The sequence below is a fragment of the Streptomyces griseicoloratus genome (assembly GCF_014534645.1).
Lineage (GTDB): Bacteria > Actinomycetota > Actinomycetes > Streptomycetales > Streptomycetaceae > Streptomyces > Streptomyces griseicoloratus.
Genome location: NZ_JACVQF010000212.1, coordinates 1 through 55,986, shown reverse-complemented (window position 1 = coordinate 55,986; position 55,986 = coordinate 1). Strand labels below are relative to the sequence as shown.

The window sequence follows — 55,986 nt, the reverse complement described above, 5'->3', positions numbered from 1 at the left end:
GACAGCGAACTGCGGACCGAGACCGGGAAGTTGATCGGCACGCCGCCGTTCATGGCGCCCGAGCAGTTCCGGCGCCCCCGGGAGGTCGGTCCCGCGGCCGACATCTTCGCGCTCGGCTCCGTGCTGGTGCACGCGGCGACCGGACGCGGGCCCTTCGACTCCGACAGCCCGTACGTCGTCGCCTACCAGGTCGTGCACGACGAGCCCGACCTGACCGGCGTACCGGAGGAACTGGCGTCCCTGGTGCTGCGGTGTCTCGCGAAGGAGCCCGAGGAGCGGCCCACGCCGGACGAGCTGATGCGGGAGCTGCGGTCCGAGGCGGCCTCGTACGACACCCAGGCGTTCATACCGGCGCAGCGGACGGAGCCGGACCGCGGGGTGGAGGCCGGACCGGCCCAGGACCGGGATCGGGACCAGGACCAGGGCCGGGGCCAGGACAGGGTCCAGGCCCCGGAGGCCGTACGCGAGCCCGGAGGCGGGGCAAAGGCCCCTGCCGGCGTGGCCGCACGCCGGGTGCGGCGCGGGCCGGGCAGGCGGGCGGTGCTCGGGGCGGCTGCGCTCGTGGCCGCCGTCGCTGCCGTGCTGGTCACGCTCCGGTCGGCGGACGGCGGCGCGGCACCCGAGGGCAACCCCCGGGCCGTGGCCGCCGGGTTCGACGCCTGGGAGGCCGAGCCGGCCGGCGGAGAGGGCGTGCCCCAGTGCACGTACGGGGCGAAGACCCTGGTCTGTGCGCGGACCGGGCTGGTCTTCGCCCTCGATCCGGCCGACGGCCGCTCCCTGTGGCGGCATCCCGTCGCGCCGCTCCTGCGCGGCACGCCGCCGGCGGTGTCGGCCGGGCTGGTGCAGCCGGCGCTCGACCACGGCCCGGGTCTGGAGGCCCTCGACCCGGCCTCGGGTGCCGTCCGCTGGCGGAAGGACGGCCTCGCGTACAGCGGGTCGACCGCGACCGGGGCCATGCTCCTGCTGACGCGGGCCGACGGGACGGTGTCCGGCGTGGACGCCGCCACGGGCGAGGTCAGGTGGAACCGGCCGTTCCCGGGCCGGCCGGTGCCGCACTTCCGCTTCTTCGGCGGGCGGGCGGCGTACGCGGCGACCGTGGCCGCCGACGGCGGGAGCACCCGGGTCACCGCGGTGGACCCGGCCACGGGGAACGTGCGGTGGGACAAGGAGCTCCCGGGGACGCTGGACCTCCTCGGCGCGGCCGGCGGGTCCGTCTATCTCGCCGAGGGCGACTCGGTCTACGGGCGGGTCAAGGGCGTGGTCCGCTACACCCCGGACACCGGCGCCACGCGCCGGGTGGCGCTGCCCGTGCCGGTGGACGAGGCGCAGGGCGGCGTGTACGGGAGCGAGGTGTACCTGATGGGCGGCGGCGGTTCCCTGGTGGCCGTGGACATGGCCGCGGGGAGACAGCGGTGGCGGCTGGAGACGGGCATCGCCCGTGGCTCCGCCCCGGTCGCCGACGGCCGGCACGTCTACGTCACCGGCCCCGACGGGCGGCTCCTCGGCGTGGACGCCCGCAAGGGGCGGCTGCTGGGGCAGACGCCGCCCCGGCTCGGTGCCGGCGACGGGGTGCCCGCCGGCCTGCCCGCGCCCGTGGTCGCCGACGGCCGGGTCTACGCCGGTGCCCCCGACGGCACGGTGTTCGCGGTGGACGGGCGGGATCCGGCCTCCTGGTAGCGGCATGCGCAAGGGCCGCTCCCCCGCGGCGGGGAAGCGGCCCTCACGGACGGACCAGTGGCCTCAGCCCAGCTTGCTCACGTCCCGCACCGCGCCCTTGTCGGCGCTGGTCGCCATCGCGGCGTAGGCCCGCAGGGCCGCCGAGACCTTGCGGTCGCGGTTCTTCGGGGCGTACGTGCCGTTCAGGTCCTGCTCGCGGCGGGCGAGCTCGGCGTCGTCGACCAGCAGCTCGATGGAGCGGTTCGGGATGTCGATGCGGATGCGGTCGCCGTCCTCGACGAGGGCGATCGTGCCGCCCGAGGCCGCCTCGGGGCTGGCGTGGCCGATGGAGAGCCCGGACGTGCCGCCGGAGAAGCGGCCGTCGGTGACCAGGGCGCACGCCTTGCCCAGGCCGCGGCTCTTCAGGTACGAGGTCGGGTAGAGCATCTCCTGCATGCCGGGGCCGCCCTTGGGGCCCTCGTAGCGGATGACGACGACGTCGCCCTCCTGGACCTGCTTGGTGAGGATCTTCTCGACGGCCTCCTCCTGCGACTCGCAGACGACCGCCGGGCCCTCGAAGGTCCAGATCGACTCGTCGACGCCGGCCGTCTTCACGACACAGCCGTCGACCGCCAGGTTGCCGCGCAGCACCGCCAGGCCGCCGTCCTCCGAGTAGGCGTGCTCGGCGGAGCGGATGCAGCCGCCCTCGGCGTCCTGGTCGAGGGAGTCCCAGCGCTCGGACTGGGAGAAGGCCTCCGCCGAGCGGACGCAGCCGGGGGCCGCGTGCCACAGTTCCACCGCCTCCGGGGACGGGGAGCCGCCGCGGACGTCCCAGGTCTTCAGCCAGTCGGCCAGGGACGGGCTGTGGACGGCGTGGACGTCCTCGTTCAGCAGGCCCGCACGGTGCAGTTCGCCGAGGAGGGCGGGGATGCCGCCGGCGCGGTGCACGTCCTCCATGTAGTACGTGCCGTTCTTGGTGACGTTCGGCGCCACCTTCGACAGGCACGGCACGCGCCGCGAGAGGGCGTCGATCTCGGTCAGGCCGAAGGGGACCTCCGCCTCGCGGGCGGCGGCCAGCAGGTGCAGGATCGTGTTCGTCGAGCCGCCCATGGCGATGTCCAGCGCCATGGCGTTCTCGAACGCCTGGAAGGTGGCGACGGACCGGGGCAGGACCGTGTCGTCGTCCTGCTCGTAGTAGCGGCGGGTCAGGTCCATGACCGTGCGGGCCGCGTTCTCGTAGAGGGCCCTGCGGGCCGTGTGGGTGGCCAGGACCGTGCCGTTGCCGGGGAGGGAGAGGCCGATCGCCTCGGTGAGGCAGTTCATGGAGTTGGCCGTGAACATGCCGGAGCAGCTGCCGCAGGTCGGACAGGCGTTCTCCTCGATGCGGAGGACGTCGGCGTCCGAGACCTTGTCGTTGGCGGCCTCGACCATCGCGTCGACCAGGTCGAGCGTGCGGACGGTGCCGTCGACCAGGGTGGCGCGGCCGGACTCCATCGGGCCGCCGGAGACGAAGACCGTGGGGATGTTCAGGCGCAGGGCCGCGTTGAGCATGCCCGGGGTGATCTTGTCGCAGTTGGAGATGCAGACCAGGGCGTCGGCGCAGTGGGCCTCGACCATGTACTCCACGCTGTCCGCGATCAGGTCGCGGGAGGGCAGGGAGTAGAGCATGCCGCCGTGGCCCATGGCGATGCCGTCGTCGACGGCGATCGTGTTGAACTCGCGCGGGATGCCGCCGGCCTCTTTCACGGCCTCGCTGACGATCCGGCCGACCGGCGCCAGGTGGGTGTGGCCGGGCACGAACTCCGTGAAGCTGTTGGCGATCGCGATGATCGGCTTCCGTCCGATGTCCGCGCCCGGTACACCGGAGGCACGCATAAGGGCGCGGGCGCCCGCCATGTTGCGGCCGTGGGTGACAGTGCGGGACCTCAGCTCGGGCATCGTCGCTCGCTCCTTCGGAGATTTCCGCCGGCCGTGCAGAGGGGGCCGGCAGGTTCTGACTGCCATCGAGCGTACGCCGGTCATCCAGGGAGCGGGACACGGTGTCCGTCATGCGGGACGCGTGTCTCGGGTTCGCGCGCGTTGTCAGGGGCCGGTGAGGTGTCCCTGTACGACCGGTGCCACGCGCGCGATGATCCGCTCCACGTCCTCCGAGGCCAGCGGCTCCACCTTGATCACGTACCGCAGCATCGCGCACCCCACGAGCTGCGCCGCCGCCAGCTCGACGCGCAGCTCCGCGTCCGGCAGGTCCAGCCGGGCGGTGATCCGGCGCAGCAGCTGGGAGGCGATCAGGCGGCGGAAGACGGCGGCGGCGGTGTCGTTGTTCACGGCGGAGCGGACGATGGCGAGCAGCGGCGTGCGGGTGGTGGGGTTCTCCCAGACGCCGAGGACGAAGCGGGTCAGCCGCTCGCCGACCCCGTCGAGCGGGCCGTGCTCGATCACCTCGGAGGCGTTCAGGGCGGGCGCGAAGGCGACTTCGATCGCCGCCGCGAAAACCTGTTCCTTGGTGCCGAAGTAGTGGTGGACGAGCGCGGAGTCCACGCCCGCGGCCTTGGCGATGCCGCGGACGGAGGTCTTCTCGTAGCCGCGCTCGGAGAACTCCTCGCGGGCCGCGGAGAGGATGCGGTCACGGGTGCCGGCGGATTCGGTGCGCGGGGGGCGGCCGCGGCGGCGGCCGGATGGGCCCTCGGTGAGGTCGCTCACCGCCGGGGCACCTTCGCGGCCGAGGCCAGGTGCAGGCGGGTGAAGGCCAGGGCCTCGGCGAGGTCGGCCTCCCGCTCGGCGCCGGACATGGCGCGGCGGGTGTTGACCTCGATGACGACGTGGCCGTCGAAGCCGGTCAGGGCCAGCCGTTCCAGCACCTCGGCGCAGGGCTGGGTGCCGCGGCCGGGGACGAGGTGCTCGTCCTTGGCCGAGCCCTTGCCGTCGGCGAGGTGGACGTGGCCGAGGCGGTCGCCCATGCGGTCGACCATGGCGAGGGCGTCGGTGCGGGCGGTGGCGGCGTGACTGAGGTCGATCGTGAAGTGGCGGTAGTCGTCCTTGGTGACGTCCCAGTCGGGGGCGTACGCGAGCATCTCGCGGTCGCGGTAGCGCCAGGGGTACATGTTCTCGACGGCGAACCGCACGTCCGTCTCGTTCGCCATCCGCCAGACGCCGGTGACGAAGTCCCGGGCGTACTGGCGCTGCCAGCGGAACGGCGGGTGGACGACGACGGTGCTCGCGCCGAGCTTCTCGGCGGCGGCACGGGCGCGCTGCAGCTTGATCCAGGGGTCGGTGGACCACACCCGCTGGGTGATGAGCAGGCACGGGGCGTGCACGGCCAGGATGGGCATGTGGTGGTAGTCGCTGAGCCGGCGCAGGGCCTCGATGTCCTGGCTGACCGGGTCGGTCCACACCATGACCTCGACGCCGTCGTAGCCGAGGCGCGCGGCGATCTCGAAGGCCGTCGCCGTCGACTCCGGGTAGACGGAAGCCGTCGACAGGGCGACCTTCGCATCCGGGATGCGGACCAGGGGCTCTGCCATGGGGGACAGGTTACGGGGTGCGGTCGGCGGGAGGCGGGGCGGCCGTTCGCGGTTGTGGCGATTGCCATAGGCGGCCGCAGGCTCCCCCGTGATCGCCATGGGCGGCCGCAGGCTCCCCGTGACCGCCATGGGCGGCCGCAGGCTCCCCCCTGACCGCCGTAGGCGGCCGCGGTGTCCCCCTGACCGCCATAGGCGGCCGCAGGCTCCCCCGCGATCGCCATAAGCGGCCGCAGGCTCCCCCCTCACCGCCATAGGCGGCCGCAGGCTCCCCCGCGATCGCCATAAGCGGCCGCAGGCTCCCCCGCGATCGCCATAAGCGGCCGCAGGCTCCCCGCAGCCGCTCGGGCCGGTTCAGGGCGCGCTATCCCTGGCCCATGTGGTCCAGGCGCCGCAGGATCACGCCCTCCCGCAGGGCCCAGGGGCAGATCTCCAGGTTCTCCACGCCGAAGAGGTCCATCGCCGCCTCGGCGACCAGGGCACCGGCCAGGAGCTGGCCCGCGCGGCCCTCGGAGACGCCCGGGAGCTCGGCGCGCTCGGCGGCGGTCATGCCGGCCAGGCGCGGCACCCAGGACTCCAGGGACGCCCGCTTCAGCTCGCGCTGGACGTACAGCCCCTCGGCGGAGCGGGCGGCGCCGGCGATGCGGGCCAGTTGCCTGAAGGTCTTGGAGGTGGCGACCACGTGGTCGGGGGCGCCGAAGCGGCTGAACTCGCCGACCGTGCGGGCGATCTCCGTCCGGACGTGGCGGCGCAGCGCCCTGACGTCGTCGGGGTGCGGCGGATCGCCGGGCAGCCGGGCGGCGGTCAGCCGGCCCGCGCCGAGCGGCAGTGACACGGCGGCGTCGGGTTCCTCGTCGATGCCGAAGGCGATCTCCAGGGAGCCGCCGCCGATGTCGAGCACCAGCAGCTTACCCGCGGACCACCCGAACCAGCGGCGGACGGCGAGGAAGGTGAGCCGTGCCTCCTCGGTGCCGGTGAGGACCGCCAGCTCGACGCCGGTCTCGGCCTTCACGCGCGCGAGGACGTCATCGGCGTTGCGGGCCTCGCGCACGGCGGAGGTGGCGAACGGCAGGAGGTCCTCCACGCCCTTGTCCTCGGCGGCCTGGAGCGCCTCCTGGACGACCCCGATCAGCCGGTCGACGCCGTCGGGGCCGATGGCGCCGTCGTCGTCGAGGAGCTGGGCGAGGCGCAGTTCCGTCTTGTGCGAGTGCGCGGGCAGCGGGCGTGCGCCGGGGTGCGCGTCCACCACCAGCAGATGCACCGTGTTCGAACCCACGTCGAGGACACCGAGTCTCATGTACGGAACGCTACTGCCAGTGGCGCCGTGTGCCGCCCCCGGAGCGGGTCCGGGACGGAGACGGGCGGCGGTGCCGTCATCCGGTCCGGGCCACTTACCCTGGACGGGTGCCAAAGACGAAAAAGGCGAAGGACGAAAAGTCGGCCAAGAAGGACAAGAAGAGCAAGAAGGACAGGCTGGACACGAGGGCCGGGGGTTCTTCGATGGACGACGAAAAGGGACTCGACTTCGCGCGCGCGTGGGTGGAGTTTCCGGATCCGGCGGACGACGAACAGGTCTTCCGGTGCGATCTGACATGGCTGACCTCTCGCTGGAACTGCATCTTCGGCAGCGGCTGCCAGGGCATCCAGGCGGGCCGGGCGGACGACGGGTGCTGCACCCTGGGCGCCCACTTCTCCGACGAGGACGACGAGAAGCGGGTCGCAGAGCATGTGGCGAGGCTCACGCCCGACATCTGGCAGCACCACGCCGAGGGCACGGAGAACGGCTGGATCTCCGAGGACGACGAGGGCTCCCGGCAGACCCGCCCGTACCAGGGTTCGTGCATCTTCCAGAACCGGCCGGGCTTCTCCGGCGGCGCGGGCTGCTCGCTGCACATCCTCGCCCTCAGGGAGGGCCGTGAGCCGCTGGAGACCAAGCCGGACGTGTGCTGGCAGCTCCCGATCCGGCGGACGTACGAGTGGATCGACCGGCCCGACGACACGCGCGTGCTGCAGGTGTCGATCGGTGAGTACGACCGCCGCGGCTGGGGCCCCGGCGGGCACGACCTGCACTGGTGGTGCACCTCGGCCACCTCGGCGCACGGCGCGGGCGAGCCGGTGTACGTCTCCTACCGGCCGGAGCTGATCGAGCTGATGGGCAAGGCGGGGTACGACCGGCTGGCCGAGCTGTGCGAGGAGCGGCTGGCGTCGCAGCTGCCCCTGGTGGCTCCGCACCCGGCGGACCCGCCTCGCTGAGGCCCCCGGGGCCGTAGGGCCCGTGCGGGCCTCACGAGGCGGACGGGCTCGGCTCGCCGCCGTCGCCGGGCGGCGGTGACGTGCCGTCCGTGCCGGTCGGCGACGGCTCGGTCGGCGTCGGGTCCGGGGCGGGCGTGGTGGCCGAGGCGCTGGGCGTCGGGTCCGGGGGCTCGGAGGCCGAAGGGGACGGATCGGGGCCGGTGGGGGTCGAGGGGACGACGGGCGTGCCGGGGCGCGGGACCGTGCGGGGCGGGCCGGCCGCGGTGCCGTAACCGTGGATGGAGACGACGGCGCCGGCGGGCGCGACGGCCACCTGGGCGCTCCAGTGGCCGGCCGGCTCGCGCAGATGGTCGACGTACACCTTGATCGTCACGGTCTGGCCGGGGCGCAGGGTTCCCGATGCCCGGCTCGGGTAGAGCCAGGGGGCGCTCGTGGACACGGACCAGTGCACCGGTGCGTCGCCGGCCGCGGTCAGCGTGATCAGCGTGGTGTCGCCGTCGTGTCCGGCCGCCACCTCCAGCCGGCCGGCTCCTCGCTCGCCGCCGCCCGCGACGCTGACGACCTCCACGGAGACGTCGGCCTTGCCGTCCTTGCCGAGGCGGGTGCCGGGCGTGGTGCTCGCGTTGCCGGCGTTCTCGTAGCCGTAGCCGCCGGCCGACTCGCCCTCCAGGCCGTCGGGGCCGTGTGCCTGGCTCGCGCTGGCCGAGCGGCCGTCCTCGCCCTCCCCGACCGGGGTGCCGCGGTAGGCCGCCCACAGGGCCAGCACGGGGGCCGCGACGACGGTGGCGACGACGGTCGTGGTGACGGCACGCGCGCGCAGCCGGTCCCGGCGGGCCGCGCGGTCCTTGGGGTCCATCGGGAATCCCCGCCGGTCGAAGCGGGGTGCGGCGCCACGCGCGCGCGGGAGGTGCGCCATGGCCACGTGCAACGCCGCCCGGGGGGCCTCGACGACGGGCAGCTCGTCGGGCGTGACGCTGGTGCCGGGCCAGCGGCCGGGGATCGCGTGTTCGGCGGTGCGGCGGCAGCGCGGGCAGTCGTCGACGTGCCGGACCAGCTCGCGGCGCAGGGCCGCGCCGAGCACGACCTGGTGGTCGCCGGTGAGGCGGGCCACGCCGGGACACGCGCCGGTCTCGACGACCGCGAGGGCCGCGCGCGTGCGCTCGACCTCGCAGGCGGCGGAGGCGAGCAGTTCGCGGGCGGCGGCCGGGGCCAGGCCGAGGACGGCCGCGACCTCCTGGGCGGTGAGGTGGTGGCGTACGGCGAGTTCGAGGGCCTCGCGCTGCTCCGGTGTGGTGCCGGCGGCCTCCGGCCAGGCCAGCAGGGTCAGTTCGCGGCGGCGGCGCTCCCGCTCCTCCTCGGAGGGGGGCTGGAGGGGGGCCGGCCACGGCCCGGAGTGCTGCCGGCCGGCGTCGGAGCGGCCCGCCGCGTGGCTGACCTGACGTTTCTGCTTGGCCTCGGCCAGCTTGCGCAGACACGCCCAGCGGGCCAGCGCGTACAGCCAGGCCCTGCGGTCGGCGGGCTCGGGGCAGCGGTGGCCGCGGCGCTCCGCGAGCGCGAGGACGTCGCCCAGCGCGGCGGTCGCGGCGTCGTGGTCGCACAGGACGGACAGGCAGTAGGTGAACAGGCCGTCCAGGTACGCCTCGTATCGCGCGGGCGGCCGCCTGGCCAGGGTGCGCGCCGCGGTACGGTCACGCGCTTCCCGGTGCGCTCTGTGTGCGCCGGTCGTGCGGGTCGTGGTCTGCGGACTGCTGCTCATCACCCGGCGACCGTAGGGGGCCATGGGTGGCGCGAAGTGGCGCAATGGACACTTTTAATCCGTACGGGTGAAACGATCCCTCATAAGGGGACAGGAACCCCTCGTTCCGTGGCTGGTTCGGTAAGGGCGGTGGCCGGTTCGGGACGCAGGCGGCCGGACTCCGGCAGCCGCCCGTTTGCCGCGTTGTCAGTGGCGGCGGCTACGGTTCGTCGCATGGCTGCCCGTACGAAGACCACCAAGGACCGGCCGTCCTACCGCTGCACCGAGTGCGGCTGGCAGACGGCCAAGTGGCTCGGCCGCTGCCCCGAGTGCCAGGCGTGGGGGACGGTCGAGGAGTACGGCGCGCCCGCGGTCCGTACGACGACGCCGGGGCGCGTCACCACCTCGGCCGTGCCCATCGGCCAGGTCGACGGCCGCCAGGCCACCGCCCGCTCCACGGGCGTGCCCGAGCTGGACCGCGTGCTCGGCGGCGGGCTCGTGCCCGGTGCCGTGGTGCTGGTGGCGGGCGAGCCCGGCGTCGGCAAGTCGACGCTGCTGCTGGACGTGGCCGCCAAGTCGGCCAGTGACGAGCACCGCACGCTGTACGTCACGGGTGAGGAGTCGGCGAGCCAGGTGCGGCTGCGCGCCGACCGCATCAACGCCATCGACGACCACCTCTACCTCGCCGCCGAGACCGACCTCGCGGCGGTCCTCGGCCACTTGGACGCGGTCAAGCCGTCCCTGCTGATCCTCGACTCCGTGCAGACCGTGGCCTCCCCGGAGATCGACGGCGCGCCCGGCGGCATGGCGCAGGTGCGGGAGGTGGCGGGCGCCCTGATCCGCGCCTCCAAGGAACGCGGCATGTCCACCCTCCTCGTGGGCCACGTCACCAAGGACGGAGCGATCGCGGGCCCGCGTCTGCTGGAGCACCTCGTGGACGTGGTGCTGCACTTCGAGGGCGACCGCCACGCGCGCCTCAGGCTGGTCCGCGGCGTCAAGAACCGCTACGGCACCACCGACGAGGTCGGTTGCTTCGAGCTGCACGACGAGGGAATCACGGGCCTGGCCGACCCCAGCGGCCTGTTCCTCACCCGCCGCGCCGAGCCGGTTCCCGGCACCTGTCTGACCGTCACGCTGGAGGGCCGCCGGCCCTTGGTCGCCGAGGTGCAGGCGCTCACGGTCGACTCCCAGATCCCGTCCCCGCGCCGCACGACGTCCGGCCTGGAGACGTCCCGCGTGTCGATGATGCTGGCCGTCCTGGAGCAGCGCGGCCGCATCAGCGCCCTCGGCAAGCGGGACATCTACTCCGCGACGGTGGGCGGCGTGAAGCTGTCCGAGCCCGCCGCCGACCTCGCGGTCGCCCTAGCGCTGGCCAGCGCGGCCAGTGACACCCCGCTGCCCAAGAACCTCGTCGCGATCGGCGAGGTGGGCCTCGCGGGCGAGGTGAGACGGGTCACGGGCGTGCAGCGCAGGCTCGCCGAGGCGCACCGCCTGGGCTTCACGCACGCCCTGGTACCGGGCGACCCGGGCAGGATCCCCGAGGGCATGAAGGTGCTGGAAGTCGCCGACATAGGGGACGCCCTGCGCGTCCTTCCGCGCTCCCGTCGCCGAGAGGCCCCGCGGGAGGAGGAGGACCGCCGGTAGACTTTGCCCTGGTCTCGCCCGTCCGTACGAACCGAGTGTGCGACACGGGAGCGCCCCAGAACCTGCGACCGGAGGAGTGCAGTGGCAGCCAACGACCGGGCAGCGGCTCCCGGAAAGTCCGGTGGGAGTGCCGGTTCCGATGGCCTGATGCGCGCCTCGCTGAGCGCCGTGGCACCCGGCACGGCCCTGCGTGACGGACTGGAGCGGGTGCTGCGCGGCAACACCGGCGGTCTAATCGTGCTCGGCTCCGACAAGACCGTCGAGGCGATGTGCACGGGCGGCTTCGTGCTGGACGTCGAGTTCACCGCGACCCGGCTGCGCGAGCTGTGCAAGCTGGACGGCGGCATCGTGCTCTCCTCCGACCTGTCGAAGATCCTGCGGGCCGGTGTCCAGCTGGTCCCGGACCCGACGATCCCCACGGAGGAGACGGGCACCCGGCACCGTACGGCGGACCGGGTCAGCAAGCAGGTCGGATTCCCCGTGGTCTCCGTCTCGCAGTCCATGCGCCTGATCGCGCTGTACGTCGACGGCCAGCGCCGTGTCCTGGAGGACTCGGCGGCGATCCTGTCGCGCGCCAACCAGGCCCTGGCCACGCTGGAGCGCTACAAGCTCCGCCTCGACGAGGTCGCCGGCACGCTGTCGGCGCTGGAGATCGAGGACCTGGTGACCGTCCGGGACGTCTCGGCGGTCGCCCAGCGCCTGGAGATGGTCCGCCGCATCGCGACCGAGATCGCCGAGTACGTGGTGGAGCTGGGCACGGACGGACGCCTGCTCGCCCTCCAGCTCGACGAGTTGATCGCCGGCGTGGAACCCGAGCGCGAACTGGTCGTGCGGGACTACGTGCCCGAGCCGACGGCCAAGCGCTCGCGCACGGTCGAGGAGGCCCTTGCCGAGCTGGACAAGCTCAGCCACGCCGAACTGCTGGAACTGTCCACGGTGGCCCGCGCGTTGGGCTACACCGGCTCGCCCGAGACCCTGGACTCGGCGGTGTCGCCGCGCGGTTTCCGGCTGCTGGCCAAGGTCCCGAGGCTGCCCGGCGCCATCATCGACCGCCTGGTGGAGCACTTCGGCGGCCTGCAGAAGCTGCTCGCCGCCAGCGTCGACGACCTCCAGACCGTGGACGGCGTCGGCGAGGCCCGGGCCCGCAGCGTGCGGGAGGGCCTGTCCCGGCTGGCGGAGTCCTCGATCCTCGAACGCTACGTCTGAGGACGCCCGAAGGCCACGTCCGAGACCCTCGAACGCCATGACTGAGCGGGCGCGGCCGCGCCCCGCGTCAGTCGTTCTCCAGCACGAACGACGTCTGCACCTTCGCGAATCCCGCGGCCTCGGCCTCCACCAGGTACGTGCCGGCCTTGGCCGACCCCGCCGGAGGCGTCCCGCACTCGGGGGCGCTCGGCTTGCGGTCCCACTTCACGGTGTAGGTGATGGCGCTGTTGGCAGGCACCCGGTACTGCAGGCTTCCGGCGCCCTTGGGGCAGTCGTCGGACGCCCAGTAGGTGTCGTCGCCGCCGGCCTGAGTGATCGTCAACACCGCGTTCTCCGGCCCGAGATCGATCTTGCAGTCGCTGCCCGAGGTGTTCCGCACGGTCAGTTCGAAGGCCGGCGTCCGGCCGGGCTCGTAGGTGTTGCGCACGCTGCGCAGGCCGAACTTCACCGCGCCCGGCGTGCAGTCGGGCAGTCCCGACCCGGCGGGCAGCGCGTCGCCCGCGCCGACACCGGCCGTCGTACCGCCGTCGGAGCCGCCGCCTCCGGCGACACCGCCGGATCCTCCCGCACCGGAGCCGCCACCGGAACCCGACCCGGCACCGGAGCCGTCACCGCCGCCGGTGCCCGTACCGCTCGACTCCTCGCCCTCCGACTCGTCCCGCCCGCCGGGCGCCTGGCTTATCGCCGGTCCGGAGCCCGACGGTCCCGGAGTGATCGACGGCGCGGGATTCTTGCCGTTGGCACCGTCCTCGCGGTCCTTCCCGCCGCCCCCGTCGCCGGCGACGACCACCCATGTGATCAGCAACGCCAACAGGGCGAGCAGGGACAGGAGTACGGCCCTCCGACGCCAGTAGATGGAGGAGGGAAGCGGCCCGACCGGATTGCGCAGAGATCCCACGGCGCAAACTGTACGAGAGATCGGCGCGTTGACTTGTCCCACCCGCCGTTCCGGGCGGCAACTTTTCCCGATCATCATCCCGGAACCGGCCCCGGAACCCCCTGTCCTTCGTCAGGTGCCGCACATGCCGATCGCGGGGTGTGACCGGATCGCCGTGTTGCCTACGGTCTGTGACCATGGACTTCAAGGACGACGAGCTCTACCGCGACATCACCGGCCTCGCCCACGACACCCCGGCGTGGGTTCAGCACACGGCGGAACTGTGGACGGAGGGTGGACTGCTCCTGTTCGGTGCGCTGTTCGTCGCCGCCTGGTGGCGCGCGCGCCGCGGCAGCACAACGGCGTTCGCGATAGCGGTACTTGCACCCGTGGCCACGGCTTTGGCGTACGTGTGCAGTGAGTTGCTCAAGTCCGGCTTCACCGAGGAGCGTCCGTGCCGGGCGGTGGCCGGGGCGGTCCCGTCGCTCGCGGAGTGCCCGCCGACCGGCGACTGGTCCTTCCCCAGCAACCACGCCACCATCGCGGGCGCCGCCGCCGTCACCCTGGCCCTGACCCGGCGCGCGATCATCTGGCTGACGGCCCCGCTCGCCCTGCTCATGGCCTTCTCCCGGGTCTTCGTCGGCGTGCACTACCCGCACGACGTCGCCGCCGGCCTGCTCGTCGGCGCCGTCGTCTCCGTCGTCGCCGTACGCCTCGGCACGCGCCCGGTGACCCGGCTGGCCCAGGGGATGCGCGCGTCGTCGGCGCCCTTCGCACGGTGGCTGACCGGGCCGGGGCCGGCCGCCGCCCACGCGGCCCCCTACGCCACCCACCGCCGCTGAGGGTCAGGCGTCCACGAGCCCCGCCTCGTAGGCCACGATCGCCGCCTGTACCCGGTTGCGCACCCCCAGCCGGTCCAGGACCGCGCTGACGTACGCCTTCACCGTGCCCTCCACCAGGTGCAGCCGCACCGCGATCTCCGGGTTCGACAGACCGGCGCCGACGAGTCCGAGCACCTCGCGTTCGCGCGGGCTCAGGCCCGCCACGCGCGCGCGTGCCCGCTCCTCGCGGGCGAGCCGGCCGCCGCCCCCGCCACGGCCGAGGTCCTCGATCACGTACCGGGCCACCTTCGGCGACAGGAAGGCCGCGCCGTCCGCCACCGCCCTCACCCCCGCCATCAGTTCGTACGGGTCCCCGGACTTCAGCAGGAAGCCGGTGGCGCCGGCGGCCAGCGCGCGGGCCACATAGGCCTGTTCGGAGAAGGTGGTGAGCATCGCCACGGCCGTGCCGGGGACCGTCCGCACGATCTCCTCCGCCGCCGCGAGCCCGTCCAGGCGGGGCATGCGGATGTCGAGCAGCGCGACGTCGGGGCGGTGGGCGCGGGCCAGTTCGACGGCCTCGCGGCCGTCACCGGCCTCGGCGACGACCTCGCTCTCACCGCCGCTCGCCAGGATGGCGCGCACCCCCGCCCGCACCATCGTCTCGTCGTCGGCCAGCAGTACCCGGATCACCGTGCGAACTCCTCGTATTCCTCGCGTCCTTCGCCGGACAGTCCGGCGCGCGGGACGACGTCCTTGGCGACCAGCCGTCCCTCCTGGTCGAAGCAGAGCCGGAAGTGGTCGACGGAGACGAGGAGTTCGCCGCTGGAGCGGTAGTAGCGGCAGTCGGCGCCCTTCGGCGGCGCGGGCGCGCGTTCGGCGGGCGGGTCGGCGACCGAGCGGTCCGGCAGCACCCGCGCCACCTCGTCGTACGGCGTGCCCGGGCGCAGTTGCGCGTACGCGCCGGGGTCGAGCACCGAGTGCGTCTCCGTGTACGCGTACCAGCCGAAGGCCGCCCCGACCAGGACGACGCCCGCACCGGCGGCGGCCCCGAGGCCGAGGACGACGCGCCGGCGGGCCAGCGCGAAGGGGGCCGCCGGGGTGCGGGGCACGGCGACAGCGGTCTGCTGCGCGGGGACGTACGCCCGGACCCGGAACCCCTCCCCGTGCGGGCCCGCCCGGAACTCGCCGCCGACCGCGGTGACCGCGGCCCGCAGCCCGAGCAGGCCCGAACCGCCGGACGACGGGGTGCTCTCCTCGGTGGCCCGCCCGTTGGTGACGGTGACGGTGGTGCCGTGGGCCTGGCCGGTGACCGCCACGACGACGGGGGCGCCCGGCGCGTGCCGGGCCGCGTTGGTCAGCGCCTCGCGCACCACCCGGTGCATCAGTCGCTCGGCGACCCCGCCGGGCTCGGGGGCCGGGGCGGCGTCCGGGGATTCCCAGCGCACCGGCAGTCCCGACTCGGCGGCGCGGGCGACGAGTGCCTCGACGCTCTCGCCCGCCGGGGCCAGCGGAACGGGCTCGTCGTCCTCGCGCAGGACGCCGATGATGCGGTGCAGGCGGTCGGTGGCGTCGGCGGCGGCCGCGCGCAGGTCGGCCGCGGCGGCCCGGTGGTGACCGGCGAGGTCGGGGGCGACCTGGAGGGCGGCCGCGCGCAGGGCGATCAGGCTCAGTTCGTGGCCCAGGGAGTCGTGCATGTCCTGGGCGATCCTGGCGCGCTCGCGCAGCCGGGCACGTTCCTCGGCGTGCCGCTGCTCGTCCTCCAGGCGTGCCGCGCGCTGCCAGCCCGCCTCGGTCAGCGCGCGGCTCTGCCGCCAGTAGCGTCCGCCGAGCCAGGGGAAGACGCAGCCGAAAAGCAGGGTGCCCGTCATGACCAGCCACTCCGGTGCCGGGTCGACCCCGACCAGCACGATCCGCGCCGTGCCGGCGACGCCGACGGCGGCGAAGGCGGCCGCCGCGGGGCGCGCCCGGTCCGCGCGCAGGCCGAGCAGCAGGGCGAAGGTGCCGAGCGCGGGGCCGTACGAGACGGTGAACAGGGCGGGGGCCGTGACCAGGCTCAGGCCCGCGGTCAGCGCGAAGGACGCGAGCGGCTGCCGCCGGCACAGGGCGACGGCCGCGGCGAGCACGCCCAGGCCGGCGAGCTGGAGCCAGAGGGGGCGCGGCTCGTTCAGCCCGAGCCGGTCCGCCGTGAGCGCCGGAAGGGCGAGTGCCGCCCACAGCAGGGCTCCCGCGACGAGGCTGCCGGGTGTGCCGCGACCGGCCGGACGGGGACGTTCCATGCCGTCGACGCTACAAGCGGACGGCGGGGCGGCGCCTCTGCCGATCGTCGGGTGCCATGCCCTCCCCAGGGTGGCGGTCCGCCCCTGGGGCCCTCCTCCCGTGGCAGGATCGGAGGGTCATGACTACGCCCACGATGCCCTCGCCCACCGGTTCCGCCGACTCCGCTCCCGTCTCCGCCCCGGCCACCGGGCGCGCCGCCCCCGGCGTGCCGCTGCACTCCCCCGTCATCGACTGGTTCGACGAGCACGCCCGCGACCTGCCGTGGCGGCGTCCGGAGGCCGGTGCGTGGGGGGTGATGGTCAGTGAGTTCATGCTCCAGCAGACGCCGGTGAACCGGGTCCTGCCCGTCTACGAGCAGTGGATGGCCCGCTGGCCGCGTCCCGCCGACCTCGCCGCCCAGCCGCCCGGCGAGGCGGTCCGCGCCTGGGGCCGGCTCGGCTATCCGCGCCGCGCGCTGCGGCTGCACGGCGCCGCGGTGGCCATAACGGAACGGCACGGCGGGGACGTACCGGCGGACCACGCCCAGCTGCTGGCGCTGCCCGGCATCGGCGAGTACACGGCCGCGGCGGTGGCCTCCTTCGCGTACGGCCAGCGGCACGCGGTGCTGGACACCAACGTGCGGCGGGTCTTCGCACGGGCGGTCACGGGCGTGCAGTACCCGCCGAACGCGACGACCGCCGCCGAACGCAAGCTGGCCCGCGCGCTGCTGCCCGAGGACGAGCGGACCGCCGCTCGCTGGGCGGCGGCGTCGATGGAGCTGGGCGCGCTCGTGTGCACGGCCCGGAACGAGTCCTGTCACCGCTGCCCCATCGCGGCGCTGTGCGCCTGGCGGCTGGCCGGCAAGCCCGAGCACGAGGGCCCGGCGCGCCGCGGCCAGACGTACGCGGGCACGGACCGGCAGGTGCGCGGCCGGCTGCTGGCGGTGCTGCGGGAGGCACACGGGCCGGTTCCGCAGGCGGCGCTCGACCAGGTGTGGCACGAACCGGTCCAGCGCGCCCGCGCCCTGGACGGCCTCGTCGCCGACGGCCTGGTGGAGCCACTGCCGGACGGCCTGTACCGGCTGCCGCTGAGCTGACGGCCGGTGCGGTGAGTGACGGACCGTACGGTGAGCTGACGGGCCGTACCGGCCGCCGCTGAGACGTCGGTTGCACCGGCCGCACCGGTCCCCGCTGAGCCGACGGGCCGTACCGGCCGCCGCTGAGTCGGCGCACGGGCGGGGCACAGCGCGGGGCGTCGCCCGGTCACGGCCGCAGTGGTCTCCGTGCCGGTCACCCGCCCGGGCAAATCGGCACACAGCCGCTCCAAGCGACCCTCCGGCTTACCCCGTTCCTACTTCCGTTACACAACCGACGGACAGCCGATTGCCAGCCGCAGGCTGCTTCGCACAGCGTCGTGACAACGCTTCCCTACCTTCATTCCGTGCCCGGCAGGCAAGGGCACGGCTGAGGACCAACGGGGACACGGGAGGCGGTTCACATGGCGCAGGGCGAGGTGCTCGAGTTCGAGGAGTACGTCCGCACCCGGCAGGACGCGCTGCTGCGCAGTGCCCGGCGCCTGGTCCCCGACCCCGTCGACGCCCAGGACCTGCTCCAGACCGCGCTGGCGCGGACGTACGGCCGCTGGGACGGCATCGCGGACAAGCGGCTGGCGGACGCCTATCTGCGCCGCGTGATGATCAACACGCGGACCGAGTGGTGGCGCGCGCGGAAGCTGGAGGAGGTGCCGACGGAGCAGCTGCCGGAGGCCTGCGTCGACGACTCCACCGAGCAGCACGCGGACCGGGCCCTGCTGATGGACGTCATGAAGGTGCTCGCCCCGAAGCAGCGCAGCGTCGTGGTGCTGCGACACTGGGAGCAGATGTCCACGGAGGAGACGGCCGCCGCCCTCGGCATGTCGGCCGGAACGGTCAAGAGCACGCTGCACCGGGCGCTCGCCCGGCTCCGCGAGGAGCTGGTCGCCCGCGATCTGGACGCACGCGCGCTGGAGCGTGAGGAGCGGGAGCGTTGCGCGGCCTGACCGTCGGCGGGAGGACCGGACCGGCCCGGGGAAGCATTCAGGCGACGAGCACGGCGGCGGCCGTGTCCGTCGCCCTCGCCGTTTCGCTCGCCGGCTGTGGCGCGGGCGGCACCGGCGCCCGCGACGAGGGCCCGGCCCACGCCGACTCGGTGGCGGGCGCCGCCTCCTCCCCCGCGGCCTCCCCGAGCCGGACTCCCGACCGGGTGGACGCGGTCCGGCTGGTCAAGGCCGATCCCCGGGTCTCCGCCGAGGTCAAGCGGGAGCTGAAGCCGTGCGTCGCCGACGAGTACCCGGTCGACGTCTCGTACGGCGAGCTGACCGGCTCTTCCGCCGAGGACGTCGTCGTGAATGTGCTGACCTGCGGTGACGCGGTGGGTGTGGGCAGTTACGTGTACCGGCGGACGGAAGGCCGGTACCAGAATGTGTTCAAGGCGGAGGAACCCCCGGTCTACGCGGAGATCGACCGCGGCGACCTGGTGGTGACCAAGCAGGTGTACGAGAGGGGCGACCCGGTGTCGAGTCCGTCCGGCGAGAACGTGATCACGTACCGCTGGTCCTCGGGCCGGTTCACCGAGCGGTACCGCACGCACAACGACTACAGCAACGCCGTCGGGAACGCGCCCACACCGGCTCCGGAGCCCTGACCGGGCGGAGGACCGGCCGAGTGGCGTGAACCGACCGGGCGGCGTGAACCGACCGGGCCGCTCGGACCGATGGAGAAGCGAGCGCACCCCGACCACCACAACGAGGACTGAGAGCACCGGGATGGCAGACCAGACCCACGTCCTGTTCGTCGAGGACGACGACGTCATCCGCGAGGCCACCCAGCTCGCGCTGGAGCGCGACGGCTTCGCGGTCACCGCGATGCCCGACGGCCTGGCGGGCCTGGAGGCGTTCCGGGCGAACCGCCCCGACATCGCGCTGCTGGACGTCATGGTCCCCGGTCTCGACGGCGTCAGCCTGTGCCGCCGGATACGGGACGAGTCCACCGTGCCGGTGATCATGCTGTCGGCGCGGGCGGACTCCATCGACGTCGTCCTCGGCCTGGAGGCGGGCGCCGACGACTATGTGACCAAGCCGTTCGACGGGGCCGTGCTGGTCGCCCGGATCCGGGCGGTGCTGCGCCGCTTCGGGCACGCCGGGGGCGGTGTCCGGGCGGACGCGGGGGGTGCCGACGGCAACGGCGGGCTGCTGACCTTCGGCGAGCTGGAGGTGGACACCGAGGGCATGGAGGTGCGCCGGGCCGGCCGGCCGGTGGCGCTGACGCCGACCGAGATGCGGCTGCTGCTGGAGTTCTCCTCGGCGCCGGGCACGGTGCTCTCGCGCGACCGGCTCCTGGAGCGCGTGTGGGACTACGGCTGGGGCGGTGACACGCGCGTCGTCGACGTCCATGTGCAGCGGCTGCGGACCAAGATCGGCCAGGACCGCATCGAGACGGTCCGTGGCTTCGGCTACAAGTTGAAGGCCTGAGCAGGGGACATGCGGGGGTTCCTCCATCGCCTGGCCGCCTCGACGCCGGGGCGCACGGGCATCCGTACGGGACTGAGATGGAAGCTCAGCGCGGCCATCGCGCTGGTCGGCGCGCTGGTCGCGGTCGCGCTGAGCCTGGTCGTGCACAACGCGGCCAGGGTGTCGATGCTGGACAACGCGCGCGACCTGGCGGACGACCGGGTCCTGATCGCCCAGCGCAACTACGAGCTGTCCGGGCGGCTGAACTTCCCGAACGCCCAGATCGACGACCCAGAGCTGCCGGCCGAGCTGCGCAAGAAGGTCGAGGACGGGCGGCGGGCGACGTACGTCTCCGAGCGGGCGGACGGTGTGACGGACATCTGGGCGGCCGTGCCGCTCAAGGACGGGCACGTGATCTCGCTGCACTCCGGGTTCACCGACCGCAGCTCCGACATCCTGAAGGACCTCGACCAGGCCCTGGTCATCGGCTCCATCGCGGTCGTCCTCGGCGGCAGCGCGCTGGGCGTGCTCATCGGCGGGCAGCTGTCGCGCCGGCTGCGCAAGGCCGCCGCCGCCGCGAACCAGGTCGCCAAGGGCGAGAGCGAGGTGCGGGTCCGGGACGCCATCGGCGGGGTCGTGCGCGACGAGACCGACGACCTCGCCAGCGCCGTGGACGCGATGGCGGACGCACTGCGGCAGCGGCTGGAGGCCGAGCGCCGGGTCACCGCCGACATCGCGCACGAACTGCGCACTCCGGTGACCGGGCTGCTCACGGCGGCCGAGCTGCTTCCGCCGGGCCGGCCCACGGAGCTGGTGCTGGACCGGGCGAAGGCCATGCGGACGCTGGTGGAGGACGTGCTGGAGGTCGCCCGCCTGGACAGCGCCTCGGAGCGGGCCGAGCTGCAGGACATCATGCTGGGCGACTTCGTCACCCGGCGGGTGGCGGCCAAGGACCCGGACGTGGACGTGCGGGTCGTGCACGAGTCGGAGGTCACCACCGACCCGCGCCGGCTGGAGCGCGTGCTGTTCAATCTGCTCGCCAACGCCGCCCGGCACGGCAGGCCGCCCATCGAGGTGAGCGTCGAGGGCCGGGTGATCCGGGTCCGCGACCACGGTCCCGGCTTCCCCGGCGACCTGCTGGCCGAGGGCCCGAGCCGCTTCCGCACCGGCAGCGCGGACCGGGCCGGCCGCGGACACGGGCTCGGACTGACCATCGCGGCCGGGCAGGCCCGGGTGCTGGGCGCCAGGCTGACGTTCCGCAACGTGCGGCCGGCCGGGGCGCCCGAGCACGTGCCGGCCGAGGGCGCGGTCGCCGTGCTGTGGCTGCCGGAGCACGCACCGACGAACACGGGGAGTTACCCGATACTGCCGGACCGGCCGGCCCAGGGCGTGTCCTAACAGGCGAAGTCCTTGTCCATGTCGAGGCCGCCCTCGCGGGGCTGGGTGAAGGAGAACCAGTTGCCGGAGTCGTCGCGGAACAGCGCCTCCGTGCCGTAGGGGCGCTCCTGCGGCTCCTGGAGGAACTCCACCCCGCGGTCCTTGAGCTTCTTGTAGTCGCCGTGGATGTCGTCGGTGGTCAGCACCCCGGCGCCGAGGGCGCCCTTGGCCACCAGCTTCTTGATCATCTCGGCGGACTCGGGGTCCATCGAGCCGCTGCCGGGGACCATCAGCGTCAGTTCGACGTCGGGCTGGTCCGGGGAGCCGACGGTGAGCCAGCGCATGCCGCCCTCGCCCATCGTCATGTCCGTACGGACCTCCAGGCCCAGCTTCTGGGTGTAGAACTCCTTGGCCCGGTCCTGGTCGAGGACCCAGACGGTCGAGATGGCGAGACCTTTGATCATGGCGTGCTCCTGTACTCCGGTGTTCCTGCGGGTGCGCGGTAATCCCGTGCCCCTGCGATACGCGGCCGGTCGTCGTGCCTGCGTCGCCCTGCCACCGTAGGCAGCGGCCGGGTCAGTCCGCTTCTCCGGAATTGCGCCGCTCAGCGCCGGGTCCCGCGCCGCGGCCGCCGCGGAAGGCGCCGGCCCAGAGCATCGCGTAGCAGCCCGGTATCAGGGCGGCTCCTCGGCCCACGTGCTTCGTCCGGTACTCGCTGGGGGTCAGGCCGGTCCACGCCTTGAACCGGGTGGAGAAGGTGCCGAGGCTGCTGAAGCCGACCAGGTGGCAGATCTCGGTCACGGACAGGTTGGCGGTGCGCAGCAGGTCCTCGGCGCGCTCGATGCGGCGGTGGGTCAGGTACTGGCCGGGGGTCTCGCCGTACGCCTCCTTGAAGGCGCGGATGAAGTGGTACCGGGAGTACCCGGCGTGCGCGGCCACCGCGTCCAGGTCGAGGGCCGGGTCGGCCCAGTCGCGGTCCATGGCGTCCTTGGCCAGCCGCAACTGCCGCAACTTGTCCATGCGACCGATGGTGGCACGGGGCACTGACACCGGCCGGTGACCCGCTCGGCCGCGGGTGGGGCGAGGGCCCCGGGGAAGCGGGGACGGCAAAAGCCCCGGTGAGGCGGGTACGGCGAAGGCCCCGGGGAGGTGCGCGCCTCCCCGCGGCCTTCGTCCGCCGGGCGGATCAGACCGCCTCGACCGCCTGCGTCTTCGCCGCGGCACCGTCACCGGCGCCGGCGGCCGGGTCGCCGTCCGTCTTCGGGCCCGCCCCCTTGAGCGGCACCTCCTTGACGAACACCGCCGCGACCAGCGCGAGCACCGCCACCGCGGCACCCAGCAGGAACGCCCCGTGGGTGCCGGAGGACACCGCGTGCTGGTAGGCCTCCCGGGCCGCCTCCGGCAGCTTGGCCAGGCTCGCGGCGTCCAGCTGCGCGGACTGCTCGGTCACCTTGGCGCCCAGGGCCCCGGCCTTCTCCGCCATGACGTTCTGGACCCGGTGGTTGAACAGGGCGCCCATGATCGCGACGCCGAAGGAGGAGCCCAGGGTGCGGAAGAGGGTGGTGGACGAGGAGGCCACGCCCATGTCCTTCATCTCCACGCTGTTCTGCGCGACCAGCATGGTGATCTGCATCAGGCAGCCCATGCCGAGGCCGACGACGGCCATGTACACGCCGGAGGTGAACCGGCTGGTGTCCGTGTCCATCAGCGACAGCAGGAACAGCCCCAGGGTCATCAGCGCACCGCCGACGATGGGAAAGACCTTGTAGCGGCCGGTGTTCGTGGTGATCCGCCCCGCGACCATGGACGTAACGAGCATCGCGCCCAGCATCGGCAGGAGCAGCAGCCCGGAGTTGGTGGCGGACGCGCCCTGCACCGCCTGCTGGTAGAGCGGCAGGAAGAGGGTGGCGCCGAACATCACGAAGCCGGTGATGAAGCCGATGACGGACATCAGCGTGAAGTTGCGGCTGCGGAAGATGTGCAGCGGCACCACCGGCTCGGCGGCCTTGGTCTGCCAGAACACGAACCCGACCAGGGCGGCGAGACCGATGCCGGTCAGTTCCATGATCCGGGCGGAGGTCCAGGCGTACTCCGTGCCGCCCCAGGTGGTGACGAGCACGATCGCGGTGATGCCGATGGTCAGGAGCGCGGCGCCGAGGTAGTCGATCCGCGCGTCGCTGCGCTTCTTCGGCAGGTGCAGTACGGCGCTGATGGCGACCAGCGCGACCGCGCCGAGCGGCAGGTTGATGTAGAAGGCCCAGCGCCAGCCCCAGTGGTCGGTGATGGTGCCGCCGACCAGCGGTCCGCCGATCATCGCCAGCGCCATGACGCCCGCCATCATGCCCTGGTACTTGCCGCGCTCGCGGGGCGGGATCAGGTCGCCGATGATCGCCATGACGCCGACCATCAGACCGCCGGCGCCGAGGCCCTGGACGGCGCGGAAGCCGATGAGCTGGCCCATGTTCTGGGCCATGCCGCTGAGCGCGGAGCCGATCAGGAAGATCACGATCGAGGTCATGAACGAGCCCTTGCGGCCGTACATGTCGCCGATCTTGCCCCACAGCGGGGTGGCCGCCGCGGTCGCGAGGGTGTAGGCGGTGACCACCCACGACAGGTGTTCCAGGCCGCCCAGCTCGCCGACGATCGTCGGCATCGCCGTGCCGATGATCATGTTGTCCAGCATCGCGAGCATCATCGCGATCATCAGCGCGAGCAGGACCACCCGCACGCTCTTGGGCTGCTTGCCGTCCGCCGTTTCGACGGCTTTTGCCGTCGGTGTGTCCGCCATCGCTCCTACTCCCCCTGGCGCCGCTACTTACTTGCCGCCCGGCTAGTTCACTACACTCGGGAAGGTAGACGCGTAACTAGCCGGTCGTCAAGTAAGTTTTCCGGAAAGTGCGCGGGGCGGAGGTGACGTAGGAAGATGGGCGGCACGATGGACGGCACCAGGCAGCGGCGCCGCGGGGACACCCGCCAGCGCATCCAGGACGTGGCGCTCGAGCTCTTCGCGGAGCAGGGCTACGAGAAGACCTCCCTGCGCGAGATCGCGGAGCGCCTGGAGGTCACCAAGGCAGCGCTCTACTACCACTTCAAGACCAAGGAAGAGATCCTGGTCAGCATCTTCGAGGACCTCTCCCGGCCGATCGAGGACCTGATCGAGTGGGGCCGGCTGCAGCCGCACACCCTGGAGACGAAGCAGGAGATCGTCCGCCGCTACAGCGAGGCCCTGGCCGGCGCCGCCCCCCTCTTCCGCTTCATGCAGGAGAACCAGGCGACGGTGCGGGAGCTGCGCATCGGCGGCATGTTCAAGGACCGCATGCTGGTCCTGCGCGACATCCTCGTCGCCCCGGACGCGGACCTGGTCGACCAGGTCCGCAGCATCAGCGCGCTGTTCACACTGCACGCCGGGATGTTCGTGCTCCAGGACCTCGAAGGCGACCCCGAGGACAAGCGCAGGGCCGTCCTCGAGGTCGCCACCGATCTGATCACCCGGGCCCACCGGGGGGCCGGGGAGTCCTAGGGCCTGTCCGGCCTCGTCAGACGGTCACGCCCTTGGAGCGCAGGAAGGCGACCGGGTCGATCGCCGAGCCGTAGTTCGGGGTCGTACGGATCTCGAAGTGCAGGTGCGGACCGCTGGAGTTACCGGTGTTGCCGGACTTGGCGATGTGCTGGCCGGTCGCGACGACCTGGCCGACCCGCACGTCGACACGGGACAGGTGGGCGTACTGGGAGTACGTACCGTTGCCGTGCTTGATGACGATGGCGTTGCCGTAGGCGGGGCCGTCACCGGCGCCGTTCGGGCCGGCCTTGACGACGGTGCCGCCGTGCGCGGCCACGACATTGGTGCCGACCGGGACGGCGAAGTCCTGGCCGCTGTGCTTGTGCGCCCACATGCCACCGTTCTGGGCGAAGCTCGCGGTGAGCGTGTAGCCCTTGACCGGGTCCACCCACGAGGCGGCCTTCTTGGTGACGGCGGCCTTCTTGGCGGTGGTGGCCTTCTTCGCGTTCGCGGCGGCCTGGGCCTTCGCGACCTTGGCGGCCTTGGCGGTCTTGGCGGCCTTGGCCTGAGCCTCGGCCTGGGCCTGGACGGCGCTCGCGACGGTGGAGGCGTTGGAGGCCGCCGTGGTGTCGACGGCGGCCGCGACCCCTGCTCCCAGTGCGACCGAGGCGCCGAGGCCGGCGGCCATCACGGCCGCACGGGTGCGGAGGGTGGTCGGACGGGAGAAGCGGGGCGTGACACGCAGGGACATTCGAACCTCATGGGGACGGGTGCAAAGGAAAGCCCCTCCGGCGAAGCGGGTGCTCGTCGGGCGGGCTCCACCTTGGTAACCCAATCGGCCCTAATCGCCCAAGAGTGTGACCTACGACGACATCTAGTACTTGACCCCGAAACTTCTCAGCTCTCGACAGAGGGCACATTTGGGACAAAGCAGATCAGAGGGGTGGTATCACCTGGTCATTTCGTCCCTTGTCGCCCGTTTTCGCAGTTCTGGGCGTTTCCACTATTCCTGGTAGTAAGGCCCAAATCGCCTGTGCGGCATGTCACCGACGGCAAGATCCATAAGCCGGTGAATGTGACGGCGGTTACGCCACCGAAGAGTTCAGGACGCACCCCCGGCATGTGACGCACGCCTCTAGCGACTTACCGTCCAGTAACCCTACGGTTCCTCTCGCGCCACCCTCACCACCGATCATGCACTCGACAACAGACGCGTACGGACGTGAGAGGACCCCACATGGCCAGACACCCCTGGTTGCACCGGGCATCCGTGGCCGCGGTCTCCGCGGCGGCCCTCGTCGCGCTGGCGGCACCCGCCGAAGCCGCGACGACCGCGCGCTCGACCGCCGGCACTGCGACGAGCACGGCGACGATCGCGGCGACGGAGACGACGGCGACCACGACGGCGTCCGCCGCGGCGGACGTCGACTACGCCACCTGGCAGAAGGACTGCCAGGCCGTGATGGACCAGGCCCTGCCGTACCTGAAGGAGCGGATCGCCGGCGTCGCGCCCGGTGAGAAGCAGGCGATCGTCCTCGACATCGACAACACCTCCCTGGAGACCGACTTCGGCTTCAGCTTCCCGCAGCCCGCCAACAGGCCGGTCCTGGAGGTCGCCCGGTACGCCCAGGAGCACGGCGTCGCCCTGTTCTTCGTGACCGCCCGCCCGGGCATCATCCACGCGCCGACCGCGTACAACCTCGACCACGCCGGGTACGAGTCCTCCGGCCTCTACGTCCGCGGCTTCTTCGACCTGTTCCGGAACGTGGCCGAGTACAAGACCGCCCAGCGCGCCGACATCGAGTCCAGGGGCTACACGATCATCGCGAACATCGGCAACAGCGCCACCGACCTGTCGGGCGGCCACGCCGAGAAGACCTTCAAGCTCCCCGACTACGACGGTCAGCTCTCCTGACGCTCGATAGGCTCCCCCCGTCGGCCGACCACGGGGGTGGCACATGGAACCGGCGGTACTCGGCGGGAAGTTGGCGTCCGGTCTGGTCGCCCCGCTGGTGAAGAAGCTGTTCGTGACGGGCGGTCCGGGTGCCGGGCTGGTCGACAGGCCGGTCCGGCTGGCCCGTCTGGTGTCCTTCCGGGGCGAGCGGCGCCACCTCGGTGAGGCGGAGGTGCGCAAGCTCGCCGGGCGGCTGGTCGGGGCGTCCCTGGACTCCCCCGGCGAGCCGCCCTTCCCGCCCGGCGAGGCGGATGCCGTCACCGACGGCCTGACGGCCCGTCTGCTCGCCCTCGGCGACCTCGACATGGACGACGTCCAGGCCGTCGGGCTGGGGTACCGGGAACTGGCCCGGCGACTGCGCGACGGCGCCCGCCGGAGCGACGACGGCCTGTCCACGGACGCCCGCTACTTCCTCGACTCCGCGACGGAGTGGGCGTGCCTGCACATCCTGGAGTTCTTCACCCGGCGCTCGACCTTCGTGGCGCGCACCCTGGTGGAGCAGACCCGCGGCCAGGCCGAACTGATCGCGAAGGTCGACGAGCTGATCACCCGCACCCCGCGCCCCGACGCCCGCGACACCGCCTTCGAACGCCGCTACCTGCCGTACGTGGCCGAGCAGCACGACCGCATCACCATCTACGGCATCGACCTGCGCGACTCACCCGACCGCTGGCCCCTCGAAGTGGCCTATCTGAGCCTGGAGGCGACCACCGGCGAAGACCGGTCCGCACTGCCGGAGGAGCGGCCCGAACCCGACCGCACCGTCCGCGTCCCCGCCGAGGACGCCTTCCGCACCCACGACCGCGTCCTGCTGCGCGGCGACGCGGGCTCCGGCAAGACGACGCTCGTGCAGTGGCTGGCGGTGACCGCCGCCCGGGACGGCGACCGGGTCCCGTACGTCCTGCCGCTGCGCACCCTGGTCCGCGCGGGCGCCCTCCCGGCCCCGGCGGCCTTCCTCACCGCGGTGGGCTGCCCGCTGACCCCGCCCGAGGGCTGGGCCGAACGGGTCCTCACGGCCGGCCGGGGCCTGCTCCTCGTCGACGGCCTGGACGAGATCCCCTCCGCCGACCGGCACCGCACCCGCGACTGGCTGCTCGCCCTGATCCGCGCCTTCCCCGGCAACCGCTGGCTGCTGACCTCCCGCCCCACCGCCGTGCGCCCCGACTGGCTCGCCGCGGAGGGCTTCCACGAGCTGGCGCTGACCCCGATGCGGCAGGCCGACGTCGCCGCCTTCGTACAGCGCTGGCACGCGGCGGCCCGGGCGCCCGAGTACGAGGCGCGCCTGCTGGACTCCCTGCGCACCAAACGCGACCTGGCCCGCCTCGCCACCAACCCGCTGATGTGCGGCCTAATGTGCGCCCTGCACCGCGAACGCCGCGGTTACCTCCCCACAGGCCGCAAGGAGCTGTACGACGCCGCCCTCACCATGCTGCTCGCCCGCCGGGACCGGGAGCGGGGCATGGGCGCGGTGGACGGGGCGGAGCTGGGCGAGGAGGCGCAGGTCGAGCTGTTGCAGCGGCTCGCGTACGCGCTGGTGCTGAGCGGCCGCACGGAGATGGACGTGGCCACGGCCGAGGGAATCGTGGAGCGCTGCCTGCCGTCCGTCGCCTCGGCGGCGGGCCAGGGCGACGCGGCCACGGTCCTGGGCGCCCTGCTGCTGCGCAGCGGCCTGCTCCGCCGGCCCGCCGAGGGGGTGCTGGAGTTCGTGCACCGCACGTTCCAGGACTACCTGGGAGCCCGGTACGCGGTCGAGGAGGGCCACCTCGACGTCCTGGCCGGTCACGCCCACGACACCCAGTGGGAGGACGTGATCCGCATGGCCGTGGCCCACGCCCGGCCCGGGGAGCGTGCGGTCCTGCTGCGCCGGCTGCTGGCCGACGGCACCGCGCGCCTGACCCTGCTGGCCCTCGCCTGCCTGGAGCACGCCACCGCCCTTGACCCGGCGGTGCGGGCGGAGGTGGAGGCACGGGCGGCGGCGCTGATTCCGCCGCGGTCGAAGGAGGACGCGAAGCTCCTGGCGGAGGCGGGTCCCCTGGTGCTGGAGTTGCTGCCGGGACCGGAGGGGCTGACGGACACGGAGGCACACGGGGTCACGGTCACGGCCTCCCTGCTGGCCACTCTGGAGCCGGACGGGGCGATGGCCGTGCTGCGCCGGTTCCGTGAGCACGCGGATCTCGATGTGCGGCGGCAGCTCGTCGGCACCTGGGCGCGGTTCGAAGGGCGGGCCTACGCGACGGAGGTGCTGGATCACCTGGACCGCACGGACCTGACGCTGACCTGCGCCTCCGACGCCCAGCGCCTGGCCGTCGCCGGCATGCGGCCGTGGAGCCGGCTGGAGTTCCGGGGCGGTCACCGTCTGTCCGACATCGTCTCCGCCGTGCCGGATCCGGCGGCGGTCGAGGTGCTGCGGCTCGTGCACAACCCGGCAGTGGCCGGTCTGGGTGCGCTGTCGGCCTTCGGCTCCCTGCGGCGCCTGGTGCTGATCGAGTGCCCGTCGGCACGCGGATTCGAGGAACTCGCGCCCCTGCCGCTCGGGGAACTCGTGATCGCCCAGGCCGGCGACCTCGCCGGTCTGCGGGAGCTGGGCTCGCTCCGGTTGCTGTCCCTGTCGGGCCCGCTGCCCGGCGACCGGCTGACCGATGTGCTTCCCGTGCCGGCGCCCCTGGAATACCTGTTCCTGGGCCGCCGCACCACGGACCACACCGGTCTTCGGGGCCTGTCCCACTGGCGCACGCTGAAGGTGCTCAGCCTGGCCCCCACCGCGACGCTCACCGCGGCCGACTGGGCGGAGATCGCCCGGCTGCCGCTGCTCGGCTGCCTGCACCTGAGCGCCCGGCTCTTCCCCTTCGGGCTGGGGCCCATGCCCGCCCTTCCCGGCATCAACGAACTGCGGCTGGCCGGGTTCCAGGGCGGCGAGGACGTCTCCGGCCTCCCGGCCCGCCTGCCCGGCGTGCGCGTCGTCCGCGTCCTGAGCGCCCCCGGAGCACGCGTCGACACCGCCCGGTTCGAGGCGCTGTTCCCGGACGCCGAGGTGTCCGAGGGCGAAGGCTGAGACAGCGAAAGGGGCTGCCCCGGGACCTAAGTCCCGGAGCAGCCCCTTTCTCGGCTCACCCCGGAGGGCTACGCCTCCTTGCTCAGGTTCGGCCCGGCACCGCCGGCCGCCTGCTCGATCGGCGGGACGTCGGGCAGAGCCGACTTCTCCTCACCCCGGAAGGTGAAGGTCTTCGTCTCGCCCTCGCCCTCGGTGTCCACGACCACGATGTGACCGGGGCGCAGGTCGCCGAAGAGGATCTTCTCCGACAGCGTGTCCTCGATCTCGCGCTGGATGGTCCGGCGCAGCGGCCGGGCGCCCAGCACGGGGTCGTAGCCCTTCTTGGACAGCAGCTCCTTGGCGGACTGGGAGAGCTCGATGCCCATGTCCCGGTCCTTCAGGCGCTCGTCCACCTTGCTGATCATCAGGTCGACGATCGCGAGGATGTCCTCCTGCGTCAGCTGCGGGAAGACCACCACGTCGTCGACACGGTTCAGGAACTCGGGCCGGAAGTGCTGCTTCAGCTCGTCCGAGACCTTGTTCTTCATGCGCTCGTAGTTGGTCTTCGTGTCACCCGCGGCGGCGAAGCCGAGGTTGAAGCCCTTGGAGATGTCCCGGGTGCCGAGGTTGGTCGTCATGATGATGACCGTGTTCTTGAAGTCCACGACCCGGCCCTGGGAGTCGGTCAGGCGACCGTCCTCCAGGATCTGCAGCAGCGAGTTGAAGATGTCCGGGTGGGCCTTCTCGACCTCGTCGAAGAGGACGACCGAGAACGGCTTGCGGCGCACCTTCTCCGTCAGCTGACCGCCCTCCTCGTAGCCCACGTAGCCGGGGGGCGAACCGAAGAGACGGGAGACCGTGTGCTTCTCGCTGAACTCCGACATGTCGAGGGAGATCAGCGCGTCCTCGTCACCGAAGAGGAACTCCGCGAGCGCCTTGGACAGCTCGGTCTTACCGACACCGGACGGGCCGGCGAAGATGAACGAGCCACCGGGACGCTTCGGGTCCTTCAGACCGGCACGCGTACGGCGGATCGCCTTCGACAGCGCCTTGACGGCGTCGACCTGGCCGATGACCCGCTTGTGGAGCTCGTCCTCCATGCGCAGCAGGCGGGACGACTCCTCCTCCGTGAGCTTGAAGACCGGGATGCCCGTCGCCGTGGCGAGGACCTCGGCGATCAGCTCGCCGTCGACCTCGGCGACGACGTCCATGTCACCGGCCTTCCACTCCTTCTCCCGCTTGGCCTTGGCGGCCAGGAGCTGCTTCTCCTTGTCGCGGAGGGAGGCGGCCTTCTCGAAGTCCTGCGAGTCGATCGCGGACTCCTTGTCGCGGCGGACACCGGCGATCTTCTCGTCGAACTCGCGCAGGTCCGGCGGCGCGGTCATCCGGCGGATGCGCATCCGGGAACCGGCCTCGTCGATCAGGTCGATCGCCTTGTCCGGCAGGAAGCGGTCCGAGATGTACCGGTCGGCCAGGGTGGCGGCCTGGACCAGCGCCTCGTCGGTGATGGAGACGCGGTGGTGCGCCTCGTACCGGTCGCGCAGACCCTTGAGGATCTCGATCGTGTGCGGCAGGGACGGCTCCGCGACCTGGATGGGCTGGAAGCGGCGCTCCAGGGCCGCGTCCTTCTCCAGGTGCTTGCGGTACTCGTCCAGGGTGGTCGCACCGATGGTCTGCAGCTCACCGCGGGCCAGCATCGGCTTCAGGATGGAAGCCGCGTCGATGGCGCCCTCGGCGGCACCCGCACCGACCAGCGTGTGCAGCTCGTCGATGAACAGGATGATGTCGCCGCGGGTGCGGATCTCCTTGAGCACCTTCTTCAGGCGCTCCTCGAAGTCACCGCGGTAGCGGGAGCCGGCGACCAGGGCGCCGAGGTCCAGGGTGTAGAGGTGCTTGTCCTTGAGGGTCTCGGGCACCTCGCCCTTGACGATGGCCTGCGCGAGGCCCTCGACGACGGCGGTCTTACCGACACCGGGCTCACCGATCAGGACCGGGTTGTTCTTCGTACGGCGGGACAGCACCTGCATGACCCGCTCGATCTCCTTCTCGCGCCCGATGACCGGGTCGAGCTTGGACTCACGAGCGGCCTGGGTGAGGTTCCGGCCGAACTGGTCGAGGACCAGGGACGTGGAGGGGGTGCCCTCGGCAGGACCGCCGGCGGTGGCGGTCTCCTTGCCCTGGTAACCGGAGAGCAGCTGGATCACCTGCTGCCGCACGCGGTTCAGATCTGCGCCCAGCTTGACCAGGACCTGGGCGGCGACGCCCTCGCCCTCACGGATCAGGCCGAGCAGGATGTGCTCCGTGCCGATGTAGTTGTGGCCCAGCTGAAGCGCCTCGCGGAGCGACAGCTCCAGCACCTTCTTGGCACGGGGAGTGAAGGGGATGTGACCCGACGGGGCCTGCTGGCCCTGCCCGATGATCTCCTCCACCTGCTGGCGGACCGCCTCGAGCGAAATCCCGAGGCTCTCAAGGGCCTTGGCGGCGACACCCTCACCCTCGTGGATCAGGCCCAGGAGGATGTGCTCGGTGCCGATGTAGTTGTGGTTGAGCATCCGGGCTTCTTCCTGAGCCAGGACGACAACCCGCCGCGCGCGGTCGGTGAACCTCTCGAACATCGTTAATCGCTCCTCAGAGCGGTCAGGCAGTAAGGGGAACTTCCCCTCCCTGTCCTTCCGCAGCTTAGTCCCGCAAGCGGGGACCGCTCATTCCAACTGCCGACACCGTCGATGGCCTCCTGACCCCGAACGCCGACATCTGCTCCAACCCGATGGTGCGAGACGATGTTCCCGCAGGCCAGGCAGTTACCCCACTCGCCAGTACGCCGATGGCGAACGTGAGACGGCCTGTTCCGCGGGTCGCCCCCTCCCACTAGGGATGTCTTACCCGCGGGGACTGACACTCCATGCCGCGCGCACCGGTTCACTCCGCTACGGGCGAACAACCTTGCGCCTCCCCGTACCCCCACGCGCCCCCTCTTCCGACACTCTGCGCAGTCGCCGCTACACCCAGCGTAACCCGAGTGCCTGTCCGACGGTTCACCTGGCATGGCTGGCGCCCCGCCCCCGGTCCCCCGGACCCCTCCGGTGACCCCGTTCACCGCGGTTCCGTTCCCCCGTCGGCCGCTCGTGCCGGGCGGGGCGTGGGAGCGGGTTCGGTGGTGGTACGAGAACGCGCTCGGCTGGCCCACCGCGCCCGGATCCCCGGTACGGCTGCACACGGGCATCCGCTTCGACGTGCTCGACGTCCCGGCCGAGGCCGGGCATGCGGCGCTGGGGCGGCTGGGACCGCCGGGACGGCCGGGGTCCGGCGCTCCGGTGGCCGTCCGGGGCGAGCGTATGCTGCTGCTCGTGGCCGCGGGCAGCGCGGAGGAGTTGCCCGGCCTGCTGGACTGGCTGGAGTGGGGATCGCTGGCGCTGGACCTGACGGCGGTCGGCGCGGGCGGCCTCATCGACGCGCCCCTGCCCCCCGGGGCCGACCCGAGCGGCCCGACCGGCCCGTGGGCGCTTCCTCCGGACCACGGCGGTTCACAGGGGGCCGCCGTGTGGCTGCGGCCCCCCGAGCCGGGGTGCGAGGCCGGGACCTCGCTGCCGAGGCTGTCGGCCGTGGGAGGCGACGGGGTCGCTCCCGATCTCGTACGGCTGGTGCGCACGCTGGCGACGCAGTGCCACCGGGTCGGACTGCGGCGCGCGTGCGGCCCGCCGCCGGTCCCCTCGCGTGCGCCGCGCTGAACGCGGGCGGGCGTGCGGGTGTGCGGAGCCCTGTCACGCGGGCCGGACGGTCAGCCGTTGGCCTTCTCGTACGCCTCGCGGATGGCCTGGGGAACACGACCGCGGTCGTTGACCTCCAGGCCCTGCTCCTTCGCCCAGGCGCGGATCGCCGCGGTGTCCTGGCTGCCACCCGCAGTGGCGCGCGCCTTTCCGCGGCCGCTCGAAGCACGGCCCCCGGTGCGGCGGCCGCCCTTCACGTAAGGCTCGAGAAGGCCGCGGAGCTTGTCCGCATTGGCGGTGGTGAGATCGATCTCGTACGTCTTGCCGTCCAACGCGAACGTCACGGTCTCGTCCGCCTCGCCGCCGTCGAGGTCATCGACAAGAAGGACCTGAACCTTCTGTGCCACCGGATTTCCTTTCATCGATAACTTGAGGGCCGGAGGTCTGTCGGCGTCCGCCGTATCGCCGTCCCCTGTTATATGCAGTACTGCAGTACGTCGGAAAGCAAACCGCTTTTGCCGGAAAAACACAAACCCCCGGTGGAGACCCGAAGCCCTCCCCCACACGGGAAAGATGCGCGTTTCGGACATAGGGAACCGGCGCACGGTCCTTCGGCGGAATAAACCTGGCGTGCGTGCCCGGATCCGCCTCCGGACCCTTGCGGGGCTTGCCGAAGCCCGACGATCACAGATGCAGAAGCATCCGGCTGTTGCCCAAGGTGTTCGGTTTCACTCGTTCGAGTCCGAGGAACTCCGCTACGCCCTCGTCATAGGAACGCAGCAGCTCCGCGTAGACATCCGCGTCGACGGGTGTCTCTCCGATCTCCACGAAGCCGTGCTTGGCGAAGAAGTCCACTTCGAAGGTCAGACAGAAAACACGTCGAACACCGAGCCAGCGCGCGGTCTGCAGCAACTTCTCCAGCAACTGATGTCCGACACCGGCCCCCTTCAGGCCCGGCTTCACCGCGAGAGTCCGCACTTCGGCGAGGTCTTCCCACATCACGTGCAGGGCCCCGCAGCCGACCACCTCGGCGTTGTCGTCCCGTTCGGCCACCCAGAACTCCTGGATGTCCTCGTAAAGGGTCACCGTCGCTTTGTCGAGCAGGATGCGGTCACGGGCGTAGGCGTCGAGGAGCCGGCGCACGGCGGGGACATCGCTGGTGCGGGCCCGCCGGACGGTGATGGCTTTTGACATGTGGGGACGCTATCGCCCGTCGGCTTCCGGTACCGAGCCGGGGTTGGGGCCCGGGGTTTCCGGACCCTGCACGATGCGGATGGCGTCTCTCAGTGCCTGCCGCTGTTCCTCGCTCATCATGCCGAAGAAGGCGACGAGGGCGGCGGCGGGGTTGTCGCTCTGGGACCAGGCGTCGTTCATCAGCGCGGCGGCGTAGGCGGCGCGGGTGGAGACGGCCTCATATCGATAGGCCCGGCCTTCCGCCTCGCGGCGCACCCAGCCCTTCTGATGGAGATTGTCCAAAACGGTCATCACCGTGGTGTAGGCGATGGACCGTTCCTGCTGGAGGTCTTCCAGGACTTCTCGAACGGTCACCGGGCGGTTCCACTTCCACACCCTCGTCATGACCGCGTCTTCGAGTTCTCCCAATGGGCGGGGCACAACTCAGAACAGTAGTGGGAGATGTCGGCACTGGCGTGCCGAGCGGGCATCTTCAGGGCAAACGGGCACAAAAAGGGCGTACGACTCGGGGTGCGGGCCTGGTGGGGCGCGGTGCGTGGAGTCGTACGCGGTGGGGTGGTGGAGCGGTGGCGTGGCGCGGCGCGGCGAGGCCGGGAGGGTCAGGCGTCGGGGTTCGCGGTGGCGGCCTGGCGGGCGCCCTCCGCCCGTGCGATGGCGGCGTCCACGGCCGCGTCCTCCTTGGCCTTGTTGGCGCCGCCCTGGGTCTTCACGATCACCCTGATCACACCGATGAAGAGTGCGGCCATGACGACCGGGGGCAGGAGCGCGGAGACGTAGTCCATGGGACCAGGGTAGCCACGGGACGGGGGCCGGACGCCGCGGGGTGGGGTGGGGCCCGCGGGGTCGGCGGGGCGGGGGCCGGTGGGACGGGGGTCCGGTGGAGCGGGGGTTCGGTGGAGCGGGGGTCCGGTGGGGCCGTGGGGTCAGCCGGCGGCCAGGTGGTGCCGGGAGCCGGCGGGGGGCGAGGACGGCTTGCGGCGGGGGAAGACCTCGCCGGGGGTGGGGATGGGGCGCTTGGGGGTCTGGGGAGCCGCCGGGGAGGGCTGGGGGCCGGGCTTCTGGGCGGGCTTCTTCTCCGGCTTCGCGGCGTCCCGGGCAGCCGCGTCGGACCGGCCGCCGGGGAGTGCGAGGAGGGGGGTGCGGGCGGCGGGGAGGAGGGGGGCCGTGCGGGGGCGCCCGGGGGGCTCGGCGTCCGCCCGGCAGCGGGACAGGAGGGCCTGTGCGGTGGGGTTGCCGCGCAGGGCCCGGAGGGCGGCGAGGTCGTCCGCGCCGGGGCGGTGTCCGGCGTCCAGTGCCTCGCCCATGAGCGTGAGGTATCCGACCGCGGTGCCGGGGAGGGCGGCGCGGTAGCGGGCGAGGTCGGCCACCAGGAAGGCGCGCAGCCGCGCGCTCTCCCGCATCGCCTCGTCGAGCGACTCTGCGAGGCGTAGGCAGTCCTGGACGTCCTCGGCCGAGACGGGGCTGGGGTTGAGGGCGAGGGCGAGGGCGCGTCGGAGCACACGCAGCTCCTGCACGCCGAACGCCATGCCGCCGCGGGATCCGTATGGCGTGGGCATGCGGCGACGATACGCGCTAATCAGACAAACTCGGCATAACGGGTGGGTGTGGCGTGGGGGTGCCACTCGGGTGGGGGTGGTGGGTGGTGCTGGTGGGATGCCGGCGGCGGCCTGTGCGGGCTTCGGTGGGGGTGCGCGTAGCGCATTCGGTTGCGCTGTGAGTCGGGGCCGCGCCGGGGGGTGTCCGTCCCCGGAACGGCGCGAAATAGGTCGGTGACCACCTGACTGGCGTTGACGCGCCAACCACTGCGGGCGGACACCCCCCGACACGTCCCCTCCCCGCCGCACGCGGCTGCGGCTCCGCGCAACCGCGGGCAGTCGTGCCTCCCCCAGTGCCTGAACGGCCTGGGAGGTACCCCCAGGGCGGCACGGGTGGGCGCGGGCGGCACCCCGTCAGCGCCGGGCCGCGCGACCCGCCCCCGGCCCGCACCCACGCCGGGTGACCTCACATGCGGGACACGTTTCGTTCGTACACCAGTCGCAAGCCCATCAGCGTCAGCCACGGCTCGTGTTCGTCGATCACCGAGGACTCCCCCAGCACCATCGGCGCCAGCCCACCCGTCGCGATGACCGTGACGTCGTCGGGGTCGGAGGCCAGCTCGCGGGCCATGCGGTTGACGACCCCGTCGACCTGGCCGGCGAAGCCGTACACGATGCCCGACTGCATGGCCTCGACCGTGTTCTTGCCGATCACGCTGCGCGGCCGCGCCACCTCGATCTTGCGGAGCTGCGCGCCCTTGACGCCGAGCGCCTCGACGGAGATCTCGATCCCGGGGGCGATGACCCCGCCGACGTACTCCCCGCGCGCGCTGACCGCGTCGAACGTCGTCGCCGTGCCGAAGTCCACGACGATCGCCGGGCCGCCGTAGAGCTCGACCGCCGCGACGGCGTTGATGATGCGGTCGGCGCCGACCTCCTTGGGGTGGTCGGTGAGGATCGGGACGCCCGTCTTGACGCCCGGTTCGACCAGGACCGCGGGGACGTCGCCGTAGTAGCGGCGGGTGACCTCGCGCAGTTCGTGCAGGACCGAGGGGACCGTGGCACAGATGGCGATGCCGTCGATGCCGTCGCCCAGCTCCTCGCCGAGGAGCGGGTGCATACCCATCAGGCCCTGGAGGAGGACCGCCAGCTCGTCGGCCGTGCGGCGCGCGTCCGTGGAGATGCGCCAGTGCTCGACGATGTCCTCGCCGTCGAACAGGCCCAGGACGGTGTGCGTGTTGCCTACGTCGATCGTCAGCAGCATGGCCGTCCCTACTCCGCCGCTCGCAGGTCCAGGCCGATGTCCAGGATCGGCGAGGAGTGGGTGAGGGCTCCCACCGCCAGGTAGTCGACGCCCGTGTCGGCGTACGCCTTGGCGTTGTCCAGGGTGAGGCGGCCGGACGCCTCCAGCGCGGCGCGGCCGTTCACGATGGCGACCGCCTCCTCGCACTCGCCGGGCGTGAAGTTGTCCAGCAGGATCAGGTCGGCGCCCGCGTCCACGACCTCGCGCAGCTGGTGCAGGGTGTCGACCTCGACCTCGATGGGGACGTCGGGGAAGCGCTCGCGGACGGCGTTGAAGGCCTCGGCGACACCGCCCGCGGCGACCACGTGGTTGTCCTTGACCAGGGCCGCGTCGGAGAGGGACATGCGGTGGTTCACGCCGCCGCCGCAGCGGACCGCGAACTTCTCCAGGGAGCGCAGGCCCGGCGTCGTCTTGCGGGTGTCGCGGACCTTGGCCTTGGTGCCCTCCAGGGCGTCCGCCCACGCGCGCGTGGCCGTCGCGATGCCGGACAGGCGGCACAGGAGGTTCAGCGCGCTGCGCTCGGCGGTGAGGAGGTCGCGGGTGCGGGTGGTGACGGACAGGAGCTTCTGGCCCGCCTCCACGCGGTCGCCGTCCTCCACGTGGCGTTCCACCTCGAACTCGTCCGTGCAGACGACCGAGAGGACCGCTTCGGCGACCCGCAGGCCCGCCGCCACGCCCGCCTCGCGCGCGGTGAAGTCGGCGGTGGCGACGGCGTCCTCCGGGATGGTCGCGACCGTCGTCACGTCGACGCCGTGGGCCAGGTCCTCCTGGATGGCGACGTTCGCGATGTCCTCGACCTCCACGGGGTCGAGTCCGGCGTTCACGAGCAGGGCCGCGAGCGCGGGGTCCAGGCCGCACTCCAGGTAGATCTCTTCGTCGTTGTCCGCGCCGCAGGCGCAGCCGTCGCCGCAGCCTCCGGCGGAGGCGATGGGAAGGTCGGGGGTGTTCACTGCTGTCACTGCTCCTGGGGGCGCTGCGTCGGCTGGGGGACGTGGGCGGTCGGGGGGAATTCTGCGGTGTCGGTGGGGTGCACCGCGAGGGTCCGGTCCGGGTTCAGGCGTACGACGATGTGGCGGCGCCAGGTGGTGTCGTCGTGGTCGGGGTGGTCCTCGCGCCAGTGGCAGCCCCGGGTCTCCTCCCGCTGTGCCGCCGCGGCCACCAGGACGCGGGCCACGCACAGCAGGTTCGTGGTCTCCCAGGTGTCGACGCCCGGCTCGGCCGTCTTGCCGTTGTCGTGGAGGGCTTCGCGGGCCTCGGCGTGGAGCCGGCCGAGCTGGTCGGCGGCCCGGGTGAGGGACTCGCCGGAGCGCAGGACGCCGGCGCCCTCGGTCATGATCCGCTGGATGGCGAAGCGGGCCTCGGGCGGGAGGAGCGGGTGCGCGGGCTGCTCCGGGTGCGGGACGGGGGCGGGCACGCGCGCGTGGAGGGTGCCGTCCGCGTGGCTCGCCGCCACGTCCGCGGCGATGCGTTCGGCGTAGACGAGCCCTTCGAGGAGGGAGTTGGAGGCCAGCCGGTTGGCGCCGTGCACGCCCGTGCAGGCCACCTCCCCGCACGCGTACAGGCCGGGGACCGTCGTACGGCCGTGGGAGTCGGTGCGGACGCCGCCGGAGGCGTAGTGGGCGGCCGGGGCGACCGGGATCGGCTCGGTGACCGGGTCGATGCCGTGGGCGCGGCAGGCGGCGAGGATCGTCGGGAAGCGGTGCTCCCACATGTCGGCGCCGAAGTGCCGGGCGTCGAGGAACATGTGCTCGGCGTCCTGCTCCTGCATGCGGCGCATGATGCCCTTGGCGACGACGTCCCGGGGCGCGAGTTCGGCGAGTTCGTGCTGCCCCTGCATGAAGCGCACCCCGTCGGCGTCCACCAGGTGGGCGCCCTCGCCGCGTACCGCCTCCGAGACCAGGGGCTGCTGGCCCTCCGCGTCCGGGCCGAGGAAGAGGACCGTGGGGTGGAACTGGACGAACTCCAGGTCGCTCACCTCGGCGCCGGCGCGCAGCGCGAGGGCCACGCCGTCGCCCGTCGAGACGGAGGGGTTCGTCGTCGCCGAGAAGACCTGGCCCATGCCGCCGGTCGCCAGGACCACGGCGGGGGCGTGCACCGCGCCCACGCCGTCGTGCTGGCCCTCGCCCATGACGTGCAGGGTGACGCCGGCGGTGCGGCCCTCGGCGTCCGTGAGGAGGTCGAGGACGAGCGCGTTCTCGACGGTGCGCAGGCCACGCGCGCGTACCGCCTCGACGAGCGCGCGGGAGATCTCCGCGCCCGTGGCGTCGCCGCCGGCGTGCGCGATACGGCGGCGGTGGTGGCCGCCCTCGCGGGTCAGGGCCAGCCCGCCCTCTGTGGACGCGTCGAACTGCGCGCCGGTCGCGATGAGCCGGCGTACGGCGTCGGGGCCCTCGGTCACGAGGGTGCGGACCGCGTTCTCGTCGCACAGGCCGGCGCCCGCGACCAGGGTGTCGTCCAGGTGCTGTTCGGGGGTGTCGCCCTCGCCCAGGGCCGCGGCGATGCCGCCCTGCGCCCAGCGGGTGGAGCCGTCGTCGAGGCGGGCCTTGGTGACGACGACCGTCTCCAGGCCGGCCGCCTCGCAGCGCAGGGCCGCCGTGAGGCCGGCGACGCCGGAGCCGACGACCACCACGTCCGCGGCGATGGCCCACCCGGGCGCGGGTGCGTGCAGTCGTATGCCTGTGCTGGTCACGAGGCGGCTCCGAAGGTGAGGGGGATGTTGTCGATCAGCCGGGTCGCGCCGACCCGTGCGGCGACGGCGAGGACGGCCTCGCCGGTGAAGTCGTCCCCGATCTCGGAGAAGTCGGACGGATCGACCAGGGCGAGGTAGTCCAGCCGCAGCGGCGGGTCGAAGCGGGCGGCGTCGTCCAGGACCAGGCGGGCGGCGGCCCGGACGGCCGCCGGGTTGCCGGGGGTGGCCTCGGCGACGGCGTGGGCGTCGGCCGCCGCGCGGGACTCCCCGAGGGCGCTGAGGGCCTCGGCACGCGCACGCGTGGCGGGCACTTCGCGGGCCCGCGCGCGCAGCGCCTCCAGGGCGACGTGCCGGTCGAGGCCCGCGAACAGGGCCTGGGACAGGGCGAGGGCCGTGCGGCGCTCCTGCGGCGAGAGGTAGCGGTTGCGGCTGGAGAGCGCCAGGCCGTCCTCCTCGCGGACGGTGGGGACGCCGACGATCTCCACACCGAAGTTGAGGTCGCGGACCATGCGGCGGATCAGGGCGAGCTGCTGGGCGTCCTTCTGGCCGTACAGGGCCGTGTCGGGACGGGTCAGGTGCAGCAGCTTGGCGACGACCGTGAGCATGCCGTCGAAGTGGCCGGGCCGGGAGGCGCCCTCCAGGCGTTCGCCCATGGGTCCGGCGGAGATGCGGACCTGGGGCTCGCCGCCCGGGTAGACCTCCTCGACGGAGGGGGCGAAGACGACGTCGGCGCCCGCCTGCTCGGCGACCTTGAGGTCGGCCTCCAGGGTGCGCGGGTAGCGGTCGAGGTCCTCGCCCTGACCGAACTGGAGCGGGTTGACGAAGACGGTGACGACGACCTCGCCGTCCGGCCCGGCGATCCCGCGGGCGGTGCGGATCAGGGTGGCGTGGCCCTCGTGCAGGGCGCCCATGGTCATCACGACGGCACGGCGACCGCGGCGCACGCGCGCGTGCAGCTCGTCGGCGGTGCGCAGCAGGGTGGTGGTCATCGGGCGTCTCCCTCGGTGCCGTTGGTCCCGTTGGCGAGTACCCCGAGCAGGTCCTCGGCGAGTTCGGGCTTGAGCAGCCCGTGGGCAAGTGCCCGGTCGGCGGTGGCGCGGGCCATCGCCAGGTAGCCGGCGACGGCCTGCGGGGCGTGCTCGCGCAGCTCCCCGATGTGGGCGGCGACCGTGCCCGCGTCCCCGCGCGCGACGGGGCCGGTCAGGGCGGCGTCGCCGGAGCGCAGGGCGTTGTCGAGGGCGGCGCCCAGCAGCGGGCCGAGCATCCGGTCGGGGGCGTCGACGCCCGCGGTGCGCAGCAGCTCCATGGACTGGGCGACCAGCGTGATCAGGTGGTTGGCGCCGAGGGCGAGCGCCGCGTGGTACAGGGGGCGCTTGTCCTCGGCGATCCACTCCGGTTCGCCGCCCATCTCGATGACGAGGGCCTCGGCGGCCAGTCGCAGCTCCTCGGGCGCGGTGACGCCGAAGGAGCACCCGGCCAGGCGCTGGACGTCCACGGGGGTGCCGGTGAAGGTCATCGCCGGGTGCAGGGCCAGCGGCAGGGCGCCGGCCCGCAGGGCGGGGTCCAGCACCCTGGCGCCGTACCGCCCGGAGGTGTGGACGAGCAGCTGGCCGGGGCGTACCGCGCCGGTCTCGGCGAGTCCGGTCACGAGGCCGGGCAGGGCGTCGTCCGGAACCGTCAGCAGCACCAGCTCGGCGCGCTCCAGGACCTCGGCGGGCGTGACGAGCGGCACGTCGGGGAGCAGGGCCGCGGCACGCCGCCTGGAGGCGTCCGACACCCCCGAGGCGGCGACCGGGCGGTGCCCGGCGAGCTGGAGGGACGCGGCCAGCGCGGGGCCCACGCGGCCGGCGCCGACGACGCCGACGGTGAGCCGCGCAGGGCGGTCCTTGGGGTCTGGCTGTGGGGTTGTGTTCACGCGACGGCGGCCTTCCCGTTCCAGTCCGCTCGGGGTACCGGACGATTTCTCGTCATGTTAACGCGATTGGTTCGGGGGGCGTCCGGTTGTCCACAGGCTGTGGGTTTCCGTACGGAGCCGGAGCACACACACGCGCGGGCGTGTGGGATCGCGTGCGGGTACCCGGGTGCCCGTGCGGAACGTCACGCGGCATGATCCCCGCATGAGCGATACGGCGCGGCAGAGCGAGCGGCAGAGCGGGGAATCCGCGATCGGGGAACCGGCGAGCGAGGAGCCGGCGAGCGGGGGATCCGCGAGCGGGGAGCCGGTGGAGGGGCGGCGCGAACGGCTCCGTGAGCGGCGCGCCGCCGCCCACCGCAGGGCGCGGCGGGTGCTCGCCCGCCCCGGCTTCGCCGGCTCCCTGCGGGAGCGGCTGGCCCTGCTGGACGGGGCAGCGGAGCTGTACGACCTCGACGAGCCGTCGGACATGTACGGCAACGGCGTGGTCGAGGCCCTGGAGAAGAAGGTGGCCGCCCTCCTCGGCCTGGAGGCCGCGGCCTTCTTCCCGACCGGCACGATGGCCCAGCAGGTCGCCCTGCGCTGCTGGGCGGGCCGCACCGGCAGCCCGGTCGTCGCCCTGCACGGGCTCAGCCACCCCGAGGTGCACGAGCGGCACGCCCTCAGCCAGGTCAGCGGGCTGCGCCCGGTCAGGCTGACCGGCGAACCCCAGCTGCCGACCGCGCAGGAGGTGCGCGACCTGGAGGAGCCGTTCGGCGCGCTGATGCTGGAGCTGCCGCTCAGGGACGCCGGTTTCCTGCTGCCCTCCTGGGAGGAGCTCACCGAGGTCGTCGGGGCCGCGCGGGACCGCGACGCGGTGGTCCACTTCGACGGGGCCCGCCTGTGGGAGACCACCGTCCACTTCGGCCGCCCGCTGGAGGAGATCGCGAGCCTGGCGGACAGCGTGTACGTGTCGTTCTACAAGTCCCTCAAGGGCTACGGCGGTGCCGCGCTCGCCGGTCCGCGGTGGCTGGTGGAGGAGGCGAAGGTCTGGCGGCACCGCTACGGCGGCACGGTGTTCCAGCAGTTCCCGACGGCCCTCGCGGCCCTGGCCGGACTGGAGCGGGAACTGCCCCGGCTGCCGGAGTACGTGACCCACGCGCGCGTGGTGGCCGCCGCGCTGCGCGAGGGCTTCACCGCGGCCGGTGTGCCGTGGGCGCGTGTGCACCCCGAGGTGCCGCACACCCACGAGTTCCAGGTCTGGCTGCCCTACGACGCCGACGACGTCGCCGAGGCGGCGGTCCGGCAGGGCGAGGAGACGGGGCGCCTGCTCTTCTCCCGGGCCTGGGACGCCCCCGTCCCGGGACTCGCCGTCACCGAGGTCGGTGTGGAGGACGCGGGCCTGGAGTGGACGGCCGCCGACGTGCGGACGGCGGTCGCCGATCTCGTCTCCCGGCTCAGCCCGCGGAGCGGCGCCTAGGACCTGGATGCGGCGACAGCCACCGGGTCAGTGCCCGTCGTAGCCGCCCGTGGGCCGGGCGTCCGGCGAGTACCGCCCGGAAGCGGCGGTACTCGCGCCACTCGCGCACGACCGCACGGTCGTGCGTGCCGGGCGCGGGCGGCAGGGGCTCACCGTGCTGCCGGGCGCGGTGGGTGTCGAGGAGGTACTGCTGGGTGACGCTCATGACGGATCGCCTTCTCGGGACGTAGGAGGTCGGGTGTGATCGGGCTCCGCGGCTGCCCCGGTGGTCCCAGACTGCTCCGGTGCGGCGTCCCGCGTCGCGTGGATTGACGGCGGCCGTCAAACGAGGCCGGCGTTGTCGGTGGCGGAGTGCACCATGAGGGCATGAGCGTGCACATCGACATCACGGGACTGAGGCCGGAGGCGGTCGCCGTCGTACTCTCCCCCCTGGGCGAGCTGTGCATGGCGCTGCACGCGCTGTCCGAGCCGGGGCACCACCCGGGCCTGCAGGGCTGGGTGACCGGTGTCACCGCCCGGCTGGACTCGCACCTGGCCGACCGGATGTGCGAGGCCGACTTCCTGTGGCGGACCACGTTGTCCGACCTGTTCCTGCCGTTCGCCGGCATCCCGGGCCGCAGCACCCTCCCGGGCGCCACGCTCGCCGAGGACCTGGACCTGCTGGACAAGCTCTCGGACGAGCAGTTCGTGGACGCGGCGCTGGAGTTCACGTGCGCCCTGGAGTACGGCACCCGGGGGCGCTCGGCGCTCACGGACGCCGGGCTGCGCCGGCGTGCCCTGGACCTGGCCGCCGCGCGGGGCCCGCGGCAGCTCCGGTTCAGCGAGCGGCTGCTCGCCGACCCGCCGCGGATCAGGGCCTGGCTGCGGCAGTTCCTGCACGACTGCGACGAGGCGTTCTTCGCGGAGGCCTGGTCCCGGCTGCGCCACCAGCTCGCGGCCGACGCCCGCCACAAGACGGAGATCCTGCGGCGCAAGGGCCTGGCCGAGGCACTGGCCGCGGTCTCCCCGGCGGTGACGCTGGACGAGACCGCCGGGCGGATCACGATCGACAAGCTGGGCGACGGCCGTACGGCGACCGGGGACGGCGGCCTGCTGCTCCTGCCCACCAGCCTCGGCTGGCCCCACCTGTCCGTCCTGTACCGGGACGGCTGGCAGCCGGTGCTGCACTACCCGGCCGGCTCTCCCGAACTGGCCTCGCCCCCGTCGGTCGAGCAGCTCACGCTGCGCATGTCCGCGCTGTCCCACCCGGTCCGGATGCGGATCTGCCGCCTTCTGGCGCGCAGCGCCTACACCACGGGCGAGCTGGCGCAGGCGCACGGCATGACGGCCCCGGAGATATCCCGGCACCTGGGCGTGCTGAAGAAGGCGGGACTGCTCACCATGCGCCGCCGCGGGCGGTACGTCCTGCACCAGCTGGACGTGACGGTGGTGGCCCGCCTGGGCAGCGACTTCCTGGAGGGCATCCTGCGGTAGCCCGCACCGGGCTCAGTCGAACCGGATGTGCCGCAGCCCCACGCCCGCCTGCCGGAGCCGCGTCCGCAGCGCGCCCTCGCGGTTGGGTTCGAGGGTGAGCCCGGCGAGCACGGCGATCCGGTCCGCGGTCTTCGGGACGGTCGAGTGGTCGGTCCACAGGTGCTCGGCGAACTCCGGCTCGCGCAGCCGCTCCAGGCAGTGGTCGAGCTGCCGCACCGCCCAGCTCTCCCGGCGCGGACCGGTCTCCTTCCCGGCGACGTACCGCAGGACTTCCCCGATGCCCCGCTCACGCAGCCGCCTCAGGACGGTCTCGCGCTCGGCGAGGAGGGTGAAGTGCCGTACGTCGTGGCCGAGGTCGCTCAGCCGTCCGACGGTCTCGGCGAAGTACCCGGAGTCCGTCACCGTCATGGGGACGATCACCACGCCGTCGTGCTCGCGGAGCGCGAGGTCGAGCACCTCCACCACGCCCTGCCGCCAGGAGACGAGGTCCTGGAAGTCCCCCCGCAGTCCGGGCGGCAGCATGCGGCGCAGGCCGAAGCCGGCGTGCTCGGGGTCGCAGATGACGCTGCCGGGCAGCCGGCGCCGTATCTCGTGTGCGGTCTGTGTCTTGCCGCCCCCGAAAGGGCCGTTGATCCACAGGAGCATGCGCAGACCCTACCGACGGCCCCGGGCGCCGTCAGTCGTGTCCGCCGGCCCGCACCAGGCCGGTCTCGTAGGCCAGCACCACCACCTGCACCCGGTCGCGCAGGGCCAGCTTGGTCAGGATGCGGCCCACGTGCGTCTTCACGGTCGCCTCCGACAGCACCAGCCGGGCCGCGATCTCGCCGTTGGACAGTCCCTGCGCGACCAGCACCATCACCTCACGCTCGCGCTCGGTGAGCCGCTGGAGCTCCTTGTGCTGGGGCTCCTTGCCGGTGGCCGGCAGCATCGGGGCGAAGCGGTCCAGCAGGCGGCGGGTGGTGGAGGGGGCGACCACCGCGTCGCCGCTGTGCACGGAGCGGATCGCGGCGAGCAGTTCGCCGGGCGGCACGTCCTTGAGCATGAAGCCGGAGGCTCCCGCCTTCAGCGCCGAGAACGCGTACTCGTCGAGGTCGAAGGTGGTCAGGATCAGTACCTTCGGGGCGCCGGGCTGCGCGCAGATCCGGCTGGTGGCCTCCACCCCGTCCAGCTTGGGCATGCGGACGTCCATCAGCACCACGTCCACGTCGGTCGAGCGCAGCACCTGGAGGGCCTCGACGCCGTCGCCCGCCTCGGCGACGACCTCCATGTCCGGCTGGGCGGCGAGCACCATCCGGAACCCGGTGCGCAGCAGCACCTGGTCGTCGACGAGCATTACGCGGATCGTCATCGGGGCCTCTTCCGTTCCGTCTGCCTGGGGTCTTACAGGTGTCAACGCCGTACGTGCGGATGTGCGCGGGCGTCAGTGTGCCGGTCTCAGCGGCAGCAGCGCGCTGATGCGGAATCCTCCGCCCGGGCGCGGGCCCGCGTCCAGGGTGCCGCCGACCATGCCGACCCGTTCCCGCATGCCGATCAGGCCGTGGCCCTGGCCGTCGAAGCCGCCCTCCTCGTACAGCTCGTGCGGGGCGCCCTTGCCGTCGTCCTCGACCAGCAGGCCGAGGCCGTCGTCGAAGTAGACCAGGCGCACGCTGGCGCCGGCGTTGGGTCCGCCGTGCTTGCGCGTGTTCGTGAGCGCCTCCTGCACGATGCGGTACGCGGTCAGCTCCACGCCGCTGGGCAGCGGACGCGGGGTGCCCTCGACCTTGAAGTCGACGGGCAGCCCGTGGCTGCGGCACTGCTCGACGAGGTCCTCGATCTGCTGGACGTCGGGCTGGGGGACGTACTCGCCGGCCTCCTGGTGCTCGCCGGTGCGCAGCACGCCCAGCAGGCGGCGCATCTCGGCGAGGGCCTGGCGGCCGGTGGAGGAGATCGTCTCCAGGGCCTTCTTCGCCTGGTCGGGGGCGGCGTCGAGGACGTAGGCGGCGCCGTCGGCCTGCACCACCATCACGGAGACGTTGTGCGCGACGACGTCGTGCAGTTCGCGCGCGATCCGGGCGCGCTCGGCGGCGACCGCGACCTTGGCCTGCGCCTCGCGCTCCTTCTCCAGCCGGGCCGCCCGCTCCTCGAGCTGGGCGAAGTAGGCGCGGCGGGTGCGGATGGAGTCGCCGAGCACCCAGGCCAGGGCGAACGGCACCGCCTGGAAGACGGTCACGGCGATGTTGCCCGCTATGCTCACGTCGTCGTTGGGCCAGCGCAGCTGGGCGACGGGCGCGGCGCACAGGCCCGCCGTGAGCGCGGTCCGGGAGGCCCAGCGGGCGCCGGTCGCGGCCACGGTGTAGACGATGACGAGGAGTGCGAAGTCGGCGGGCATCGTCGGGACGTCCAGCGCCAGCTGCGCCACGCCGAGTCCGACGCCCAGCAGCAGCATCTTCTCCGGCATGCGCCGGCGCAGCGCGATCACCAGGCACAGCAGCACCATGAACGGAATGGTCAGCGCCGGGGCGTCCGTCCCTCTGGCCTCCTGCTGCGGGGCCAGGGACGCCACGGAAATCCCGAGCAGGACAAGGGCCCAGACGCAGTCGACCCCGGTGGGGTGTCTGCGAAGGAAGTCGTAGAGGCGCTGCACGTAACCCAGCGTAGGGAAGCGTGATAGGTGCAGGGGTCAACCGGAGGACCGATCCGCGCCCCCTGCGCATACTCCGCAAGGTGGAGGCACCGTTCCCCTGTGCGCTTAGCCTGGCCCCGTGACGCGAGGGACAACAGGGACAGCGGGGACATCCGGCGAGTGGCGGGGCTGGAGGGACGCCATGCGGGAGGCCCTCTACGGACCGGACGGTTTCTACCGCGGGCCGGAGGGCCCCGCGGGGCACTTCCGCACGTCCGTGCACGCGTCGCCGCTGTTCGCCGGGGCCGTGGCGCGGCTGCTGTGCCGGGTCGACGAGGCGCTGGGCCGGCCCGCGACGCTGGATTTCGTGGACATGGCGGCCGGACGGGGCGAGCTGGTCACCGGGGTCCTCGCCGCGCTGCCCGCCGAGGTGGCCGCCCGCACGCGCGCGTACGCCGTCGAGATCGCCGGCCGGCCGCAGGGCCTGGACCACCGGATCGAGTGGCTGCCGGAGCCGCCGCGGGGGATCACCGGGCTGCTGTTCGCCAACGAGTGGCTGGACAACGTACCGGTGGACGTGGCGGAGGTGGACTCCGCGGGTGTGGTCCGTCGCGTGCTGGTCCGGGGCGACGGGACCGAGCGGCTGGGGGAGCCGGTCGCCGGGGCGGAGGCTCGGTGGCTGGCGCGGTGGTGGCCCCTGCCGGCCGAGGAGGGGCTGCGGGCCGAGATCGGCCTGCCCCGGGACACCGCCTGGGCGTCCGCCGTGTCGGCGGTCGGCAGGGGGCTCGCCGTGGCCGCCGACTACGCGCACACGGCGGGTACGCGTCCGCCGTTCGGGACGCTCACCGGTTTCCGGCAGGGCCGCGAGACGGCGCCCGTGCCGGACGGGTCGTGCGACATCACCGCCCATGTGGCGCTGGACGCGTGCGCCACGGCGTGCGCGCTCCCCGGTGCGCGTCTGCTCCCCCAGCGCGACGCCCTGCGCGCCCTCGGCCTCACCGGCGCACGCCCCCCGCTCACGCTCGCGACGGCCGACCCCGCGGCGTACGTCCGCGCCCTCGCGGGCGCCTCGGAGGCCGCCGAACTGACCGCGCCGGGCGGGCTCGGCGACTTCGTGTGGCTGACGCAGCCGGTCGGGACGGCCGATCCGCTCGCGCTACTTGTCGATGTCCCCGACCACGAAGAACAGTGACCCGAGGATCGCCACCATGTCCGCGACCAGCGTTCCGGGCAGCAGTTCCGTCAGCGCCTGGATGTTGTTGTACGAGGCCGAGCGCAGCTTCAGCCGGTACGGGGTCTTCTCGCCCTTGCTGACCAGGTAGTAGCCGTTGATGCCGAGGGGGTTCTCGGTCCACGCGTACGTGTGGCCCTCGGGCGCCTTCAGGACCTTGGGGAGCCGCTGGTTGACCGGACCGGGAGGCAGCTCGGCCAGGCGGTCCAGACAGGCGTCGGCGAGGTCGAGGGAGTTGTGCGTCTGGTCCAGCAGGCACTCGAAGCGGGCGAGGCAGTCGCCCTCGGTCCGGGTGACGACCTTCAGGGTGTCCTGGAGCTCGCCGTAGGCGAGGTACGGCTCGTCGCGGCGCAGGTCGAAGTCGACGCCCGAGGCGCGCGCGATCGGGCCGCTGACGCCGTAGGCGTGCACGGCCTCGGGCGTCAGCGCGCCCACTCCTCGCGTCCGGCCCCGGAAGATCTCGTTGCCCAGCACCAGGTCGTCGAAGACGTCCATGCGCGAGCGCACGGCGGAGACGGCGGCACGCGCGCGTGCGGTCCAGCCGGCCGGCAGGTCCTCCTTGAGGCCGCCGACGCGGTTGAACATGTAGTGCATGCGCCCGCCGGAGACCTCCTCCATGACGTTCTGCAGCACCTCCCGCTCCCGGAACGCGTAGAAGACCGGGGTGATGCCGCCCAGTTCCAGCGGGTACGAGCCGAGGAACATCAGGTGGTTGAGCACCCGGTTCAGCTCCGCGAGCAGCGTGCGCAGCCACACCGCGCGCGTGGGGACCTCCATGCCGAGCATGCGTTCCACCGCGAGGACCACGCCCAGCTCGTTGGAGAACGCCGACAGCCAGTCGTGGCGGTTGGCGAGCACGATGATCTGGCGGTAGTCGCGCGCCTCGAACAGCTTCTCCGCACCGCGGTGCATGTAGCCGATCACGGGCTCCGCGCGCGTGATGCGCTCACCGTCCAGGACCAGCCGCAGTCGCAGCACGCCGTGCGTGGAGGGGTGCTGGGGTCCGATGTTGAGCACCATGTCGGTGCTCTCCGCGGCGCCGCCGATGCCGACCATGGTCTCCGTCGTAGGAGTCATGCACACAGTCTCTCCTACGTACGCTGGGCTCATGGAGACGGGGAGCCCGGGCGACGCGGGCACGGCGGGGGCGACGGAAGCGGCGCGGGACGAGCCGGTGTGGACCGGGCTGCCACCGGGGCTGCTGCGGATGCGACGGCTGCTGCTGGTGGTGTGGCTGGGGCTGTGCGCGCTCGCCGCCGGACTGCTGCCCGGGCTGTTCGCGGGACCGGTGTGGGCGGTCTTCGCGCTGCTGCCGCTCGCCCTGATGGTCTGGGGCTGGGTGATGCTGGAGCGGAACTGGCGCTCCTGGCGCTACGCCGAGCGCGCCGACGACCTGCTGATCAGCCGGGGTGTGCTGTGGCGCGAGGAGACCGTCGTGCCGTACGGGCGGATGCAGCTGGTCGAGGTCACCTCCGGGCCGGTCGAGCGGCACTTCGGGCTGGCCAGCGTGCAGCTGCACACGGCCGCCGCCGCGACCGACGCGACCATCCCGGGCCTCGACCCGGCCGAGGCGGAACGGCTGCGCGACCGGCTCACCGAGCTGGGCGAGGCCCGATCGGCGGGGCTGTGAGCACCACGGAGCCCCGCGAGGAGGTGACCGAGCGGCGGCTGCACCCCGTCACCCCGCTGCGGCGGGCGTGGGCACCGGTCGCCGTGCTCGTCGGCTGGGCCGTGCACGACCCCGACCAGGCGCAGCGCCAGCTGACCCGGCTGACCACGACCACGCTGCTGATCGGCCTCGCCGTGCTGATCCCCGCCGCCGCCCTGTACGGCTTCCTGACCTGGTGGTTCACCCACTTCGCGGTGACGGACACCGAGCTGCGCATCCGTACCGGCCTGCTGTTCCGGCGCACCGCGCACATCCGGCTGGAACGCGTCCAGGCCATCGACGTCACCCAGCCGCTGCTCGCGCGCGTCGCGGGGGTCGCCAAACTCAAACTCGACGTCATAGGCACCGACAAGAAGGACGAGCTGGCCTTCCTGGGCGCCGACGAGGCACGCGCCCTGCGTGCCGAGCTGCTGGCGCGGGCGGCCGGCTTCGCACCCGAGACCGCGCACGAGGTCGGGGAGGCACCCTCCCGGCAGCTGCTGCGCGTGCCGCCCGGCGTCCTCGCCGTCTCGCTGCTGCTGACCGGCGCCACCTGGGGCACGCTGGTCGCCGCCGTGGTCGTACCGACGCTGCTGTGGCTCGCCACCCACAACCTGTGGACGGTCCTGGCGACCGCCCTGCCGCTGCTGGGCGCGGCGGGCGCGAGCAGCGTGGGGCGGTTCGTCGGTGAGTACGACTGGACGGTGGCCGAGTCGCCCGACGGGCTCCGCATCGACCACGGGCTGCTGGACCGCGCCCACGAGACGGTGCCGCCGGGCCGGGTGCAGACCGTGCGGATCGTGGAGCCGCTGCTGTGGCGGGGGCGCGGCTGGGTGCGGGTGGAGCTGGACGTGGCCGGGTCGTCGAACTCCGTGCTGCTGCCCGTCGCCCCGCGCGAGATCGCCGAGTCCGTCGTCGCGCGCGTGCTGCCCGGGGTGACCGTACCGGCCCGCTCGTCGCTGTCCCGGCCGCCGCGGCGGTCCTGGCGGTGCCGGCCGCTGTGGTGGCGCGGTTACGGGCTCGTCGTCACCGACGCGGTGTTCGCCGCCCGGCACGGGCTGCTGCGGCGCAGCCTCGCGCTGGTGCCGCACGCCAAGGTGCAGAGCGTGCGCCTGACGCAGGGGCCGTGGCAGCGGGTGTGGCGGGTCGCCGACGTCCGCGTGGACACGGGGGCGAACAAGACCGTCACCGCCCGGCTGCGGGACGCCGACGAGGCGGCACGGCTGCTGCACGCCCAGGCGGAGCGGTCCCGGACGGGCCGCCGCGACGCCCGCCCGGACCGGTGGATGGCCTGACGGCCCTGTCCGCCCTGTCGGCCCCGCCGGCCGGAGTCAGGACGCCGCGCTGCGCAGTCCCTGTACGTCGATCTGTTCCGTCTCGTCGTGGGCCGTCAGGTCGATCACCTGGCCCGCGGCCCGGGACTTCTCGTCGGCCGGTTCGGCCCCGGCCTCCTCCTCGGCCTTGTGCAGGGCGAGGGCCTCCGGGCCGACCACGTCGGCGAGGTCCTCGTTCTGGACGTCCTCCAGGGCCTCGGGCGTCGACGTGCCGTCCTCGGCGTTCGGCGACGTGCCGTCCTCGGCGTTCTTCGTGCCGAAGAAGTCGAAGCCGCCCTCGACGACCGGGCGCCGCGCGGGAGCGGCCGGTACGACGGCCACCGCGGCCGGCACCGTGAAGTGCCCCGCGGGCTGCGGTGCGGACTGCGCGGGCCGGTCGTCCGGCCGGGCGGTCGTGGTGGCGGCCGAGCGCCGGTGCCCGTCGGCCGCCTCGGGCTGCCCCTGTGCCTCGTCCTCCCCCGCGGCGGGTCCGGCAGGGGCCGCGGCCTCGCCACCTTCGCCGCCGTCGTCCGAGCCGGTGGCGCTCTCGCCGGCGTCCGTGCCGGCGACGGTCTCGCCGTCGAACCGCGACAGCGCCGCCCGGGCCCGCTGGAACAGCGGGGCGCCCTCCGGCGAGAAGACGGCGGGAGTCTCCGGGGTCTCCTCACCGGCCTCCTGGACCGGCGGCTCCTCGGCCGGCGCCGTCCGCGCCGGCGGCAGCGCGGGCGCCGGGGACGCGGCCTCGATCTCCAGCAGGCGGCGGCCCTCCAGCGCGGTGGCGCGCTCGGTCTCCGCCGTGGCGTACCGCCGCAGCAGGGCGGCGTGCTCGTTGCGCAGCCCGGCCAGCTCCGCGCGCTTCGCCCGCAGCCGGTGCTCCAGCTTCTGGCGCAGCTCGCGCGACTCCTCCAGGTCGGACTCCAGTTCGGCGACCCGTTCCTCGTGACGCCACTCGTCGCTCGCACGCGCGCGCGTGAGGTCGGCGACGCGCTTGCCCGCCTGGGCGTCCCAGCGGCGCATGACGAACGCGCCGGCGACCGCCGTCACCGCGGCGGCCGCGGCCAGCGAACGAAGGATCAGCGTCTCGCTGAACACCCAGGGGCCGAGGGCGCAGACGACGGAGACGCCTGCTATCGCCGACGGAGGAAGCAGCCTGTGCAGAGGCGGGGAATGACGGTGACGTCCACGTGGCATGGCCAGAAACTTACCGCGCGTAGGCGAATCTTGGCGCCCCGCCCCGTAAAAACTCAGCGGTCTCCCAAGGGTTCACAGGGCATCAGGAATCCACTCGTCCACCGGAAGGGGAATTAACTCAAGATCATTTTCAGTCTCACCCGGCGGGCCCTCCGCCGGCGGCTCTCGTCAGCGGCCGCTCAGGCGTCCGCCGAGCCACTGCAGGGTCGCGGGAATCTCGCGCCGCCACGTATTGAAGTTGTGCCCGCCGCTTTCGAGGATGATCGACGAGATCCGCGTCGGCTTCCTCGCCTTGACCCGCTCAATGAACTCCAGCGTGTCCTTGTAGTTCGTCTCGCCGGCCTTGCTGCTGGTGACGAGCAGCGAAGTGTCGGGAGCGGGCATGTGTTTGAGATACCACCAGAGGTCGGCCCGATTCCTCAGTTCCTCGTCACCGTGGAAGAGGTCGCCCGTGGTGGGGTCGCTCGGCGCGTCGTAGTACGCGGACAGACCGGCCCCGGCCGCGTACACCCCGGGGTGGTGCATGGCGAGCTTCAGCGCGCAGTAACCGCCCGTCGAGTCCCCGACGATGCCCCAGCTGCCCGGTTTCCGGCCCACGCGGTAGTGGGCGAGCACGGCGCCGGGAAGGTCCTCGGCGAAGAACGTCTCCGTCTGCGGTCCGCCCGGGACGTCCACGCACTCCGTGTCCCGCGGTGGCGCGACCGTGGGGCGCAGCATCACCAGGATCATCGGCTGCATCCGGCCCGCCCTGGCCAGCTCCAGGGCCGTGCGCGGATAGTGCAGCTTGTCCACCAGCGCCTCGGCCGTGCCCGGGTAGCCGGTCAGGACGACGGCCGCGGGGAACGTACGGGTGCGGTGGCGGGACTGGAAGTACTCCGGCGGCAGGTACACGTAGGCGGATGTCGCGATGTGCGTCGTACGGCCGGTGAGCTCGACCTTCTGGATCTGGCCCGCGACCTCAGGCCGGGTGCTGCCGGCCGCGTTCACCCGCCGGGTGCCGACCACCTGGAGCGAGCCGCCCGGATCGCCCGCCGCGTGGTCGACGACGACCCCCTGGCCGGTCTCCCGCCCGAACAGGTCCGCCCAGCCGGCGTAGAAGCCGAACGCCTGGTTGGCGGCGAGGCCGACCGCGGCGAAGACGGCGAGCTGCGTGGCGAGCAGCAGCCCGATCCGCCCGGCGACGGCCCGCAGGCTGCGCCGGGCCAGCCGCGGCCACAGCCAGACCGTGCCGGCGAACAGCAGCACACCGGACAGCACCGCCAGCGCAAGCACCGTGTTGCTCGTGAGACCCATGCGTCGCTACCTGCCTGCGCTTTCCGTGATTCTGTCCGGGCTTTTCCGTGCGAGGGGGAGTGAACCTCTCCCTCCGAGACACCGTCCTAGAGGGCGCAATGTCGCCGGATGCCCGAATCGGGGCCGGATCCACGATCTCTCGCAGAACCACGGGATGCGATGTCTGTCAGGACAGATGAGGAAATGTCGGGTGGGGTTCCCCAGTCCATGAGCGTGCGCCGGATACCGCGCGGCCCGCGCCCGGAGGCCGTGCCCGTCCTCGTCGGCAGAGCCTGCTCCTTCGTCGGCGTGCTGGACATCGCCGCGGGCGTCTTCCCACGGTTCCGGCACAGCCGTGTGCACGCCCTCGCCGAGGTGCTGCCCGGCGCGTTCGGCCCGTTCGCCGCGGCGCTCTCGCTCAGCGCCGGGGTGCTGTTGCTGCTGCTCGCGCACGGCCTGGGGCGCCGCAAACGCCGGGCGTGGCGGGCGGCCGTCGCCCTGCTGCCGCTCGGCGCCGTGGCGCAGTTCACCTACCGTCACTCCCTCGTCGGGGTGCTGATCTCGCTGGCGCTGCTCGCACCGCTGCTGCGGCACCGGGACCAGTTCGCCGCGCTGCCCGATCCGCGCAGCCGGTGGCGGGCGCTGGCCAACTTCGTGCTCATGAGCGCAGGTTCCCTCGCGCTCGGACTGGTCGTCGTCAGCGCCCACCCGCACCGCATGGCCGGCGATCCGAGCCTGGCCGACCGCATCACGCACGTGCTGTACGGCCTGTTCGGCGTGGAGGGGCCGGTCCACTACCGGGGCAGCACCTCCTCGACGGTGGCCTTCTCCCTCGGCGCACTCGGCCTGCTCACCGCCGTCACCACCGTCTACCTGGCCTTCCGCCCCGAACACCCCGCCGCACGCCTGACGGAGGAGGACGAGGCACGCCTGCGCGCGCTGCTCGCCAAGCACGGCGGCCGGGACTCCCTCGGCCACTTCGCGCTGCGCCGCGACAAGGCCGTCGTCTTCTCCCCCAGCGGCAAGGCGGCCGTGACCTACCGCGTCGTCTCCGGGGTGATGCTGGCCAGCGGCGACCCGATCGGTGACGTCGAGGCGTGGCCGGGCGCCATCGAGCGCTTCATGGACGAGGCCCGCGCCCACTCCTGGACCCCCGCCGTCATGGGCTGCTCCGAGACCGGCGGAGAGGTGTGGACCCGCGAGACCGGGCTCGACGCCCTCGAACTGGGCGACGAGGCGGTGGTGGACGTCGCGGATTTCTCGCTCGCCGGCCGCGCGATGCGCAACGTGCGCCAGATGGTCAAGCGCATCGAGCGCGCCGGTTACGAGACCCGGGTACGACGTGTCCGTGACCTCGGCGACGCCGAGCTGGACCGCATCCGCCGCGCCGCCGACGACTGGCGCGGCACCGACACCGAGCGCGGCTTCTCCATGGCGCTGGGCCGCGTCGGCGACCCCGCGGACGGGGACTGCCTGGTCGCCACCGCACACAAGCCGGACGCCGAGCCCGGCGCGTACGGCGATCTGAGGGCGGTCCTGCACTTCGTGCCCTGGGGCAGCGACGGCGTCTCCCTGGACCTGATGCGCCGCGACCGCTCGGCCGACCCCGGCATGAACGAGCTGCTGATCGTGGCCGCCCTCCAGGCCGCCCCGAGGCTCGGCATCGAGCGCGTCTCGCTGAACTTCGCGATGTTCCGCTCGGCCCTGGCGCGCGGGGAGAAGATCGGCGCGGGTCCGGTGCTGCGCGCCTGGCGGGGACTGCTGGTGTTCCTCTCCCGGTGGTTCCAGATCGAGTCCCTGTACAAGTTCAACGCCAAGTTCCGGCCCCGCTGGGAACCCCGCTTCGTCGTCTACCGCGCCTCCGCCGACCTGCCCCGCATCGGCCTCGCCGCGATGCAGGCGGAGGGCTTCGTCAACGTTGCCCCGCCCCTGCCTCGCTTCCTGCGCCGTCGCACGCCCACGCGGCGCCCGTGCGCGCACCGGGTGGCGGAGCGGGACGCGCGGGCGGTGTGAGCGCGGCCCGGCGCTCCCGGGTGCGCGGCGTGGCTGCGGGCCGGGGTGGGACGCGCGGCCCGGCGCTGCCGGGGTGCCTCCCCCAGAGGGGGTACCCCCAGCGCCCACCCGTGCCGCCCTGGGGGTACCTC

Annotated in this window: 50 protein-coding genes (1 of these 50 only partly in view); 20 read left to right on the top strand and 30 right to left on the bottom strand. The window is 73.0% G+C overall.

Annotated features, from left to right (window positions below):
- A protein-coding gene (locus H0H10_RS25640; RefSeq protein ID WP_188183473.1) for a serine/threonine-protein kinase crosses the window boundary here: on the top strand, positions 1 to 1,677 show its 3' portion. Its footprint begins 504 nt before the window's first position; 1,677 of the gene's 2,181 nt are visible here — the last part of the coding sequence; the start codon falls outside the window, past its left edge; the stop codon is at positions 1,675 to 1,677.
- Positions 1,678 to 1,740: 63 nt separating this feature from the next.
- Here H0H10_RS25640 and ilvD read toward each other — a convergent pair whose 3' ends face one another.
- The 4 genes from ilvD to H0H10_RS25620 all read right to left on the bottom strand — a co-directional run bounded on the left by ilvD (position 1,741) and on the right by H0H10_RS25620 (position 6,471).
- Positions 1,741 to 3,594 (bottom strand): dihydroxy-acid dehydratase, encoded by a 1,854-nt coding sequence (gene ilvD / locus H0H10_RS25635; RefSeq protein ID WP_188183472.1) that lies wholly within the window; start codon positions 3,592 to 3,594, stop codon positions 1,741 to 1,743.
- A gap of 144 nt (positions 3,595 to 3,738) precedes the next feature.
- Positions 3,739 to 4,356 (bottom strand): TetR/AcrR family transcriptional regulator, encoded by a 618-nt coding sequence (locus H0H10_RS25630; protein WP_188183471.1) that lies wholly within the window; start codon positions 4,354 to 4,356, stop codon positions 3,739 to 3,741.
- Positions 4,353 to 5,177, bottom strand: a complete 825-nt coding sequence (locus tag H0H10_RS25625) for a sugar phosphate isomerase/epimerase family protein (protein ID WP_188183470.1) — start codon at positions 5,175 to 5,177, stop codon at positions 4,353 to 4,355. Before H0H10_RS25625 ends, H0H10_RS25630 begins: the two co-directional genes overlap by 4 nt.
- A gap of 361 nt (positions 5,178 to 5,538) precedes the next feature.
- Positions 5,539 to 6,471: a Ppx/GppA family phosphatase gene (locus tag H0H10_RS25620; RefSeq protein ID WP_188183469.1), complete on the bottom strand. Its 933-nt coding sequence runs from the start codon at positions 6,469 to 6,471 to the stop codon at positions 5,539 to 5,541.
- A 107-nt stretch (positions 6,472 to 6,578) separates the two neighbouring features.
- On the opposite strand from H0H10_RS25620, the gene H0H10_RS25615 reads away from it, so the two are divergent.
- A complete protein-coding gene (locus tag H0H10_RS25615; protein WP_188183468.1) occupies positions 6,579 to 7,427 on the top strand; it encodes a DUF3109 family protein in 849 nt (282 codons plus the stop codon).
- A 31-nt stretch (positions 7,428 to 7,458) separates the two neighbouring features.
- On the opposite strand, the gene H0H10_RS25610 is transcribed toward H0H10_RS25615, so the two are convergent.
- Positions 7,459 to 9,183, bottom strand: a complete 1,725-nt coding sequence (locus tag H0H10_RS25610; protein ID WP_188183467.1) for a BACON domain-containing protein — start codon at positions 9,181 to 9,183, stop codon at positions 7,459 to 7,461.
- Between the two features lie 213 nt (positions 9,184 to 9,396).
- Here H0H10_RS25610 and radA point away from each other — a divergent pair, with 213 nt between their 5' ends.
- Together radA and disA are read left to right on the top strand one after the other, a co-directional pair.
- Positions 9,397 to 10,806 carry a DNA repair protein RadA gene (gene radA / locus H0H10_RS25605; RefSeq protein ID WP_188183466.1) on the top strand — a complete coding sequence of 470 codons (1,410 nt, stop codon included), beginning with the start codon at positions 9,397 to 9,399 and terminating at the stop codon, positions 10,804 to 10,806.
- An 81-nt stretch (positions 10,807 to 10,887) separates the two neighbouring features.
- On the top strand, positions 10,888 to 12,012 hold the full coding sequence (gene disA, locus H0H10_RS25600; RefSeq protein ID WP_188183465.1) for a DNA integrity scanning diadenylate cyclase DisA: 1,125 nt from the start codon (positions 10,888 to 10,890) through the stop codon (positions 12,010 to 12,012).
- Between the two features lie 67 nt (positions 12,013 to 12,079).
- Here disA and H0H10_RS25595 read toward each other — a convergent pair whose 3' ends face one another.
- The gene (locus H0H10_RS25595) at positions 12,080 to 12,910 is read right to left on the bottom strand and encodes a hypothetical protein (RefSeq protein ID WP_188183464.1); all 831 of its coding nucleotides are present in this window, start codon (positions 12,908 to 12,910) and stop codon (positions 12,080 to 12,082) included.
- 176 nt (positions 12,911 to 13,086) lie between these two features.
- On the opposite strand from H0H10_RS25595, the gene H0H10_RS25590 reads away from it, so the two are divergent.
- Complete coding sequence (locus H0H10_RS25590; protein WP_188183463.1) at positions 13,087 to 13,731, top strand: phosphatase PAP2 family protein; 645 nt, start codon at positions 13,087 to 13,089, stop codon at positions 13,729 to 13,731.
- Positions 13,732 to 13,734: 3 nt separating this feature from the next.
- Here H0H10_RS25590 and H0H10_RS25585 read toward each other — a convergent pair whose 3' ends face one another.
- Positions 13,735 to 14,400 (bottom strand): response regulator transcription factor, encoded by a 666-nt coding sequence (locus H0H10_RS25585; protein ID WP_188183462.1) that lies wholly within the window; start codon positions 14,398 to 14,400, stop codon positions 13,735 to 13,737.
- Positions 14,397 to 15,986 carry a sensor histidine kinase gene (locus H0H10_RS25580; protein ID WP_188183461.1) on the bottom strand — a complete coding sequence of 530 codons (1,590 nt, stop codon included), beginning with the start codon at positions 15,984 to 15,986 and terminating at the stop codon, positions 14,397 to 14,399. The genes H0H10_RS25585 and H0H10_RS25580 overlap by 4 nt, the downstream gene beginning before the upstream one ends.
- Positions 15,987 to 16,105: 119 nt before the next feature.
- Here H0H10_RS25580 and H0H10_RS25575 point away from each other — a divergent pair, with 119 nt between their 5' ends.
- From H0H10_RS25575 to cseC, 5 genes are all read left to right on the top strand, one after another.
- Positions 16,106 to 17,062, top strand: a complete 957-nt coding sequence (locus H0H10_RS25575; protein ID WP_188183460.1) for an iron-sulfur binding domain-containing protein — start codon at positions 16,106 to 16,108, stop codon at positions 17,060 to 17,062.
- A gap of 401 nt (positions 17,063 to 17,463) precedes the next feature.
- A complete protein-coding gene (locus tag H0H10_RS25570; protein ID WP_188183459.1) occupies positions 17,464 to 18,003 on the top strand; it encodes a SigE family RNA polymerase sigma factor in 540 nt (179 codons plus the stop codon).
- Positions 17,991 to 18,647, top strand: coding sequence for a hypothetical protein (locus H0H10_RS25565; RefSeq protein ID WP_188183458.1), 657 nt, complete (start codon positions 17,991 to 17,993; stop codon positions 18,645 to 18,647). Before H0H10_RS25570 ends, H0H10_RS25565 begins: the two co-directional genes overlap by 13 nt.
- 121 nt (positions 18,648 to 18,768) lie before the next feature.
- Positions 18,769 to 19,473 (top strand): two-component system response regulator CseB, encoded by a 705-nt coding sequence (gene cseB, locus H0H10_RS25560; RefSeq protein ID WP_188183457.1) that lies wholly within the window; start codon positions 18,769 to 18,771, stop codon positions 19,471 to 19,473.
- A gap of 9 nt (positions 19,474 to 19,482) precedes the next feature.
- Positions 19,483 to 20,850, top strand: a complete 1,368-nt coding sequence (gene cseC / locus H0H10_RS25555; RefSeq protein ID WP_188183456.1) for a two-component system sensor histidine kinase CseC — start codon at positions 19,483 to 19,485, stop codon at positions 20,848 to 20,850.
- Here the strand turns inward: cseC and H0H10_RS25550 are convergent.
- The 3 genes from H0H10_RS25550 to H0H10_RS25540 all read right to left on the bottom strand — a co-directional run bounded on the left by H0H10_RS25550 (position 20,847) and on the right by H0H10_RS25540 (position 23,617).
- Complete coding sequence (locus H0H10_RS25550; protein WP_188183455.1) at positions 20,847 to 21,293, bottom strand: VOC family protein; 447 nt, start codon at positions 21,291 to 21,293, stop codon at positions 20,847 to 20,849. The two genes, cseC and H0H10_RS25550, sit on opposite strands and share 4 nt — an antisense overlap.
- Before the next feature lie 112 nt (positions 21,294 to 21,405).
- A complete protein-coding gene (locus tag H0H10_RS25545; RefSeq protein WP_188183454.1) occupies positions 21,406 to 21,849 on the bottom strand; it encodes a helix-turn-helix transcriptional regulator in 444 nt (147 codons plus the stop codon).
- A gap of 166 nt (positions 21,850 to 22,015) precedes the next feature.
- The gene (locus H0H10_RS25540; protein WP_188183453.1) at positions 22,016 to 23,617 is read right to left on the bottom strand and encodes an MDR family MFS transporter; all 1,602 of its coding nucleotides are present in this window, start codon (positions 23,615 to 23,617) and stop codon (positions 22,016 to 22,018) included.
- Between the two features lie 135 nt (positions 23,618 to 23,752).
- Between H0H10_RS25540 and H0H10_RS25535 the strand changes: the two genes are divergently transcribed.
- The gene (locus H0H10_RS25535; protein WP_223180412.1) at positions 23,753 to 24,349 is read left to right on the top strand and encodes a TetR/AcrR family transcriptional regulator; all 597 of its coding nucleotides are present in this window, start codon (positions 23,753 to 23,755) and stop codon (positions 24,347 to 24,349) included.
- Between the two features lie 16 nt (positions 24,350 to 24,365).
- Here H0H10_RS25535 and H0H10_RS25530 read toward each other — a convergent pair whose 3' ends face one another.
- Positions 24,366 to 25,079, bottom strand: coding sequence for a M23 family metallopeptidase (locus tag H0H10_RS25530; RefSeq protein ID WP_188183452.1), 714 nt, complete (start codon positions 25,077 to 25,079; stop codon positions 24,366 to 24,368).
- Between the two features lie 486 nt (positions 25,080 to 25,565).
- Here H0H10_RS25530 and H0H10_RS25525 point away from each other — a divergent pair, with 486 nt between their 5' ends.
- Positions 25,566 to 26,243, top strand: a complete 678-nt coding sequence (locus H0H10_RS25525) for an HAD family acid phosphatase (RefSeq protein ID WP_188183451.1) — start codon at positions 25,566 to 25,568, stop codon at positions 26,241 to 26,243.
- Between the two features lie 43 nt (positions 26,244 to 26,286).
- A complete protein-coding gene (locus H0H10_RS25520; RefSeq protein ID WP_188183450.1) occupies positions 26,287 to 29,334 on the top strand; it encodes an NACHT domain-containing protein in 3,048 nt (1,015 codons plus the stop codon).
- A gap of 68 nt (positions 29,335 to 29,402) precedes the next feature.
- Here H0H10_RS25520 and H0H10_RS25515 read toward each other — a convergent pair whose 3' ends face one another.
- Positions 29,403 to 31,928, bottom strand: coding sequence for an ATP-dependent Clp protease ATP-binding subunit (locus H0H10_RS25515; protein WP_188183449.1), 2,526 nt, complete (start codon positions 31,926 to 31,928; stop codon positions 29,403 to 29,405).
- 429 nt (positions 31,929 to 32,357) lie between these two features.
- Here H0H10_RS25515 and H0H10_RS25510 point away from each other — a divergent pair, with 429 nt between their 5' ends.
- The gene (locus H0H10_RS25510) at positions 32,358 to 33,041 is read left to right on the top strand and encodes an SCO3374 family protein (RefSeq protein WP_188183448.1); all 684 of its coding nucleotides are present in this window, start codon (positions 32,358 to 32,360) and stop codon (positions 33,039 to 33,041) included.
- Between the two features lie 50 nt (positions 33,042 to 33,091).
- On the opposite strand, the gene H0H10_RS25505 is transcribed toward H0H10_RS25510, so the two are convergent.
- From H0H10_RS25505 to H0H10_RS25460, 10 genes are all read right to left on the bottom strand, one after another.
- Positions 33,092 to 33,427, bottom strand: a complete 336-nt coding sequence (locus tag H0H10_RS25505; protein WP_188183447.1) for a histone-like nucleoid-structuring protein Lsr2 — start codon at positions 33,425 to 33,427, stop codon at positions 33,092 to 33,094.
- Positions 33,428 to 33,704: 277 nt separating this feature from the next.
- Positions 33,705 to 34,214 carry an amino-acid N-acetyltransferase gene (locus tag H0H10_RS25500; RefSeq protein WP_188183446.1) on the bottom strand — a complete coding sequence of 170 codons (510 nt, stop codon included), beginning with the start codon at positions 34,212 to 34,214 and terminating at the stop codon, positions 33,705 to 33,707.
- Between the two features lie 9 nt (positions 34,215 to 34,223).
- Complete coding sequence (locus H0H10_RS25495; RefSeq protein WP_188183484.1) at positions 34,224 to 34,622, bottom strand: BlaI/MecI/CopY family transcriptional regulator; 399 nt, start codon at positions 34,620 to 34,622, stop codon at positions 34,224 to 34,226.
- A 191-nt stretch (positions 34,623 to 34,813) separates the two neighbouring features.
- On the bottom strand, positions 34,814 to 34,996 hold the full coding sequence (locus H0H10_RS25490) for a hypothetical protein (protein ID WP_188183445.1): 183 nt from the start codon (positions 34,994 to 34,996) through the stop codon (positions 34,814 to 34,816).
- A 141-nt stretch (positions 34,997 to 35,137) separates the two neighbouring features.
- Positions 35,138 to 35,770 carry a hypothetical protein gene (locus tag H0H10_RS25485; RefSeq protein WP_223180410.1) on the bottom strand — a complete coding sequence of 211 codons (633 nt, stop codon included), beginning with the start codon at positions 35,768 to 35,770 and terminating at the stop codon, positions 35,138 to 35,140.
- Between the two features lie 445 nt (positions 35,771 to 36,215).
- Positions 36,216 to 37,013 (bottom strand): type III pantothenate kinase, encoded by a 798-nt coding sequence (locus tag H0H10_RS25480; protein WP_188183444.1) that lies wholly within the window; start codon positions 37,011 to 37,013, stop codon positions 36,216 to 36,218.
- A gap of 8 nt (positions 37,014 to 37,021) precedes the next feature.
- Entirely contained in the window at positions 37,022 to 38,002 is a 981-nt protein-coding gene (gene nadC / locus H0H10_RS25475) for a carboxylating nicotinate-nucleotide diphosphorylase (protein ID WP_188183482.1), read from the bottom strand.
- 5 nt (positions 38,003 to 38,007) lie between these two features.
- Positions 38,008 to 39,741: an L-aspartate oxidase gene (locus H0H10_RS25470; protein ID WP_188183443.1), complete on the bottom strand. Its 1,734-nt coding sequence runs from the start codon at positions 39,739 to 39,741 to the stop codon at positions 38,008 to 38,010.
- Complete coding sequence (panC, locus tag H0H10_RS25465; protein WP_188183442.1) at positions 39,738 to 40,730, bottom strand: pantoate--beta-alanine ligase; 993 nt, start codon at positions 40,728 to 40,730, stop codon at positions 39,738 to 39,740. The genes H0H10_RS25470 and panC overlap by 4 nt, the downstream gene beginning before the upstream one ends.
- On the bottom strand, positions 40,727 to 41,656 hold the full coding sequence (locus H0H10_RS25460; RefSeq protein WP_188183441.1) for a Rossmann-like and DUF2520 domain-containing protein: 930 nt from the start codon (positions 41,654 to 41,656) through the stop codon (positions 40,727 to 40,729). The genes panC and H0H10_RS25460 overlap by 4 nt, the downstream gene beginning before the upstream one ends.
- Before the next feature lie 202 nt (positions 41,657 to 41,858).
- Between H0H10_RS25460 and H0H10_RS25455 the strand changes: the two genes are divergently transcribed.
- Positions 41,859 to 43,112, top strand: a complete 1,254-nt coding sequence (locus H0H10_RS25455) for a threonine aldolase family protein (RefSeq protein WP_188183440.1) — start codon at positions 41,859 to 41,861, stop codon at positions 43,110 to 43,112.
- Here the strand turns inward: H0H10_RS25455 and H0H10_RS25450 are convergent.
- A complete protein-coding gene (locus tag H0H10_RS25450) occupies positions 43,090 to 43,317 on the bottom strand; it encodes a hypothetical protein (RefSeq protein WP_188183439.1) in 228 nt (75 codons plus the stop codon). The genes H0H10_RS25455 and H0H10_RS25450 overlap by 23 nt on opposite strands.
- A 161-nt stretch (positions 43,318 to 43,478) precedes the next feature.
- On the opposite strand from H0H10_RS25450, the gene H0H10_RS25445 reads away from it, so the two are divergent.
- The gene (locus tag H0H10_RS25445; RefSeq protein WP_188183438.1) at positions 43,479 to 44,585 is read left to right on the top strand and encodes a DUF5937 family protein; all 1,107 of its coding nucleotides are present in this window, start codon (positions 43,479 to 43,481) and stop codon (positions 44,583 to 44,585) included.
- 12 nt (positions 44,586 to 44,597) lie between these two features.
- On the opposite strand, the gene H0H10_RS25440 is transcribed toward H0H10_RS25445, so the two are convergent.
- From H0H10_RS25440 to H0H10_RS25430, 3 genes are all read right to left on the bottom strand, one after another.
- Positions 44,598 to 45,230 carry an AAA family ATPase gene (locus H0H10_RS25440; protein ID WP_188183437.1) on the bottom strand — a complete coding sequence of 211 codons (633 nt, stop codon included), beginning with the start codon at positions 45,228 to 45,230 and terminating at the stop codon, positions 44,598 to 44,600.
- A 31-nt stretch (positions 45,231 to 45,261) separates the two neighbouring features.
- On the bottom strand, positions 45,262 to 45,933 hold the full coding sequence (locus tag H0H10_RS25435; protein WP_188183436.1) for a response regulator transcription factor: 672 nt from the start codon (positions 45,931 to 45,933) through the stop codon (positions 45,262 to 45,264).
- 72 nt (positions 45,934 to 46,005) lie between these two features.
- Positions 46,006 to 47,208: a sensor histidine kinase gene (locus tag H0H10_RS25430; RefSeq protein WP_188183435.1), complete on the bottom strand. Its 1,203-nt coding sequence runs from the start codon at positions 47,206 to 47,208 to the stop codon at positions 46,006 to 46,008.
- Between the two features lie 118 nt (positions 47,209 to 47,326).
- Here H0H10_RS25430 and H0H10_RS25425 point away from each other — a divergent pair, with 118 nt between their 5' ends.
- Positions 47,327 to 48,379: an SAM-dependent methyltransferase gene (locus H0H10_RS25425; protein ID WP_373566872.1), complete on the top strand. Its 1,053-nt coding sequence runs from the start codon at positions 47,327 to 47,329 to the stop codon at positions 48,377 to 48,379.
- Here the strand turns inward: H0H10_RS25425 and H0H10_RS25420 are convergent.
- A complete protein-coding gene (locus H0H10_RS25420) occupies positions 48,344 to 49,495 on the bottom strand; it encodes an NADH-quinone oxidoreductase subunit D (RefSeq protein ID WP_188183433.1) in 1,152 nt (383 codons plus the stop codon). The genes H0H10_RS25425 and H0H10_RS25420 overlap by 36 nt on opposite strands.
- A gap of 31 nt (positions 49,496 to 49,526) precedes the next feature.
- On the opposite strand from H0H10_RS25420, the gene H0H10_RS25415 reads away from it, so the two are divergent.
- Positions 49,527 to 50,048 (top strand): PH domain-containing protein, encoded by a 522-nt coding sequence (locus tag H0H10_RS25415; RefSeq protein ID WP_188183432.1) that lies wholly within the window; start codon positions 49,527 to 49,529, stop codon positions 50,046 to 50,048.
- Entirely contained in the window at positions 50,033 to 51,361 is a 1,329-nt protein-coding gene (locus H0H10_RS25410) for a PH domain-containing protein (RefSeq protein ID WP_188183481.1), read from the top strand. The genes H0H10_RS25415 and H0H10_RS25410 overlap by 16 nt, the downstream gene beginning before the upstream one ends.
- Before the next feature lie 36 nt (positions 51,362 to 51,397).
- Here the strand turns inward: H0H10_RS25410 and H0H10_RS25405 are convergent, their stop codons facing one another.
- Positions 51,398 to 52,570, bottom strand: a complete 1,173-nt coding sequence (locus H0H10_RS25405; protein WP_188183431.1) for a hypothetical protein — start codon at positions 52,568 to 52,570, stop codon at positions 51,398 to 51,400.
- A 168-nt stretch (positions 52,571 to 52,738) separates the two neighbouring features.
- Positions 52,739 to 53,863, bottom strand: coding sequence for an alpha/beta hydrolase (locus tag H0H10_RS25400; protein ID WP_188183430.1), 1,125 nt, complete (start codon positions 53,861 to 53,863; stop codon positions 52,739 to 52,741).
- Between the two features lie 183 nt (positions 53,864 to 54,046).
- Between H0H10_RS25400 and H0H10_RS25395 the strand changes: the two genes are divergently transcribed.
- Positions 54,047 to 55,855 carry a phosphatidylglycerol lysyltransferase domain-containing protein gene (locus H0H10_RS25395; protein WP_188183429.1) on the top strand — a complete coding sequence of 603 codons (1,809 nt, stop codon included), beginning with the start codon at positions 54,047 to 54,049 and terminating at the stop codon, positions 55,853 to 55,855.
- Positions 55,856 to 55,986 lie beyond the last annotated feature (131 nt).

What these genes read in the sequence shown, in the direction of transcription:
- H0H10_RS25445 (WP_188183438.1), top strand. Translation starts at nt 43,479, where the DNA reads ATGAGCGTGCACATCGACATCACGGGACTGAGGCCGGAGGCGGTCGCC.
- H0H10_RS25570 (WP_188183459.1), top strand. Translation starts at nt 17,464, where the DNA reads ATGGCGCAGGGCGAGGTGCTCGAGTTCGAGGAGTACGTCCGCACCCGG.
- H0H10_RS25620 (WP_188183469.1), bottom strand. Translation starts at nt 6,471, where the DNA reads ATGAGACTCGGTGTCCTCGACGTGGGTTCGAACACGGTGCATCTGCTG.
- H0H10_RS25545 (WP_188183454.1), bottom strand. Translation starts at nt 21,849, where the DNA reads ATGGACAAGTTGCGGCAGTTGCGGCTGGCCAAGGACGCCATGGACCGC.
- H0H10_RS25450 (WP_188183439.1), bottom strand. Translation starts at nt 43,317, where the DNA reads ATGAGCGTCACCCAGCAGTACCTCCTCGACACCCACCGCGCCCGGCAG.
- H0H10_RS25415 (WP_188183432.1), top strand. Translation starts at nt 49,527, where the DNA reads ATGGAGACGGGGAGCCCGGGCGACGCGGGCACGGCGGGGGCGACGGAA.
- H0H10_RS25455 (WP_188183440.1), top strand. Translation starts at nt 41,859, where the DNA reads ATGAGCGATACGGCGCGGCAGAGCGAGCGGCAGAGCGGGGAATCCGCG.
- cseB (WP_188183457.1), top strand. Translation starts at nt 18,769, where the DNA reads ATGGCAGACCAGACCCACGTCCTGTTCGTCGAGGACGACGACGTCATC.
- H0H10_RS25395 (WP_188183429.1), top strand. Translation starts at nt 54,047, where the DNA reads ATGTCGGGTGGGGTTCCCCAGTCCATGAGCGTGCGCCGGATACCGCGC.
- H0H10_RS25405 (WP_188183431.1), bottom strand. Translation starts at nt 52,570, where the DNA reads ATGCCACGTGGACGTCACCGTCATTCCCCGCCTCTGCACAGGCTGCTT.
- H0H10_RS25420 (WP_188183433.1), bottom strand. Translation starts at nt 49,495, where the DNA reads ATGACTCCTACGACGGAGACCATGGTCGGCATCGGCGGCGCCGCGGAG.
- H0H10_RS25520 (WP_188183450.1), top strand. Translation starts at nt 26,287, where the DNA reads ATGGAACCGGCGGTACTCGGCGGGAAGTTGGCGTCCGGTCTGGTCGCC.
- H0H10_RS25525 (WP_188183451.1), top strand. Translation starts at nt 25,566, where the DNA reads ATGGCCAGACACCCCTGGTTGCACCGGGCATCCGTGGCCGCGGTCTCC.
- H0H10_RS25530 (WP_188183452.1), bottom strand. Translation starts at nt 25,079, where the DNA reads ATGTCCCTGCGTGTCACGCCCCGCTTCTCCCGTCCGACCACCCTCCGC.
- H0H10_RS25580 (WP_188183461.1), bottom strand. Translation starts at nt 15,986, where the DNA reads ATGGAACGTCCCCGTCCGGCCGGTCGCGGCACACCCGGCAGCCTCGTC.
- panC (WP_188183442.1), bottom strand. Translation starts at nt 40,730, where the DNA reads ATGACCACCACCCTGCTGCGCACCGCCGACGAGCTGCACGCGCGCGTG.
- H0H10_RS25500 (WP_188183446.1), bottom strand. Translation starts at nt 34,214, where the DNA reads ATGTCAAAAGCCATCACCGTCCGGCGGGCCCGCACCAGCGATGTCCCC.
- H0H10_RS25550 (WP_188183455.1), bottom strand. Translation starts at nt 21,293, where the DNA reads ATGATCAAAGGTCTCGCCATCTCGACCGTCTGGGTCCTCGACCAGGAC.
- H0H10_RS25625 (WP_188183470.1), bottom strand. Translation starts at nt 5,177, where the DNA reads ATGGCAGAGCCCCTGGTCCGCATCCCGGATGCGAAGGTCGCCCTGTCG.
- H0H10_RS25400 (WP_188183430.1), bottom strand. Translation starts at nt 53,863, where the DNA reads ATGGGTCTCACGAGCAACACGGTGCTTGCGCTGGCGGTGCTGTCCGGT.
- cseC (WP_188183456.1), top strand. Translation starts at nt 19,483, where the DNA reads ATGCGGGGGTTCCTCCATCGCCTGGCCGCCTCGACGCCGGGGCGCACG.
- H0H10_RS25480 (WP_188183444.1), bottom strand. Translation starts at nt 37,013, where the DNA reads ATGCTGCTGACGATCGACGTAGGCAACACGCACACCGTCCTGGGCCTG.
- H0H10_RS25535 (WP_223180412.1), top strand. Translation starts at nt 23,753, where the DNA reads ATGGGCGGCACGATGGACGGCACCAGGCAGCGGCGCCGCGGGGACACC.
- H0H10_RS25510 (WP_188183448.1), top strand. Translation starts at nt 32,358, where the DNA reads ATGGCTGGCGCCCCGCCCCCGGTCCCCCGGACCCCTCCGGTGACCCCG.
- ilvD (WP_188183472.1), bottom strand. Translation starts at nt 3,594, where the DNA reads ATGCCCGAGCTGAGGTCCCGCACTGTCACCCACGGCCGCAACATGGCG.
- H0H10_RS25435 (WP_188183436.1), bottom strand. Translation starts at nt 45,933, where the DNA reads ATGACGATCCGCGTAATGCTCGTCGACGACCAGGTGCTGCTGCGCACC.
- H0H10_RS25440 (WP_188183437.1), bottom strand. Translation starts at nt 45,230, where the DNA reads ATGCTCCTGTGGATCAACGGCCCTTTCGGGGGCGGCAAGACACAGACC.
- H0H10_RS25590 (WP_188183463.1), top strand. Translation starts at nt 13,087, where the DNA reads ATGGACTTCAAGGACGACGAGCTCTACCGCGACATCACCGGCCTCGCC.
- H0H10_RS25540 (WP_188183453.1), bottom strand. Translation starts at nt 23,617, where the DNA reads ATGGCGGACACACCGACGGCAAAAGCCGTCGAAACGGCGGACGGCAAG.
- H0H10_RS25485 (WP_223180410.1), bottom strand. Translation starts at nt 35,770, where the DNA reads ATGCCCACGCCATACGGATCCCGCGGCGGCATGGCGTTCGGCGTGCAG.
- H0H10_RS25575 (WP_188183460.1), top strand. Translation starts at nt 16,106, where the DNA reads ATGACTACGCCCACGATGCCCTCGCCCACCGGTTCCGCCGACTCCGCT.
- H0H10_RS25515 (WP_188183449.1), bottom strand. Translation starts at nt 31,928, where the DNA reads ATGTTCGAGAGGTTCACCGACCGCGCGCGGCGGGTTGTCGTCCTGGCT.
- radA (WP_188183466.1), top strand. Translation starts at nt 9,397, where the DNA reads ATGGCTGCCCGTACGAAGACCACCAAGGACCGGCCGTCCTACCGCTGC.
- H0H10_RS25610 (WP_188183467.1), bottom strand. Translation starts at nt 9,183, where the DNA reads ATGAGCAGCAGTCCGCAGACCACGACCCGCACGACCGGCGCACACAGA.
- H0H10_RS25490 (WP_188183445.1), bottom strand. Translation starts at nt 34,996, where the DNA reads ATGGACTACGTCTCCGCGCTCCTGCCCCCGGTCGTCATGGCCGCACTC.